At 60.4% G+C, this 57156-nt stretch carries 50 protein-coding genes and 4 pseudogenes (2 of these 54 cut by a window edge); 24 read left to right on the plus strand and 30 right to left on the minus strand.

Annotation, left to right across the window (positions count from 1 at the left end; genetic code table 11):
* Window positions 1-77 carry the 5' end (the start) of a phosphoethanolamine transferase gene (locus ACSAMW_RS08405; protein WP_500593522.1) on the minus strand. Its footprint begins 1534 nt before the window's first position, so the window shows 77 of its 1611 coding nt (coding positions 1-77); the start codon lies at window positions 75-77; the stop codon falls past the left edge of the window.
* A 316-nt stretch (window positions 78-393) separates the two neighbouring features.
* Here ACSAMW_RS08405 and ACSAMW_RS08410 point away from each other — a divergent pair, with 316 nt between their 5' ends.
* The 11 genes from ACSAMW_RS08410 to ACSAMW_RS08460 all read left to right on the plus strand — a co-directional run bounded on the left by ACSAMW_RS08410 (window position 394) and on the right by ACSAMW_RS08460 (window position 11837).
* Window positions 394-651 (plus strand): HP1242/YdcH family protein, encoded by a 258-nt coding sequence (locus ACSAMW_RS08410; RefSeq protein ID WP_500593523.1) that lies wholly within the window; start codon window positions 394-396, stop codon window positions 649-651.
* A 226-nt stretch (window positions 652-877) separates the two neighbouring features.
* Window positions 878-1249: an FxLYD domain-containing protein gene (locus ACSAMW_RS08415; RefSeq protein ID WP_500593524.1), complete on the plus strand. Its 372-nt coding sequence runs from the start codon at window positions 878-880 to the stop codon at window positions 1247-1249.
* Between the two features lie 154 nt (window positions 1250-1403).
* Window positions 1404-3548 (plus strand): ATP-binding protein, encoded by a 2145-nt coding sequence (locus ACSAMW_RS08420; protein WP_500593525.1) that lies wholly within the window; start codon window positions 1404-1406, stop codon window positions 3546-3548.
* A gap of 798 nt (window positions 3549-4346) precedes the next feature.
* Window positions 4347-5009, plus strand: a complete 663-nt coding sequence (locus tag ACSAMW_RS08425) for a methyl-accepting chemotaxis protein (protein ID WP_500594001.1) — start codon at window positions 4347-4349, stop codon at window positions 5007-5009.
* A gap of 50 nt (window positions 5010-5059) precedes the next feature.
* Window positions 5060-5428, plus strand: a complete 369-nt coding sequence (locus tag ACSAMW_RS08430) for a response regulator (RefSeq protein WP_168084830.1) — start codon at window positions 5060-5062, stop codon at window positions 5426-5428.
* Window positions 5425-5721, plus strand: coding sequence for an STAS domain-containing protein (locus tag ACSAMW_RS08435; protein WP_500593526.1), 297 nt, complete (start codon window positions 5425-5427; stop codon window positions 5719-5721). The genes ACSAMW_RS08430 and ACSAMW_RS08435 overlap by 4 nt, the downstream gene beginning before the upstream one ends.
* A 29-nt stretch (window positions 5722-5750) precedes the next feature.
* Complete coding sequence (locus ACSAMW_RS08440; protein ID WP_500593527.1) at window positions 5751-7772, plus strand: chemotaxis protein CheA; 2022 nt, start codon at window positions 5751-5753, stop codon at window positions 7770-7772.
* A 21-nt stretch (window positions 7773-7793) separates the two neighbouring features.
* Complete coding sequence (locus ACSAMW_RS08445; RefSeq protein ID WP_500593528.1) at window positions 7794-9431, plus strand: methyl-accepting chemotaxis protein; 1638 nt, start codon at window positions 7794-7796, stop codon at window positions 9429-9431.
* A gap of 12 nt (window positions 9432-9443) precedes the next feature.
* The gene (locus tag ACSAMW_RS08450) at window positions 9444-9950 is read left to right on the plus strand and encodes a chemotaxis protein CheW (RefSeq protein ID WP_500593529.1); all 507 of its coding nucleotides are present in this window, start codon (window positions 9444-9446) and stop codon (window positions 9948-9950) included.
* The gene (locus ACSAMW_RS08455) at window positions 9947-10753 is read left to right on the plus strand and encodes a CheR family methyltransferase (RefSeq protein WP_500593530.1); all 807 of its coding nucleotides are present in this window, start codon (window positions 9947-9949) and stop codon (window positions 10751-10753) included. The genes ACSAMW_RS08450 and ACSAMW_RS08455 overlap by 4 nt, the downstream gene beginning before the upstream one ends.
* Before the next feature lie 10 nt (window positions 10754-10763).
* A complete protein-coding gene (locus ACSAMW_RS08460; RefSeq protein WP_500593531.1) occupies window positions 10764-11837 on the plus strand; it encodes a protein-glutamate methylesterase/protein-glutamine glutaminase in 1074 nt (357 codons plus the stop codon).
* A 96-nt stretch (window positions 11838-11933) separates the two neighbouring features.
* Here ACSAMW_RS08460 and ACSAMW_RS08465 read toward each other — a convergent pair whose 3' ends face one another.
* The 8 genes and pseudogenes from ACSAMW_RS08465 to ACSAMW_RS08500 all read right to left on the minus strand — a co-directional run bounded on the left by ACSAMW_RS08465 (window position 11934) and on the right by ACSAMW_RS08500 (window position 19097).
* Entirely contained in the window at window positions 11934-13535 is a 1602-nt protein-coding gene (locus ACSAMW_RS08465; RefSeq protein WP_500593532.1) for a putative bifunctional diguanylate cyclase/phosphodiesterase, read from the minus strand.
* 155 nt (window positions 13536-13690) lie between these two features.
* Entirely contained in the window at window positions 13691-13819 is a 129-nt protein-coding gene (locus ACSAMW_RS08470; RefSeq protein WP_500593533.1) for a DUF2256 domain-containing protein, read from the minus strand.
* Between the two features lie 71 nt (window positions 13820-13890).
* Entirely contained in the window at window positions 13891-14736 is an 846-nt protein-coding gene (locus ACSAMW_RS08475) for a methyl-accepting chemotaxis protein (RefSeq protein ID WP_500594002.1), read from the minus strand.
* 15 nt (window positions 14737-14751) lie between these two features.
* Window positions 14752-15873, minus strand: a pseudogene (locus ACSAMW_RS08480) (HAMP domain-containing protein); the annotation flags it as partial.
* A gap of 82 nt (window positions 15874-15955) precedes the next feature.
* Entirely contained in the window at window positions 15956-17308 is a 1353-nt protein-coding gene (locus tag ACSAMW_RS08485) for an ATP-binding protein (RefSeq protein ID WP_500594003.1), read from the minus strand.
* A gap of 44 nt (window positions 17309-17352) precedes the next feature.
* Window positions 17353-18060: a response regulator transcription factor gene (locus ACSAMW_RS08490; RefSeq protein WP_500593534.1), complete on the minus strand. Its 708-nt coding sequence runs from the start codon at window positions 18058-18060 to the stop codon at window positions 17353-17355.
* Between the two features lie 203 nt (window positions 18061-18263).
* A complete protein-coding gene (locus tag ACSAMW_RS08495) occupies window positions 18264-18584 on the minus strand; it encodes a hypothetical protein (RefSeq protein ID WP_500593535.1) in 321 nt (106 codons plus the stop codon).
* An 84-nt stretch (window positions 18585-18668) separates the two neighbouring features.
* Entirely contained in the window at window positions 18669-19097 is a 429-nt protein-coding gene (locus ACSAMW_RS08500; RefSeq protein WP_500593536.1) for a hypothetical protein, read from the minus strand.
* A 184-nt stretch (window positions 19098-19281) separates the two neighbouring features.
* Between ACSAMW_RS08500 and ACSAMW_RS08505 the strand changes: the two genes are divergently transcribed.
* Window positions 19282-21294: a glycosyl hydrolase family 28-related protein gene (locus tag ACSAMW_RS08505; RefSeq protein ID WP_500593537.1), complete on the plus strand. Its 2013-nt coding sequence runs from the start codon at window positions 19282-19284 to the stop codon at window positions 21292-21294.
* Between the two features lie 45 nt (window positions 21295-21339).
* Complete coding sequence (locus tag ACSAMW_RS08510; protein WP_178088994.1) at window positions 21340-21627, plus strand: hypothetical protein; 288 nt, start codon at window positions 21340-21342, stop codon at window positions 21625-21627.
* 67 nt (window positions 21628-21694) lie between these two features.
* Here the strand turns inward: ACSAMW_RS08510 and ACSAMW_RS08515 are convergent, their stop codons facing one another.
* From ACSAMW_RS08515 to ACSAMW_RS08545, 7 genes and pseudogenes are all read right to left on the minus strand, one after another.
* Window positions 21695-22087: a response regulator gene (locus tag ACSAMW_RS08515; RefSeq protein ID WP_500593538.1), complete on the minus strand. Its 393-nt coding sequence runs from the start codon at window positions 22085-22087 to the stop codon at window positions 21695-21697.
* A gap of 235 nt (window positions 22088-22322) precedes the next feature.
* Window positions 22323-23717: a hypothetical protein gene (locus ACSAMW_RS08520; protein WP_500593539.1), complete on the minus strand. Its 1395-nt coding sequence runs from the start codon at window positions 23715-23717 to the stop codon at window positions 22323-22325.
* Between the two features lie 105 nt (window positions 23718-23822).
* Window positions 23823-25277: a hypothetical protein gene (locus ACSAMW_RS08525; protein ID WP_500593540.1), complete on the minus strand. Its 1455-nt coding sequence runs from the start codon at window positions 25275-25277 to the stop codon at window positions 23823-23825.
* Between the two features lie 128 nt (window positions 25278-25405).
* Window positions 25406-26269 (minus strand): methyl-accepting chemotaxis protein, encoded by an 864-nt coding sequence (locus ACSAMW_RS08530; RefSeq protein ID WP_500594004.1) that lies wholly within the window; start codon window positions 26267-26269, stop codon window positions 25406-25408.
* Window positions 26264-27046 (minus strand): annotated as a pseudogene (locus tag ACSAMW_RS08535) (MCP four helix bundle domain-containing protein); the annotation flags it as partial. The gene ACSAMW_RS08530 and the pseudogene ACSAMW_RS08535, both read right to left, overlap by 6 nt.
* Before the next feature lie 194 nt (window positions 27047-27240).
* On the minus strand, window positions 27241-29763 hold the full coding sequence (locus ACSAMW_RS08540; protein ID WP_500593541.1) for a PAS domain S-box protein: 2523 nt from the start codon (window positions 29761-29763) through the stop codon (window positions 27241-27243).
* Between the two features lie 287 nt (window positions 29764-30050).
* The gene (locus ACSAMW_RS08545; protein ID WP_500593542.1) at window positions 30051-30905 is read right to left on the minus strand and encodes a LysR family transcriptional regulator; all 855 of its coding nucleotides are present in this window, start codon (window positions 30903-30905) and stop codon (window positions 30051-30053) included.
* A 74-nt stretch (window positions 30906-30979) separates the two neighbouring features.
* On the opposite strand from ACSAMW_RS08545, the gene ACSAMW_RS08550 reads away from it, so the two are divergent.
* Entirely contained in the window at window positions 30980-31912 is a 933-nt protein-coding gene (locus ACSAMW_RS08550) for a DMT family transporter (RefSeq protein ID WP_500593543.1), read from the plus strand.
* 131 nt (window positions 31913-32043) lie between these two features.
* Here ACSAMW_RS08550 and ACSAMW_RS08555 read toward each other — a convergent pair whose 3' ends face one another.
* Together ACSAMW_RS08555 and ACSAMW_RS08560 are read right to left on the minus strand one after the other, a co-directional pair.
* A complete protein-coding gene (locus tag ACSAMW_RS08555; RefSeq protein WP_500593544.1) occupies window positions 32044-32526 on the minus strand; it encodes a hypothetical protein in 483 nt (160 codons plus the stop codon).
* 347 nt (window positions 32527-32873) lie between these two features.
* Window positions 32874-33500, minus strand: a complete 627-nt coding sequence (locus tag ACSAMW_RS08560) for a TetR/AcrR family transcriptional regulator (RefSeq protein ID WP_500593545.1) — start codon at window positions 33498-33500, stop codon at window positions 32874-32876.
* A gap of 115 nt (window positions 33501-33615) precedes the next feature.
* On the opposite strand from ACSAMW_RS08560, the gene ACSAMW_RS08565 reads away from it, so the two are divergent.
* The 3 genes from ACSAMW_RS08565 to ACSAMW_RS08575 all read left to right on the plus strand — a co-directional run bounded on the left by ACSAMW_RS08565 (window position 33616) and on the right by ACSAMW_RS08575 (window position 37010).
* Window positions 33616-34533, plus strand: a complete 918-nt coding sequence (locus ACSAMW_RS08565; RefSeq protein WP_500593546.1) for an NmrA family NAD(P)-binding protein — start codon at window positions 33616-33618, stop codon at window positions 34531-34533.
* Window positions 34533-35687, plus strand: coding sequence for an epoxide hydrolase family protein (locus ACSAMW_RS08570; RefSeq protein ID WP_500593547.1), 1155 nt, complete (start codon window positions 34533-34535; stop codon window positions 35685-35687). Before ACSAMW_RS08565 ends, ACSAMW_RS08570 begins: the two co-directional genes overlap by 1 nt.
* Window positions 35688-35918: 231 nt before the next feature.
* Window positions 35919-37010, plus strand: a complete 1092-nt coding sequence (locus tag ACSAMW_RS08575; protein WP_500593548.1) for an FUSC family protein — start codon at window positions 35919-35921, stop codon at window positions 37008-37010.
* A 64-nt stretch (window positions 37011-37074) separates the two neighbouring features.
* Here ACSAMW_RS08575 and ACSAMW_RS08580 read toward each other — a convergent pair whose 3' ends face one another.
* Genes ACSAMW_RS08580 through hmpA form a run of 3 tightly spaced genes read right to left on the minus strand, consistent with a single transcriptional unit; the run spans window position 37075 to window position 39991 of the window.
* Window positions 37075-37650, minus strand: a complete 576-nt coding sequence (locus tag ACSAMW_RS08580) for an isochorismatase family protein (protein WP_500593549.1) — start codon at window positions 37648-37650, stop codon at window positions 37075-37077.
* Window positions 37651-37697: 47 nt separating this feature from the next.
* Complete coding sequence (locus ACSAMW_RS08585; RefSeq protein ID WP_500593550.1) at window positions 37698-38765, minus strand: NAD(P)H-dependent flavin oxidoreductase; 1068 nt, start codon at window positions 38763-38765, stop codon at window positions 37698-37700.
* Window positions 38766-38803: 38 nt separating this feature from the next.
* A complete protein-coding gene (gene hmpA, locus ACSAMW_RS08590; protein ID WP_500593551.1) occupies window positions 38804-39991 on the minus strand; it encodes an NO-inducible flavohemoprotein in 1188 nt (395 codons plus the stop codon).
* A gap of 123 nt (window positions 39992-40114) precedes the next feature.
* Between hmpA and norR the strand changes: the two genes are divergently transcribed.
* Complete coding sequence (norR, locus tag ACSAMW_RS08595) at window positions 40115-41695, plus strand: nitric oxide reductase transcriptional regulator NorR (protein ID WP_500593552.1); 1581 nt, start codon at window positions 40115-40117, stop codon at window positions 41693-41695.
* Here norR and ACSAMW_RS08600 read toward each other — a convergent pair.
* From ACSAMW_RS08600 to ACSAMW_RS08615, 4 genes and pseudogenes are all read right to left on the minus strand, one after another.
* Window positions 41692-42165: a hypothetical protein gene (locus ACSAMW_RS08600; RefSeq protein WP_500593553.1), complete on the minus strand. Its 474-nt coding sequence runs from the start codon at window positions 42163-42165 to the stop codon at window positions 41692-41694. The genes norR and ACSAMW_RS08600 overlap by 4 nt on opposite strands.
* Before the next feature lie 159 nt (window positions 42166-42324).
* Entirely contained in the window at window positions 42325-43515 is a 1191-nt protein-coding gene (locus tag ACSAMW_RS08605) for a hypothetical protein (RefSeq protein WP_500593554.1), read from the minus strand.
* Between the two features lie 112 nt (window positions 43516-43627).
* Window positions 43628-44491, minus strand: coding sequence for a methyl-accepting chemotaxis protein (locus ACSAMW_RS08610; protein WP_500594005.1), 864 nt, complete (start codon window positions 44489-44491; stop codon window positions 43628-43630).
* Window positions 44483-45544 (minus strand): annotated as a pseudogene (locus tag ACSAMW_RS08615) (methyl-accepting chemotaxis protein); the annotation flags it as partial. The pseudogene ACSAMW_RS08615 and the gene ACSAMW_RS08610, both read right to left, overlap by 9 nt.
* Window positions 45545-45794: 250 nt before the next feature.
* Between ACSAMW_RS08615 and pnuC the strand changes: the two are divergent.
* The gene (gene pnuC / locus ACSAMW_RS08620; protein ID WP_500593555.1) at window positions 45795-46373 is read left to right on the plus strand and encodes a nicotinamide riboside transporter PnuC; all 579 of its coding nucleotides are present in this window, start codon (window positions 45795-45797) and stop codon (window positions 46371-46373) included.
* A 33-nt stretch (window positions 46374-46406) separates the two neighbouring features.
* On the opposite strand, the gene ACSAMW_RS08625 is transcribed toward pnuC, so the two are convergent.
* The 4 genes and pseudogenes from ACSAMW_RS08625 to ACSAMW_RS08640 all read right to left on the minus strand — a co-directional run bounded on the left by ACSAMW_RS08625 (window position 46407) and on the right by ACSAMW_RS08640 (window position 50011).
* Window positions 46407-46916: a hypothetical protein gene (locus ACSAMW_RS08625; RefSeq protein ID WP_500593556.1), complete on the minus strand. Its 510-nt coding sequence runs from the start codon at window positions 46914-46916 to the stop codon at window positions 46407-46409.
* Between the two features lie 65 nt (window positions 46917-46981).
* Window positions 46982-48040: a methyl-accepting chemotaxis protein gene (locus tag ACSAMW_RS08630; RefSeq protein ID WP_500594006.1), complete on the minus strand. Its 1059-nt coding sequence runs from the start codon at window positions 48038-48040 to the stop codon at window positions 46982-46984.
* Between the two features lie 72 nt (window positions 48041-48112).
* Window positions 48113-48634, minus strand: a pseudogene (locus tag ACSAMW_RS08635) (MCP four helix bundle domain-containing protein); the annotation flags it as partial.
* Window positions 48635-48871: 237 nt separating this feature from the next.
* Window positions 48872-50011 carry a glutathione-independent formaldehyde dehydrogenase gene (locus tag ACSAMW_RS08640; protein WP_500593557.1) on the minus strand — a complete coding sequence of 380 codons (1140 nt, stop codon included), beginning with the start codon at window positions 50009-50011 and terminating at the stop codon, window positions 48872-48874.
* Between the two features lie 165 nt (window positions 50012-50176).
* On the opposite strand from ACSAMW_RS08640, the gene ACSAMW_RS08645 reads away from it, so the two are divergent.
* The gene (locus ACSAMW_RS08645; RefSeq protein ID WP_500593558.1) at window positions 50177-51151 is read left to right on the plus strand and encodes an alpha/beta hydrolase fold domain-containing protein; all 975 of its coding nucleotides are present in this window, start codon (window positions 50177-50179) and stop codon (window positions 51149-51151) included.
* Between the two features lie 20 nt (window positions 51152-51171).
* On the opposite strand, the gene ACSAMW_RS08650 is transcribed toward ACSAMW_RS08645, so the two are convergent.
* The gene (locus ACSAMW_RS08650; RefSeq protein WP_500593559.1) at window positions 51172-51717 is read right to left on the minus strand and encodes an RNA polymerase sigma factor; all 546 of its coding nucleotides are present in this window, start codon (window positions 51715-51717) and stop codon (window positions 51172-51174) included.
* 247 nt (window positions 51718-51964) lie between these two features.
* Here ACSAMW_RS08650 and ACSAMW_RS08655 point away from each other — a divergent pair, with 247 nt between their 5' ends.
* The 4 genes in view from ACSAMW_RS08655 to ACSAMW_RS08670 are tightly spaced (at most 16 nt apart) and all read left to right on the plus strand, a layout consistent with a single transcriptional unit that may run on beyond the window.
* The gene (locus ACSAMW_RS08655) at window positions 51965-53113 is read left to right on the plus strand and encodes a hypothetical protein (protein ID WP_500593560.1); all 1149 of its coding nucleotides are present in this window, start codon (window positions 51965-51967) and stop codon (window positions 53111-53113) included.
* Window positions 53101-55197 carry a type III secretion system export apparatus subunit SctV gene (sctV, locus tag ACSAMW_RS08660; protein ID WP_500593561.1) on the plus strand — a complete coding sequence of 699 codons (2097 nt, stop codon included), beginning with the start codon at window positions 53101-53103 and terminating at the stop codon, window positions 55195-55197. The genes ACSAMW_RS08655 and sctV overlap by 13 nt, the downstream gene beginning before the upstream one ends.
* A gap of 16 nt (window positions 55198-55213) precedes the next feature.
* Window positions 55214-56149, plus strand: a complete 936-nt coding sequence (locus ACSAMW_RS08665; RefSeq protein WP_500593562.1) for an FHA domain-containing protein — start codon at window positions 55214-55216, stop codon at window positions 56147-56149.
* Window positions 56146-57156, plus strand: partial view of a FliI/YscN family ATPase gene (locus tag ACSAMW_RS08670; protein WP_500593563.1) — the 5' portion only. 336 nt of this gene lie beyond the right edge of the window; the window shows 1011 of its 1347 coding nt (coding positions 1-1011); its start codon is at window positions 56146-56148; its stop codon lies beyond the right edge, outside the window. The genes ACSAMW_RS08665 and ACSAMW_RS08670 overlap by 4 nt, the downstream gene beginning before the upstream one ends.

Consider the following 57156-nt stretch of genomic DNA (forward strand, 5'->3'; position numbering starts at 1 on the left):
AGGTTGAATAACGCTAGCAAGCAAACACTGGCCGCGAGGGTCAGAACTTCGGGCCGAAGTGGCTTTATCATCGACATATTTTTCACTTTGATAACAGGCGCTCGCCAGCCGAGCTGGGCGGACTCTAAGTACCGCTCAATCAATATTTCGTGAAAAATATGGTGATACTGGCTAACAATTATTCTTTAACAAAACACTGACAAAACTTACAGGAAACATTCATTTTCATGCGGCATGACGCTGCTATACCTGCGCTTTGCTGTCGCCAGGTACACCTCGAACCTACCAGCGGTCATGGTGTAGCCTGAGCAGGGAACGAATTAATAGCTACGGGGGGTCCAACCCCTGCAACCGCAGCCATGTGCTGTTAACCCACTGACCATGAGGTGAAACATGCCAGTTACGCACAATCTTTACGCCGACCTTGGCCGAACAAAGGAAGAGGTTGCCGCGCTGCAACAGACCAGCACCCTGCTGCAGAGCCTGGTCACCAAATATGAAGACATTGACCGGCAGGTGGTGGATGCGGAGAAGGCGGCTGCGGATGACGAAACCGTCAGTGGCCTGAAAAAGAAGCGCCTGGACATCAAGAACAAGATTATTCAGGAAATCGAGTATCCCGGCACCCAGGGTGCGGCCAAGCATTTCTGATAAGGGCTTCCAGCCTGCTAGCTGTGCGTGCCAAACCGCGCACAGCTTTTCCTCCCCCGCAGTTCTGCCCCACCCGCCATTGCGCCGCCGCGTTTATTTCCTACCGTTTTGACGGGTTTCTGGCGCTTTCAACAAAATTTTCACAAACCGTCAAAAACCGGTTTCCCTGGTGCTCCAGTTAGTTATCATTAGGCCACCATCTCGGTGCCCAAAGGGAGCGTCAGGCGTGAAACGTCAAGTATTAGCTATCGTAATGTCCAGTATCGTCGCCTCATCCGCTTGGGCAACTGACCTTAAGGTACGCAATGTGCAACTGGTAGACGCCGGTCATATCACAAGCATCGTAGGCACTGTCGTAAACACGACCGATCACGCGGTCAGTGGTGGCTACTTGGATATAGAAGTCAGTAAAAAGGACAAGGTGGTTGCACGGGAAACCGTGGAAGTACCCGACCTGGAAGCGGGCCAGGCCTGGCGTATCTGGCAACCTGTGCAATACGGCGACAGCACTGCCAAGCTGGCGGTTCGCGCCCATGACGCCAATGTGCAGATCACCGCTGAGGTGGTCCCTTACCCTGGCACCGTGGTCGCTCAGTAATACCCCTGCCCTTTTCCAGCCCGGCCCGTACCTCACGTACGGGCAATGGCCGGCGTCGATGGCAGCCCCTACTGATGGAAGGTCGCCATCGGGGCACCCTTGCCGTACTTGCTTGTCGTAAGATAACGCCTCTTACCTGCGATACAGGCCCCCCATGCCTCAAGCTTTGCCCGGTCAGATCACATTACAAAACTGTGAAAGCGAGCCTATTCATACTCCCGGGTCCATTCAGCCCCATGGGGCGCTGATTGCGCTTGACCTGGATGGGCGTGTACTGACGCGCAGCCAGAATCTGCTGTTGCACTTGGGCTTCGATGCAGAACCTGGCGCTTTTCTACCTGCACCCTTGCAGGAACCCCTGGGTTTACTGGTGGAGGCAGGCCTGGCGGCGTTCGATGGCTGGACCGACAGCAGCCGCTATGGCGAAGACCAGGTAGGTTTCGATGTGATCGCGCACCGGCACCACGATGTGGTGTACCTGGAATTCGAGCCCCAGCCGCTCCCCCAGAACGCGTTCTATCACTTGGCAGGGGATGCGCAGCGCATCATTACGCAGATCCGCCACGCCAGGGATACCGAGGCCTTGCTGACCCGGCTTACCTCACGCATCCGGGACTTGACCGGTTATGACAGGGTAATGGCCTACCGTTTTCGCCAGGACGATTCAGGGGAAGTGGTGGCTGAGGCTCACCGCCCGGACTTGGTGTCGTACCTGGGCCAGCGTTACCCCGCGTCGGACATTCCTGCCCAAGCCCGGCGTTTATATATCCAGAACCCTACGCGGCTGATTGCCGATGTAGCCTATAGCCCATCGCCACTGGTGCCTGCGTACCACCCCGTCACTGGGCTACCCTTCGACCTTAGCCATTGCGAACTGCGCAGTGTGTCGCCCATTCACTGCGAATACCTGAGCAACATGGGGGTGCATGCCTCCATGAGTGTGTCCATCGTCGTGGGCGGCAAGCTCTGGGGCTTGTTCTCCTGCCACCATGACTCCACGAAGACCCTGGCCTATTCAGTACGGCTATCGTTTCAAATGGTGTCGCAAATCTGCTCGGCCTTGGTGGAGCGTATCGAGCAGATTCAGGAGGGTGAAGCGATCAACCTGGCCCAGGCCCGGGTCCATGCGCTTGAGGAAGGGCTGCATGACGCCGATGACTTGATTGCCGCCCTGTGCCAGGAAGGCACGGGGCTGAACCAGTTGATGACGTGTGTAGACGTTGCGGTGTGCCTCAAGGGCCGGGTGCAGACGTTGAACGGCCTTGCCGACGCAGCAGCCCTTCAGATGTACACCCATTTGGCGATGCTCAGTGATCGCGATCTGTATGCCATGGATCGGTGGCCAGACCCGACGCCTTTGGATGGCTTGTGCGGCGTGCTGGCTGTTCGCTTCGACCACCGCGAAAACGGCTGGATCATGTGGTTCCGTTCCGAACAGGTAGAGAACGTGCGTTGGGGCGGCAAGCCAGAAAAGATCATAGACATCGGTCCTTTAGGAGCCAGGCTTACGCCCCGGGGCTCCTTCGAAGCCTGGGAAGAGGTGGTGCGTGGGCAAAGCACCCCTTGGTCCCGTATTGACCGCACCGTCGCTGAATACCTGCGCCAGGCGTTGGTCAAGCTGGTGCACAACCGGGTCAGCAACACCAATAGCATGCGCCAGATGCTGATCGCGGCGCTGGGTCATGACCTGCGCACACCCTTGCAATCCATCACCATGGCCGCGTCCATGCTGTCTGATAGCGAGCAGCGTACGGCCAAGTTGCGCCAGAGTATCGCTACGTCTTCAGGGCGCATGAGCAGGCTGGTGGGGCATGTGATGGAACTCAGCCGGTTGCAGGCCGGCCTTGGCATGGCGCTGGATCGTGTGCCTACGGATATCTCTACCCTGTTCGAAGCATTGGCCAACGAAGCAGAACTGGCTTACCCCGGCATGCAACTGGAATGGGCCATCGAACCAGGGCTTAGCGCCAATGTCGACCCTGACCGCCTCGCCCAAGTGGTGATCAACCTGATTTCCAATGCCAGCCAGCATGGCATCGGCAACCGTGCGCGTATAAGCCTGAAAGGGTGTGCCGAGGGGTTGGTCATGGATGTGACGAACCCGGCAGCGCCCATGAGCAGCGACCGCTTGAACAACCTGTTCACGCCATTCAAAGGGACGACCAGCCAGCGCAGCAACCGGGATGGGCTGGGCCTGGGCCTGTATATCTCCGATGCCATCGCCCGCGCCCATGGGGGCGCCATTTCTGCCCAGCAGCGTGGCGAAGAGGTGGTATTCGAAGTGAACATTCCGGCGTAATACCTAAGCGCCATCAGGCGCCTCCTGCCGCTGTAAAAAATTGTACAAAGAGATTGAGCCTGTGCCGCTCGGCTTATCAACTCACGGCGCCCGGCAGCAATGGTGCTGACGCCACACTGCACCGGTTCGGTGGGTTTTACGCCTGTAACACTGCTGTAGAGCCTTCGTACACCTGGATCCCGTTATCCGACGAACGGTAGGTTCATTGATTAATGTTATGGAGCTCATAGGGGATAACCCTCATACCTGCCCCAGAGTGGGGCTGTAGCCTAAGGGTTATCCATGACATCCCCCGCCCTCGACAAGCGCCCTACCACCCCCTATGCACCTGTGCTGCTCAGCGCGGCGGGCGCCCTGGTTTCCATCGCTGTGGTCGCTGCCGAACCTGCCATGAGCACGTGGCTGATGGGGCTGAGCATTGCCCTGCCCGCACTCGCCGCGGGTGTGTTCAGTGCCAGGCTTCAAACATCCTCCTCAAAGGCCAGCACCTTGCCGGCTGATCACGAGCCCGTTGCCACGCACGCACAGCCGTCTGACAGCGATCGCCTGTGCCAGGCCGCCTTGCCCGTGTGGATGCGCCAGATCAGCACCTCCCGTGAACAGACCGAAAGCGCCATCGGTGCGTTGACGTCGCGCTTCGTGGATATCGCCAGCCGCCTGGACCACACCGTGGACGCTTCCCGCCAAGCCGCCGGCGACATGGGCCAAGGCGGCGTAGGCGAAGGGTTGGGGCAAAGCCAAGTAGCCTTGAACGAAGTGGTAGACACGCTGCGCACCAGCCAGCAAAGCCGTCACGAAATGCTGCAGGCCGTACGTCACCTGACCGATTACACCGGCGAGCTGCGCCAGATGGCGGCCGAAGTAGCAGCCATCGCCCAGCAAACCAACCTGCTGGCCCTCAATGCTGCAATCGAGGCCGCCCGTGCTGGGGAAGCGGGCCGAGGCTTTGCCGTGGTGGCCGACGCCGTACGCTCACTGTCGAGCCAGTCCAGTGAAACCGGCCAGAAGATGTCTGCCAAGGTGGACGTGATCAATGGCGCCATCGCCCACCTGGTGGATGTGGCCGGCGAAAGCAATGACAAGGGTAACGACAGCGTTGCCCATGCCGAGCACACCATCCAGGGCGTACTGGGTCGTTTTGAAGGCATCACCGGCCAGTTGCAGGAAGCTTCGGCCCTGCTGCAACACGAAAGCGCCGGGATCAGCCAGGAGCTTTCCCAGGTGCTGGTGGACCTTCAGTTCCAAGACCGCGTCAGCCAGATGCTGGCCCAGGTACATGAACGCATGGCTGGGCTGCATCAGCAGTTCGAGCGTTGCAACGCTACCCACACGCCCTTCCAGCTGGATGTGGACGCCTGGTTGGCCGAAACCGAACGCACCTACGCCATGCAGGAACAGCGCGCCAACCACCATGGTCATGAGCGCGCCAAGCCTGCAGACAACTCGGTCACCTTTTTCTAGGGCTATGCCCTGGGCAACCTGTTTTTAATTTAAAGCGTTCAGGAGGTTATATGGCCAAGTCCATTTTGGTAGTGGATGACTCGGCAAGTATTCGTCAAGTGGTGGGTATCACCCTTAAGGGCCAGGGCTATGACGTGCTGGAAGCCTGCGACGGGAAAGATGCGCTGAGCAAGCTCAAAGGCCAGAAGATCCACCTGGTGATCAGTGACGTGAACATGCCCAACATGGACGGCATCACCTTCGTCAAGGAACTGAAGAAGCTGCCCGCCTACAAGTTTACCCCGGTGATAATGCTGACCACTGAATCCCAGGAAAGCCGCAAGCAGGAAGGCCAGGCGGCAGGTGCTCGCGCCTGGGTCGTCAAACCCTTCCAGCCTGCGCAGATGTTGGCAGCTGTCGCCAAGCTGATCGCGCCATGATCCGCGCGCAGCAGGTGGGCGAGGCCCTGAACGTGGCCCTGGAAACTGAGCTGACCATCTATCAGGTTGGCGAACTGCACACCGCTGCCCAAGCCTGGCTGGCCCAGCCCTGCCCTTGGCAACTGGACCTGAGCCAAGTGCCTGAAATGGACGGCGCAGGCTTGCAATGGCTGTTGTTCCTCCAGCGGCACCTGGGCACCACGGGCCACGCGCTGACCCTTGCCGGTGCCAGCGATGCAGTGCTGGACGTGCTCACGTTGTGCCCAGGTACTGACCTGGCCCCTGCTGCCTGACTTTTAAACCCACCGGAGCCTGCCGCCCCATGAACCTCGACGCAGCCTTGCAGACCTTTATCGCCGAAGCCCGCGAGCTGCTCCAGGACATGGAGCAGGCCCTGCTGCGCTTGGAGAGCGAGCCAGGCGACCGGGCGGGCCTGGATGCCGTGTTCCGCGCGGCACACACCATCAAAGGTTCAGCCGGGCTGTTCGGCCTGGACGCGCTGGTCAGCTTTGCCCATGTGGTGGAAGACCTGCTGGACCGCCTGCGGGGCGGTAGCCTCCTCATAGATGGCGACCGTATTGCCCTGTTGCTAGGGTGCAACGATCACCTCAGCGCCCTGCTGCAATGTGTAGCCGTGGAACGCCGGGAACCCGATGCTGCGCTGTTGGCTGTGGAGCAACCGTTGCGGGAGCGTCTGGCAGCCAGCGGTGGCCAGGCGCCCGCTGTGGTAACAGTTGCTACAGCGAACGTAACCCAGGGTACCGCCCGCCATTGGCGCATCGACGTGCGCTTTGGTGAGGACACCTTCCGCCATGGCATGGACCCTCTCTCCTTCCTGCGTTACCTGGATACCCTGGGCCAGCGCGAGTCATTCGTACTGCACACGCAGGCGTTGGCTGAAGCCGAAGCCTTCGACCCGGAAACCTGCTACCTGGGCTTTGAACTCCACCTGATCGCAGACTGCGAAGCGGCCACCCTGGCAGAAGCCTTCGCCTTTGTGGAAGGCGAATGCGAGCTGACCATCGAAGAGGTGCACGCCGAAGTGTTGGCTGAGGTGCCTGCCCAGGCCTCGGTCGAACCTGCCAGCCCGTTAATACCGGCTGCGCCGTCGCCTGCTGAAACCCGCCCTGGCCAGGACAACCGGCAAGCCTGGGTGCGAGTACGTGCCGACAAGCTTGAAGCCCTGATCAACCTCGCGGGCGAACTGATTACGGCCGGTGCTGGTGCCCGGCTGCTGGCCGAGCGGCTGGCAGCTGCACGGGGGGACGAAGCCATCCTTGAAGCCACAGCCTCGGTCAACGCCTTGGTGGAGCAGGTACTCGAAGGTGCCTTGGCCATGCGCATGGTGCCCATCGGTGAAACCTTCAACCGCTTCCACCGCACGGTACGCGATGCCAGCCAGGGCCTGGGCAAAGACATCGAACTGGTGGTCAGCGGCGGCGAAACCGAACTGGACAAAGCGCTGGTGGACCAGCTAGGCGACCCGCTGATGCACTTGCTGCGCAATGCCATGGACCATGGCATCGAAGCGCCCGACGTACGCCTGGCTGCGGGCAAACCTGCACGTGGGCGCTTGCACCTCAAGGCCTTCCATGATGCCGGCAACATCGTGGTAGAGCTGAGCGACGATGGTGCCGGGCTCAACCGCGAACGCATCCTGGCCAAAGCCCGGGAGCGTGGGCTGTTGGGTAACGCTGAGCCCACCGACCGTGAACTGCTGGCCGTCATTTTCGAACCTGGCTTTTCCACAGCAGCGGCGGTGACCAACCTGTCAGGCCGTGGCGTGGGCATGGATGTGGTCAAGCGCAACATCAGTGGGCTACGCGGCAGCATCGAGCTGTTCAGCCCACCGGGCGAAGGCACCACCGTGCGCATTCGCCTGCCCCTCACCCTGGCCATGATCGATGGCTTGCTGGTGGAAGCGGCTCACAGCAGTTACGTGATTCCGCTGGGCATGGTGCGCGAATGCATGGAGCTGGTGCCGGGAGAGCGCGACGCCCTGCGCGCCCGTGGCCATGTGGACCTTCGCGGCGAGGTGCTGCCGCTGGTGTTCCTTCGCGATCACTTTGAACTGCAAGGCGCTGCACCGCGGCGCGAAAACATTGTGGTGATCCATGCCCACGGGCTCAAGGCGGGCCTGGTGGTGGACCACCTCATGGGTGAATACCAAACCGTTATCAAACCCCTCGGCGCGCTATTTGGCGGCGTTCGAGGCATCAGTGGTTCCAGCGTGCTAGGCAGCGGCGTGGTCGCCCTGATCCTCGACGTGCCGGCCCTGCTCAAGCACCTGACCGAGCGCGAAGCCGCCTCGATCGTAATTTCTTCCCCTTCCCAGGCTGTATAAGGTCCGTCCCGAGGTGTAGTCATGAACTGGTTCTATAATCTGAAAATCTCCACCAAACTGCTTATTTCCTTTCTGGTGGTGCTGTCGCTGTCGGTGATACTGGGCGTGTTCGCCATTCTTCAGCTGGCCGCCGTAAACAGCGCCACCGTGAAGATGGGTGAAGACGCTATCCCGTCCATCCGTACGGCCGCCAGCATGCGTTACAACCTGAGCCAGTACCGTACCCGTGAGGCGCGCCACATCCTGGCAGATACCCCTGCAGAAACGGACGAGATGCTGCGCAATGCCCAGCAGTCCCGTGCTGAAGTGGACGCCAACCTGGAAAAGTACAAACCGCTGATCTCCAGCCCTGAAGAACAGATGCTGTACGACGAGTTCGTTCGCGAATACCGCCAGTACCTGGGCATCAGCGAAAAAGTCTTGAACCTGTCTACTCAAGGCGACAAGCAGGCAGCCAAAACCATGCTGGCTGTTGACTCCAAGCCTGTGTTCGAAGCGGCTGCTGCCACACTCAACAAATTGGTAGCCCTCAACGATGCCAATGCCCAGAGCTTCAGCGATGAGGCAGCCACCACCTATGGCCATGCACGCCTGACCATCGCCGGGGTACTGGCGGGCTCGATCCTGATCGGCCTGTTCCTCACCTGGTTCATCTCGCGCATCATTTCTCGCCCATTGCGCCATGCCATGGACGTTGCCACTCGCCTGGCCGAGGGCGACCTGAGCGTGACAGTACAGGCCAAGGGGAACGATGAAACCGGCCGCCTGCTGTTGGCCATGAAAAACATGGCTGGCCAGTTGGGCCGCATCATCAGCGAAGTGCGCCATGCCGCCGACAACCTGGCCAGCGCCTCGGAAGAGGTGAGTGCCACGGCACAGTCCATGAGCCAGGCCACTAGCGAACAGGCCGCCAGCGTGGAGCAGACAAGCGCCTCGGTGGAGGAAATGACCGCCAGCATCAACCAGAACACTGAAAACGCCAAGGTCACCGATGGCATGGCCAGCAAGGCCGCGCGTGAAGCGGTAGAAGGCGGCCAGTCGGTGCAGGCCACTGTGGATGCCATGAAGAAGATCGCCCAGCGCATCGGCATCATCGACGACATCGCCTACCAGACCAACCTGCTGGCGCTCAATGCTGCCATCGAAGCGGCACGCGCTGGGGAGCACGGCAAAGGCTTTGCGGTGGTAGCGGCTGAAGTGCGCAAGCTGGCCGAGCGTAGCCAGGTTGCAGCCCAGGAGATCGGCGAGTTGTCCATCAGCAGCGTCAGCCTGGCCGAACGCGCCGGTTCGCTGTTGACTGAAATCGTGCCGTCCATTGGCAAGACCAGCGACCTGGTACAGGAAATCAGCGCTGCCTCCGAAGAACAGTCGGCCGGTGTATCGCAGATCAACCTGGCCATGGTGCAGTTGAACCAAGTGACTCAGCAGAACGCGTCCAGCAGTGAAGAACTGGCCGCGACGGCCGAGGAAATGAGCAGCCAGGCCGAGCAGCTGCAACAGGCCATGAGCTTCTTCAAGGTTGAAAATGATGGGGCGCGGGGTGTACCTCCGGCGTCCCATCGCAGCCCGGCACGCTCGGCAGCCGCTAGCCCCGCCCGTACTGCCTGGCGCGGTGAGCCGGCTGCGGCGTTCAACGAAGCCGAGTTCACTCGTTTTTGAGAGGGCCATGCCATGCCACATCAACACCTGAACACACTGGTCGACGCGCAGTACCTGACCTTTTCAGTCGCCAACGACACGTACGCGCTGGCCATTGAAGGGATCAAGGAAATCATCGAGCTGAGCCAGATGACCGTTGTGCCGATGATGCCGACCTATGTACGCGGCGTGATCAACCTGCGCGGCGCTGTAGTACCGGTCATCGACCTGGCCGCTCGCTTCGGCCAGCCTCCGGCAGAGCTGGGGCGGCGCAGTTGCGTGGTGATTCTGGAAATCGAAGGGCACGAAGGTGAACGGCAGGTGTTCGGCCTGCTGGTGGACGCTGTATGTGCCGTCCTGGACATCGCCGCTGAACATATGGAGCCTGCGCCGGCCTTCGGTGCACGGATTCGGGCCGACTTCATCGCGGGCATGGCCCGCCTGGATGCCCGGTTCGTGATTGTGCTCAATGCCAACCGGGTGTTGGCCCTTCAGGATCTGGCAGCCCTGTCGCACCTGGCAGGCGAGGCGGCAGCGTGAGCGAGAGCGGGATCAGTGACAGGGACTTCAACCAGTTCCAGCGCTGGCTTTACCAGCGCGCGGGCATCCATATGGCGGCCAGCAAGAAAGCGCTAGTGGCCGGCCGCCTGGCCACGCGCCTTCGGCACCATGGGCTGGACGACTACGCCGGTTACTTTGCGATCATCACCAGCCCGCAAGGCACCACCGAAGCGCAAGTGGCATTGGACCTGCTGACCACCAACGAAACCTACTTTTTCCGCGAGCCCAAGCATTTTGACTGGCTGCGCCAGCAGGTGCCGGTGCTGCACCGCCCTGGGCGTACGTTCCGGGTATGGAGCGCAGCCTGTTCATCGGGCGAGGAGCCCTACAGCCTGGCCATGTTGCTGGCCGACTGCCTGGGCGAAAAGCCTTGGGAGGTGATGGGGTCGGACATCAGCACACGTGTGCTGGAGAAAGCCGCACGGGGGCATTACCCCCTGGAGCGCGCCCGCAACCTGGCACCGGAGCACCTGAGCCGGTACTGCCTCAAAGGCATTGGCCGCCAGGAGGGCACCTTGCTGGTCAACAAGGCACTACGGGACCGGGTGCAGTTCCTGCAGGTCAACCTCAACGACCAGCTGCCACGGCTGGGCGAGTTCGACGTGATTTTCTTACGTAACGTGCTCATCTATTTCGATGCGCCCACCAAGGCGCGTGTGATTGCGCGGCTGGTACCGCTCCTGCGCAGTGGAGGCTATTTCATCGTCAGCCACTCGGAAAGCCTGAACGGCGTAACCGACGCGCTGAACCTGATCTCTCCCTCCCTCTACCAGAAACCATGAGCCGCTTATTATGCCCATCAAGGTAATGATCATTGACGACTCGGCCGTGGTACGCCAGGTACTGCAGGCCATTCTGGAGCAGAGCCCGGACCTCAAGGTGATCGGCGTCGCTGCCGACCCGCTGTTCGCCATGGAGAAAATGGCCAAGCAATGGCCGGATGTGATCGTGCTGGACGTAGAAATGCCCCGTATGGACGGCGTGACGTTTCTGCGCAAGCTCATGGCCGAGCGCCCTACCCCGGTGGTGATCTGTTCCACCCTGGCGGAAAACGGCAGCCAGACGGCCCTTCAGGCGCTGGCAGCGGGGGCGGCCGACATCATCGCCAAGCCCAAGATGGGCTTGAAAGAATTCCTTCACCAGTCGGCCAGCGAGCTCACAGCAGCTGTACGGGGGGCCGCCAAGGCCAACCTGAACGCCCTCCGGGCTCGCCCTGCCCTGCCCACGGTGGCCCAGAAGCACAGTGCCGATGCCATTCTTCCCTTGGTGGGCAGCCAGGCCATGGCACGCACCACGGAACGGGTGATTGCGCTGGGCACGTCCACGGGCGGCACCCAGGCGCTGGAGCGGGTATTGAGTGCCTTGCCTCGCGTGTGCCCGGCCATTCTGGTGGTGCAGCACATGCCGGAAAAATTCACCGCCGCCTTCGCCCAGCGCTTGAACAGCCTTTGCCAAGTGGAAGTGCTGGAAGCTCGGGACAATGACCGCGTGTTGCCAGGCCGTGTACTGATAGCGCCTGGTGGCAAGCACATGCTGCTCAAGCGCAGCGGTGCTCAATACCACGTGCAGGTCACCGACGGGCCCCATGTGAATCGTCACAAGCCCTCGGTGGATGTGCTGTTCCGCTCCGTGGCGCGCTTCGCCGGCGCCAACGCCACAGGCGTCATCATGACCGGCATGGGGGACGACGGCGCCCGGGGCCTGCGGGAAATGCTCGAAGCCGGTGCCGACACCTATGCGCAGGATGAAGCCAGCTGCGTCGTATTTGGTATGCCGAAGGAGGCAATACGCCTGGGCGGCGCCCGTACGGTAATCGGGCTGGATAAAGTCGCTAACGTGATCGTGCAGCCAGGGCGCTCGGCGTAACCACCCCAGGCGACGTGCCCCGGCCTGCACGGCCCGAACCAGGCGTCCCTGACCGGGCGTCCCTGACCGGGCGTCCCTGACCAGGCGTCCCTCCTATCAGGCCGGGTCCATAACCCGGCGGTTGCTGACGCTACCGGTAAACGCAAACGCCGTGGCCGTGGCCAGGCCCGCCTGAGGCCGACCGTAATGGTAGCCTTGGGCGAAGTGGCAGCCATTGCTGGCCAGCCAGGACGGCAGGTGCGGCAAATGCTCGGCTTCGATGCCCTCGGCAGTCACTTTCATTTTCAAGCTGCGTGCCATGCCCAAGATGGCCTCCACCATGGGCAGGTGATCGGTGTGCCCTGTCTCGAAGAAGGACCTGTCGATCTTGATCTTGTCGATGGACAACCGGGTGAGGTGATACAACCCTGAGTACCCGGTGCCGAAATCGTCCAGTGCGACGGTGACGCCGTGGTCATGCAGCCTGCTCAGGTTACGTTGCGCTGCCAACAGGTTGCCTACCAGTGCTTCCTCGGTGATTTCCACTTCGAAACGCTCGAAGGGGAAACCTTCCTGGCGCAGTTGCTCCAGCAGCCTGTCCGGGAACAGCTCGTCGGTAATCATCGCAGCACTCACGTTCAGGGACAGGTGCAAATGGTCGTCCCAGGTGCGAGAGGCTGCGCAGGCCTGCCTCACCAGAGACCGTGTCATGGCCGGAATCAGGCCCATACGCTCCAGGGAGGGGATAAAGTCCATCGGCATCCCGATGCTGCCATCTGGCTTGGCCCAGCGCGCCAGGATCTCAAACCCAACAACTGCCTGGGACGGCAGCGACACGATCGGCTGGAAGAACGGCACGATGGCTTCTTGCTCCACTGCCTTGCGCAGCGCATTGTCGTGTTCGAATTCAGCCTGGCGCTGGCGTTCATAGGCGGTGTCATAGAAATCCCAGGTCGAACGCCCGCTGTTTTTACCCTTGTACATGGCCGTGTCCGCATAATGCAGCAGCGTCGACGCATCGCTGGCATCCGACCATGAGCGCGAGATGCCCACCGTGGCCCCCAAGTAGGCGTTTTCAACGTTGTGCAGGATGGGCGCACTCAACCGGGCAATCACAGCCTGGGCGATGGCACTTAGCTGAACCTTGTCCAGGCGGCCTCGAATCAACAGGCAAAACTCGTCACCGCCCAAGCGCGCCGCAACGCCGTCGTGTTTGGCCACCAGTTGGCCCAGCCTGTTCGCCACCTCAACCAGCACACTGTCACCTGTGGAATGGCCATGGCTGTCATTGATGGCTTTGAAACGGTCAAGGTCGATCAGCATCACGGCAACGGGCTGACCTTGGCCGAGGTAGCTTTGCAACTGGTCCATGAACACACGCCGGTTGATCAGGCCGGTGAGGGAGTCATACCGGGCCAGGGTTTCGGTCTGGTCTTGCACCTGCTGCATGTGCCGGTAACTGAAGCGCATGTTGCTGATCAGCCGTTTGAGTACAACGGTAGGCACTATCAGCGACAGCAGGGAAAACCCGGTGGAGGTCAGTACGAAGCGCCAGCGTTCGGTGCTTTCGAAATCATTGTCATAGGGAAGCCCCAGGTATTCCATGACCCAGTTTTCAAGCTTGAATTCCCAGAGGATGGCCAGGCTGCACATGGTGAACAAGGTCAAAAGTACCAGCCGGGCGAGGCGGTAGGGTTGGGGGCGATGGAAGTCGATCATAGGGGCCTCGTGGGGCCAGAGTCAAAGAGCGTGATGTCAGACCGCCATTATCCACCAAACGTTCAGGTACTGAACCTGAAAGCGAAAACCGCCGGTCGTTTTTTAATCAGCGATCGGTGATGGCACGGACTGCGATCCAATGCGTGAGGAGCGCGTTACCGGTGGCGCCTGCAACGCTCCGAGCAATAACGCACCTCATCCCAGCACCGTGCCCATTTCTTGCGCCACGTGAAGGGCAGCCCGCACACGGCGCACACCTTCACCGGTAGCTGATCTTTTTTCATAGGGGGTTTCCAGTGGCCCGAGGTGCAACGCCCGGGCGCGAGGGCCGATGGCCCTGCGCGCCGGGTACAGGTCACTTGAGTTTGAAGCGGCTTACCACGGCAATCAACTTATCGTTGGAAGCTGCCAGGGCAGCCGTGCTGCGTTCGCTCTGCGCACCCTCGGCCACCAGCTCTTCCACGATGTGCTTTACCGCCACAATGTTGCGGTTGATTTCCTCGCTCACGGCGCTCTGCTGTTCGGCAGCGGTGGCGATCTGTGTGCTGAGGTCGTTGATGCTGACCACCGAGTCGGCCATGCCATCCAGGCCTTCGTTCACCCGCGCTGTCTTGTCTACCGTGGCCTGGCAGCTCTGTTTGGTATTTTCCATGGCCACCACCGCCGCGCTCACCCCTTGCTGAAGCCGGGTCAGCATGTCGTTGATTTCCGACGTGCTCGCCTGGGTACGGCCTGCCAGGGCGCGAACTTCGTCGGCCACCACCGCAAACCCGCGGCCTTGCTCACCAGCCCGGGCCGCTTCGATGGCGGCGTTGAGGGCCAAGAGGTTGGTTTGTCCGGCGATCTCGCCAATCACACCCAGCACCGCGTTGATCCGCTGAGCGTCCTGCTCCATGGCGCGCACCTTGTCGGTGGCCGCATCCACTTCACCGATCAGTGCCTGCACACTTGAAGACGCATCATCGACCACTACCTTGGACTGGCGCGCGTTGTCATTGGCCGTACGGGTCATGCTGGCGGTTTGCGCTGCATTGCGGGCCACGTCATCTGCAGTGGAGCTCATCTCGGTAATCGCGGTGACGGCCTGGTCGGTCTCATTGGCATGGCGCAACAGAATCTGGTTGGTGCCTTTGGCCTGTTGTTTCAGTTGCTCTACGCCTTGGGCAATCACTTGGGAAACGTCAGACACTTCCGCAACCATGGATTGCAGGTAGGTGATAAAGCGGTTGACCGACTTGCCCACCGCGCCGACTTCATCGTCGGCCCGGATCACGATGCGGCGAGTCAGGTCGGCATCACCAGCCGACAGGGTATCGATGTTGGCCCGCAGTACAGACAGCCGCTTCATTACTTGGCGCAGCCCCAGGTACATCAGCAGCAACAGCAGGGCAACCATAGGCAACTGAATGGCTGCCAGCGTATTCAGTACTTTGCTGCTTTGGGCTGTCAGCATCTGAGTTTGTTGAGCAACCGCCATCAACCAGGGCGTACCCTCAATGGGCTGTACGAACAAGGTGTAATCCTGGCCGTCGCTGCCGGTGTAGTGCGCGCTGCCGGCGTTGGTTTTGAGCAGGCCTTGAAGGGCAGCAGTAAACGGGTACTGGCCTGCCAGGTCCGACAGGTTCTTGAGCACGTTGTTGCCCGGAATTTCCGGCTGGTTGCTCAGCACCGTCCCGCTTTTCTCTACGATCATCAGCAGGGCATGGGTCTCTGCCTCTTTGCTGGCAACCAGGTCATTGAAAAAGTCCAGTGTGACGTCGACGGTGGCCACGCCATAAGCAGCGCCATTCTTGCTGATGGCCATGGCGCAGTTGGTGCGCGGCTCCGGGCTGGCATCATCGCGGTAGGCCGTGGCCCAGTTGCACTGGCCAGCCGGTGCCTTGAGCCCGCCCAAGTACCAGGACTGCTCGAAGTAATTCTGGGATTCGGGCGAGTTCCAATGGGTGTTTACGATCAACTTGCCGCTGGCATCGCGGTGGTAGAAGGTGCTGTGCTTGGCGCGCCCAGGGGTGCGCTGGTTGGGCAAGGGCCACACCCCGCCGCCGAATACTTTCAGCTCGCCGTACTGGTTTACCATCAAGGGCAGCAGGCGGTCGATGTCGTCGCTTTCAAGCTGCGGCACGGTTTCAGTGATTACCCGCTGCTGGGCTTGCACGCGCCCCAATTCGGCTTTGATCACGCCGCCAATCTGCGCAGCCGCGTTGGTCAGGTGTCGCTCGTCGTTAGCGGTCAGGCTGGGGGTCACGAACAGGTTGATGCCAATGGCCGTAAGCGCAGCGATCAGTGTGATGGAGCCAATGAACGTAGCGGTATAGCGCGCCTGAATTGTTTTTAGCATGGCGGGGGTCCGAAGGAGACGACAAAGGGTCGTTTCCTGCTATCGGCCGCGCTTGGCCGGTCTTGAGCGCTGGTTCAGCCCATCAGGTACCCAGCGCTACGGGTACTTCCAATACGGCCTCCAGCCCGCCACCTTCGCGATTGCGCAGGGTCAAGCGCCCGCCGTGCACCTTGGCCACAGCCTCGGCAATGGACAGGCCCAACCCGAACCCTTCGCTGTGGCGGGCAGGGTCTAGCCGTAGAAAGGGCTCGGTCACCCGCGGCAGTTCCGACTCCGCAATGCCGGGGCCCCGGTCCGCCACGGTCACGCGCCATAAGCGGGGCTGGTGCTCTACGGCCACCTCAGCGCTACCTCCGTAGCGCACCGCATTGTCGATCAGGTTCTCCAGGCAGCGATGCAGAGGGCGTGCATAGCCTGACACCGGCGTAGCCGCCTTGCCTGTCACACTCACCTGGGCGCCCATGTCGGTGAAGTCTGCCTGCAGGCTTATCAGCAAGGCATCCAGGTCGATGCGCTGGCGCGGCTCCCGGGTGTGGCCGCTGGAGATAAAGTCCAAGGTGGTGTCTACCAGTTGCCGCATATGCTCAAGATCCTGCTGCAACTGGGTACGCAACGCCTCGTCGGCCACCTGCTCGGTACGCAGGCGCAAGCGCGTGAGCGGTGAGCGCAGGTCGTGTGACACCGCCGCAATGAACCGCGTGCGTTCACTCAGGTTTTCGGCCAACTGGCGTTGCATGGCATTGAACGCCGCACTGGCCTCACGGACTTCGCTAGGCCCGCGGTCGGGTAACGGCGGTTGCAAGATGTCGGCGCCCAGGGCCCGCGCGGCATCCGCCAGGCGCTTGAGCGGGGCAATGGCCAGCCGTACGGCGACCAGCGTCACGGCCAGCACCAACAGGATACGCAGCAGATAGATGCGCAGTACGTAGTCTGCAACCAGGTACCAGGGCGCATGGGAACTCCAGCCTTGGCTTTCCTTGGCATCGACCAGCAGCCAGCGGCCATCGGGCAAACGCAGGTCGATTAGGAACCGGCCCGTGGTGGGCCGGGCCGATAACAGGGCAGTCAGCCCTGCTTTGCGGTTATGCCGGTCAAGCAGCTCCAGCCTTAGCAATTGGAAGGTTTGGGCCTTGCCGGTTTTCTCATGCAATACGCTGCGCAACAGGTCTTCGGCCGCTTGCGAGTCTACGTCCAGTGGTACATCAGGGTGGGTAGGCGAGGCGTTGACACTGACTTCGAAACCCGGTGAGCGCAGAAGCGCCGACAGGTAATCAACGTCGGCCGGCGATTGTTCAGCCACCCGTACGATGTCGGCCAAGTGGGTGGCTACCAGGCGTGTAGGAATTTCCAGGGACTGGATATGCCGCACATCGAACCACACGGAGCTGGTGGCGGCCTGGGCCAGTAGCGTACCGCCCACCAGAATAGCGACCATGCGCCCGTACAGTGACCGGGATAACAGTTTGAGGAGCCAGCGTTTCAACGGCTTTCGACGTCTGTGGCCGTGAGCATGTAGCCTTCATTGCGCACGGTTTTGATAAGGGCATTGCCCAGGTGCTGGCGCAACCGGCTCACACAAACGTCTACCGCCCGATCAAACGGCCGGCTGTCCTTGTCGAACGCGTGGTTGCGCAGGAACTCGCGGCTAAGGGGGCGATTGGGATGCTGCAGGAGCAACCGCAACACGCGAAAGTCCGAATTGCCTAGGTACACCACAACCCCTTGAGGTGACAGCAGTTGGCGGGTGCGTGTGTCCAGTGTCCAACCTGCGAAACTCAAGGTGGCTACTTCATCGATCCGGGCACGATCAGGAAAGCTGAGCGCCCGGCGCAATACGGTCTGAACGCGCAACAACAGTTCGCGAGGGTCGAAGGGCTTGACCAAGTAGTCATCAGCGCCTTGCTCCAGCCCGGCGATACGATCATCCAGGGTGCCGCGGGCCGTCAGCATGATGACAGGTACATTGGACACCTCGCGCAAGCGCCTGCACAAGGCCAAACCATCGACACCGGGTAGCATCACATCCAGTACCACCAGGTCCACGACATTGGTGTCCAGTTTGAGCTGCATTTCTCGCCCATCTCTGGCACTGCTTACACGGTAGCCCGCATGGCTGAGGCATTCGCCCAACAGCTGGCGAATGTCCGGGTCGTCATCCACGATCAGCAGATGTCGGTCCGTGCTCATCGAACAATTCCTCTGTGTGCAGGTAATAAGCGGTGCGGTGGTATCGGAGGCCAACCATGGTTTGGGCCACCCTCCTGGCTATTGGTTCGCCACACCCCTTCAAAGCCCCCACATTAAGGCAAATTGCCATTAACTTGGCGGCTTGTGCATTACCATTACAAAAAATTGTTCAAGCGGGATTGCCCACGCCTGGCACGTGATGCTCAACGCAAGTGCGCGAGCGAGAAAACGGTTGCGCCCCGCCCTGCCACTTCGTTGCTTGCAGCCAGGGAGTGCTTGTCCTGGTAGCGCTTGAGCTGGGCTTCCAGTTCCAGGATTCTGCCCTGCTGCTGACCCAGGCGGGCCTTGTCGTCTGCATGGCTGGCCATCAGGCGGGCTATTTGCTCATGGCATTCGATCAACTGCCGGTTGACGTCGTCCAGTTCATGGTTGAGCAACACCCAATGGTGTTTCCAGGACTGAAGCGGCGACAACGCACCTCCCGCCAAGGGGTCAACGTGGGAAGCAACGAGTTGATGGTCCATGGTGATTAGCCTTTTGCTGGATGGATATCCAGTATCGCTCAGGCTGTAGGCACAGGCAAGGTAAAAACACAGGCCCGAGTGTTGTCAGCGAGAATGAACCATCACAACCCCCGGCAAATACCCAAGTGCCGGTTCAGGATCAGCCGATGTGGGCCCACGAGGAGCGAACACCCCCTGCTTCTGCTCATAATAAGCCGTGCAACGGCTGGAGTAGTCACGCTCAGGGTGGGCAGGCCCTGTACCAACCCGTCTGCCGTACACCCAGTCAGTAATGGCGTAGGCCATTCTGGATTTCCACGCAGCGGCATATCCCATGCCGTCTACCTGCGTGACAGCTTGCCGATAGGAAACCCCCTCTGCTTGCCGGGTCTCTACCTGGCTTGCGTACCGCTGGCCCCATTCGCAGCGCTTCTCGTGCTGCTGGCTCAAGGTCGTCTCTGCCAGGCTGCCTGCCGCCCAAAGGGCTGTTAGAAAGCCGAGCATCACGCCTGGGATTTTTGTTGCGCGCTTCATAGTGCATTCACAGTCTGCCATCGAAGCCCCTAACTTAAGGCAAAGAGCCATCAACCAGGGTGCACTGTGCAAAACCATTACAAATTAGCGTAATCACCCCGGCAACGCGGGGTTATACCCTCGGTCACATCCCCCGCATTGGCATAAGGCCACTGCCCTTTACAACAGTGGTTGAGGACTGACGATGATTTTTGACGTGACAAACTACGGCGCCGTAGGCGATGGCATAACCGATGACACCGCCGCCATTCAGGCCGCCATTGATGCAGCGTTTGCCGCAGGTGGTGGCGAGGTGGTGATACCGGCAGGTACTTTCATCATCAGCGGTACGGGCGACCCTACCGACGGGTGCCTGGAGATCAAAAGCAATGTGACCATCAGTGGCCAGGGCATGAGGGTGACCACCCTCAAGCTTGCCGACGGCTACGACGGCAAGGTCACCGGCATGGTGCGGTCAGCCTACGGCGAAGAAACCCATGACTTCGGCATGAACAACCTCACCCTGGACGGCAACCGGGACAACACCACAGGCAAGGTGGACGGCTGGTTCAATGGTTTCGCCCCTGACCAGGAAGGCCATGACAGCAACGTGTTGCTCGACAGTGTGGAAATCAAGGACTGCTCGGGCTACGGGTTCGACCCCCATGAACAAACCATAAACCTCACCATCAGCAACAGTGTGTCCCATGGCAATGGCCTGGACGGCTTTGTCGCGGACTACCAGAGCCAAGGCGCCTTTATCAACAACGTGGCCTACGACAACGACCGCCACGGTTTCAACATTGTCACCAGCACCCACGACTTCGCCCTCACGGGCAATGTGGCCTATGACAATGGCGGCGCGGGTATCGTGGTGCAGCGTGGCAGCGAAGACCGTGACCTGGTGACCAACGTGGTCATCACCGGGGGCCAGGTCTATGGCAACGCGGCTGAAGGCGTACTGGTTAAGATGAGCACCGACATTACGGTCCAAGGCCTGGACATCCACGACAACGGCAGCGCTGGTGTTCGGCTGTACGGCAGCACTGGCGTAAAACTGCTGGATAACAGCATCCACGACAATGCCCAGGCCGGCGGCGTACCGGAAGTGATTATCCAATCCTATGACGACACCACGGGCGTCAGTGGCCGCTACTACACAGGCGATTACAACCTGGTTCAGGGTAATACCATCGTGGGCAGTGACCTCTCCACCTACGGGATCGCCGAACGACGCGAACCCGGCACGGCCCATAACAGCTTGTACGGCAACACCGTCGAGCACACCACCCGTGGCGACACCCTGGTGTACGGGGAAGGTAGCGTGGTGCTGGCAGGCATTCCGGTAAACCGCATTGAAGGCACTGACGGCAAGGATGTGCTGGTGGGGACCGACGGGTATGACCTGATCATCGGCGGGGGTGGCGCCGACAAGCTGACCGGCGGCGACGGCGCGGACACCTTCCGCTACACCGCCATCAGTGACAGCTACCGTACCGCCAACGCCAGCCATGCTGACCTGATCACGGATTTCGACGCCCACGAGGACGTCATAGACGTAGCGGGCCTGGGCTTCACAGGGTTGGGAGATGGGCATAACGGCACCCTCGCCGTGCAGTACAACGCCGCTACAGACCGCACCTACCTCAAAAGCCTGGACCCGGATGCCGACGGTAACCGCTTCGAGGTCGGCCTGAGCGCTAACCTAGCCAGCAGCCTGAACAGCGAGAACGTGGTATTTCAGCACCTGGTACTGGGCACCGCAGGTAATGACCGGCTCACAGGCACCGATGCCAGCGAGATCATTGATGGCGGTGCGGGTGCAGACATCCTTACTGGCGGTGGCGGCCACGATGTATTCCGCTTCTCCAACCTGCTGGACAGCTACCGCAACTACAACCTGAGCAAGGCCGAAGGTAACCAGGGCGACCTCATCACCGATTTCGATGCCAGCACCGACCGTATCGACGTGTCAGCGCTGGGTTTCACTGGGCTGGGCGATGGCCACGACGGCACGCTGGTCATGGTGCTGAACGACGCTGGCGACAAGACCTACTTCAAATCCCGAGACCCGGACGCCGATGGCAACCAGTTCGAGTTCGCCATGACCGGCAACCAGACCGCGCATGTACAAGGGGCGAACTTCATTTTTGCCGCACCTGTGCCTGAGGTGGAGCTGGTGGGTGTTCAGCACGATCCGGCACTGGGCGCTGCATAACCCCAAGGGACAGCAACTGAACTGTTCGGCATGCCATGGGGCCTGATGCTTACCCTTAACCGTAACGAGGCAACGCCCATGAGCAGTGACCACGGCAATCAGCACACCACCGAGTACCTCCACACTGAAGTTGCCAAGTCCCTGGGCATCAGCGTTGACGAATTGACCACCTGGATGATCAATGACATTGAGCGGGTGACCGAGGGCGGCAAGGACGTGGGGCACATGGTAGTGTTTCGCGAATCCACGCCTGATGAGGTGCTGGACAAGGTGCAGCACAAGCAGAGCCGGTTCACGGCAATGACCGGTGTCATCAAGGCCGAGCAGGCTTAAGGATGAGAACAACCAGGCGCAGGGCGAATGGCCTTACGCCTGGGTGCTCCCTACCGGCAACGCGTGGCTAACGGCGCTTTAGGCAACTGTTGACCAACGTGCAAATCTCGCTCAACGACCAAGGCTTGGCCAGGAAGGTAGCGTTGGGTGGCAGGTCTGCGGCGTGCTTGGCGCTGAACCCGCTGGTTACAATCACCGGAAGGTCAGGCTTTTGTTCGTGAACACGGGCTGCCAAGTCCCAGCCTATGGCCGTTCCTGGCGTCACTACGTCTGTGATCAGCAGGTTGAGTTCAGGGTGCTCCATCACGGCATCCCAACCCTCATCGGCCGTAGGCGCGGTATGCACCTTAGCGCCCATTTCCATCATTACTTCGGCCAGCAGGTCGCGCAGGATCAAGTCATCCTCTACGATCAATATGACGATTGACCTGTCAGCCAGGGGGGCATCGCGGTAAGGCATATCCAAGCGTCCACGTCATGACTATTCACCACTCACAGAACGTTTTCAGCCTACTTTGCTCTCGCAAGTCGACGAAACGCCTGTTTTGTATAAATATCATGCGGTTTACTTGTTTCAAGAAGCTGCTAGTACAAGCCATGTGAAACAAGGTGCTTGCTTCTTACACTTCCACGGCCTTCAAGTTGCCGTGAAATACGGCACAGGCGAAGGCGATCAACTGCGCGAATAAGTGCAGCTAGCGGTTGCTTAGGCATCTGCTTGGATCCATCGCTGCCGTATTTAGTTCTGAAGACAGGCCGTCAGAAGGGCTGACCTCTGCCCTTTCATCGTCTGTATCGCTGTCAAGGGCATCTATGGCATTTCGGAGATTACGCGGCATGGACGCAATGTGTTGGCTATATGTGGGGCCAACATCGAGTTTTGATGTACGTGAGCGTGGCTTCGCTAGCAGCTCGTTGAGTTTCTCGATGTCCTGCTGATCCATTATTCTGCACTCAGGCCGTTTTTTTTCAGCGGCGTCTATGGCAGCGCGAAGGCTGGCCGGCATGGACCCAATGAACTGGCTGTATGTAGGGTCAGCATCGCGTTCTGATGTACGTGACGGGTGCGCAGCTAGGCGATTGGTGAATTTCTTGGCTGTCTGCCGATTCACGATGCCACCCTTAGGCGGTACTTTTGGCAAGCTCGGCGCCTTGATATCGCTTTCCTGCAAGAGAAAATCCTCATGAAACACTGCGAAGGTTTCTTTGGGAAATTGATAAGGCAGAAGGTTTGGTATCTCACGTTTTTGAACAGGCGGTGGCGGCGTGTATGGAACAGTTTCCGGAGCTGAAGATTTTCCGGGTTTCTTGACCTTGGCCTTCAAAATATCCAAATGTGCAGCAGGGAGCGCTGCCCATGAGTTCATATGCCTTCCTTCTTCCTCCGCCTGTTTCACACGACTAGCGGCCAAAACAGACGCCATCTGAAAATGCATCGGGGTAAGCTGGTTTTTGAGGGCCATCCATTTCAAATCACGGCGCGCCCTTTTGATGTCCTTCTCGGACGTCTTTGCCGGTTCAGATTGTGTAGAGATATCACTTAATCCAGTCGCTTTCTTCTTGGCCAGTAAAGGTGTCGAAGCAGACTTTCGCAGCTTCGTTTCCGGGGCAGTGACAGGATCTTCCAAAAATGGCGTGGCACCTGCTGGCACTAACGGCTTCGATTCCGGCAGGACTTTGGCGTGGTCCAGCGCCACGACTTTCACAGGGCCAGCCTCCCCGCCGAAGTAACGTCTTTCTCTGAAGCCCAAGGCCGCTAGTTCAAGCTGTTCGCCATGGGCGATGAAATTCGCTAGCAGCACACCTTTTCGATCCTCAACCTCTGAGGCGATACCATACTGGTGGACCGGTTCGCTTACAGCGGGGTTATGAATGAACGTGCCATGTTCCAATGCCATACGTGCACTGCTAGCCATTTGTTTTTCGTGCAAGTTGCCATGGTTTGTCAGGCGTAGCAGATAGTCATGAGAGCGGTCGGTCGTTCTACTCTTAAGGCTTGATTCGCGTGAGGGCGTAGTATCGGCGCTGATGCGATGTGGCTCGTTTAACGCCTGTACAGAGGTAGGGCTTGGCGGGGGAGAAATCTTCATGGATCACCTATGGTCTGTTCAATGGGGGACGTAGTCATGCGCACCATGAAGAGCTGGCCTAAACCTTGTTCAAGGCACGGCCCGCGCTTGTGGTGGTCAACCTGCTCAGGCAATCGCCCTCACATCCTCTTTCACCTCACCCGCTGCGCCCTTTACCGTTTCACTAGGCTTTTCACCGGTGATGTTTTCGTACACCTGGGAGCCAGCCGCCTGGGCTTCGGACTTCCCGGCAGCCTGCGCGGTACCTTTGGCCAGCTCCTTGCCGCCTTCTTTGAGCGCCATTTCCGTGAACTCTTTGGTGCCCACTTTCAGGCCTGCCTTGAGGGCCATTTCAGCGCCGAACTTGGCGGCCATCACGGCCACGGACAATTCAGTGCCCACCCCCGGAATCGCATTGAGCAATAGCGGCCCTAACTCTTCGGCAATGGTGCCCAGCTGCTGGAAGCCGTCTTTGATGTCCTCGCCCAACTTCGTGCCGTTGTCCCGCGCTTCGGCCCATTCCTTTTCCTTGATGGCTTCGTCACCGCGGATGGCCGCGCCAATACCATCAAAGCCATGTTTGACCATTTGGCCGAAATGGTTGAAGCCGTTGGCAATGTCATGGCCCAGGTTGACGAACGCGTTGCCAATTTTCTTGGCGGTATCAACGATCATGTTGCCGAAGTCTTCGAAGCCGTATTTTACTTTATTGGCGAAGGTTTGCAGGCCATTAGTGCCGCCCCCGTTTTCGCCGCAATGGGGGTCGCGCTGGTCTTCTCGCCTACTAGGTATACGGCCTTTCACCAAATAGTCTTGCAGGGTGCCGGCTTCCGAGCCGCCGGCGGCATCCCCCCAACTGGCTGCGGTAAACCCGCCGATACTGCCGTTATGGCGAAAGTCCGCAGGCTTGTCCGAGCCGTCTGGGTTCTTTTCGTTCTTGACTGCGGTCAGCACTTTGTAGGCACGCCAGGCGGCGTCCGGGTCGTTATCGATATCGCCATTGACCTTCGGGTCCTTGGCCAGCACATCGCGCAAGTGCCCCACGCTCTTGCCGTCTTTTTTCACATCCTGGTTATTGCCTAGCTTGCCAAGAATGCCCCCGTTCAGTTCGTTGATCTTTTTAACATCAAAGCCGGGCGGCGCTTTTTCATCGGCCGCAGGAATATCGGTGGAGCCACCCTTGATGGCGATTTCCTGCTCCGCCGTCGGCCCTTTTGGCGCTACGGGTGCTTGCACAGGGGCGGGGGTGCTGGCTTCAGGCTTGAGCTCAGCAGCAGCAGGTTTATCTGTGGAGGTTGGAAGAGGCTTCTGGCCCGTGCCGTCCGCATTGCCGAGTTTGTTTCTCAAGGCAGTGATCAGGCTGCTCAACAGGCTTGTCAGTGAACCGGAGGAGGGCGTTGGGCGAGCGGCGGGCGAGTCTGGCGTTACCGCACTTTTGGTATCGCTGCCAAAATGAATCAGGCCATTGCCCGTGCCGTTTGTGCCTGGGCCCTGGCTGGGGGTTTGAGTACGCGCCAGCGATAATCCCTCTGGCAGGCTGTTGGGTTGCGGTGCTACGCCGTCGCAAGGGATACGCATCATGGTCATCTCTGGATGAGAAGGGTGAGGCTCCATGGTGTGTGGCGGCTGTGGGAATAGGGTTCCACGTGGCGGGTAGATACCGGGGCCACGCTAAAGGCCCCGGCAGGTGTAGCCGATGTGCTGGGCAGTTACAGCTTGAACGTCGCGACCGTTCGGGTGAAGGAGACGGCCAGGCGTGACAGTTCCTGGCTAGAGGCATTGGTCTGGTTGGCGCCAGCAGCCGTTTGGGTAGAGAGGTCCTGGATATTGACCAGGTTGCGGTCCACTTCGCGGGCTACCTGCGCCTGCTCTTCGGCGGCACTGGCGATCACCAGGTTGCGCTCGTTGATCTGGCTGACCCCTTCGCTGATACGTTCCAGGGCAAAGCCTGCTTCGGTGGCCAGCGCCTGGGTGCTGTGGGCCATGGCCTGGCTCTTGGCCATGGATTGCACTGCTTCGTCCGCGCCGGAGCGAACTTGCGTAATCATGGTTTCGATTTCGCTGGTGGACGCTTGGGTACGGTGGGCCAGGGCGCGCACTTCATCGGCTACTACCGCAAAGCCTCGGCCCTGCTCGCCGGCCCGTGCCGCCTCGATAGCCGCGTTCAGGGCTAGCAGGTTGGTCTGCTCGGCGATACCGCGGATGACGTCCAGCACCTTAGTGATGTCGTGGATCTGGCCTGCCAGGGTCTCGACCCGCTGGGTGGAATGGGTAATGTCCGAGGTCATGGTGGTCATGGCACTAACCGCCTGCTGAACCTGCTGCTGGCCTTTGCTGGCCTCTGCAGCCGTCTCGCTGGAGACCTGTGACGTGCTCACGGCGTTGCGTGCTACTTCTTCTACTGCAGCGGTCATCTGATTGACCGCCGTGGCCGCCTGTTGAATCTCGTCATTCTGGCGGACCAGCCCACGCGTGCTGTCCTCTGTCACGGCGGTCAGTTCTTCAGCCGCGGAGGCCAGTTGATCGGAGGCGTCAGCGATCTGCTGTACGGTGGCCTTGAGGTTGCCTTGCATGTCCGAGAGTGCCGATAGCAACTGCCCGGTTTCGTCCTGGTTGCCTGAGGCGACGGCATGGGTAAGATCGCCTTGGGCGATGCGGCTGGCGCTTTCTACAGACTGGTACAACGGCCGGGTGATCATGCGGGTGACCAGCAAGCCCAAGCCCAATGCACACGCGGCTGCGATAATAGCGCCGATAATCAGCGCCAAGGTGACCTCATGGTTGGTGCTTGCACCGTTGCGTGCCACGTCACCGGCTTGCCGGGCATTGGAGTCGATCATGATTTTCAGTTCGCCGATAGCCTTGCGGTATAGCGGGTAGGCTGAGGTGTCTGCCAGCACGGCAGCTTGCTCGGCATTTCCGGCTTTGAGCAGAGCAAACACCTGCTCGGCCGCAGACACGTAGGCTGGCCAATCGTGCTCAAAGTCATTGCCCGCCGCACGTTCGTCATCTTCCAGCGGTGTAGCACGGTAGATTTTGAAGTCTTTCTCGGCGTCGGCCTGGTTGCCCCGGAAGGATGTGACAGCCGCCTCCAGTTCTTCGGCGGGTGCCTTTCTCAGCACCAGCGCCATGGCCTTGTACAGGTCCCGGTTGGTCGCAATGGCGTTGGCCTTGACGGAATCCGTCTTCTGGATCGACACCAGGTTATTGCTCACCGTGCCGTCCAGTAGTGCATAGATCCGTGCACTGCCCAATTGGCCCAATACGGCAACCCCAACGGTGATAACCGCGCACAACCCAAAGGAAAACAGCAGTTTAGGCTTTAGCTTCATGTTCTGAAAAAGGGACATTGGGGGGCCTCATGGCAAGGGATCGGGCTGCAGGCAGTGTGCCTGTGCATTGGCTCATCCCTTGCGTATCGGCTGGGCGACAGGAAGCTTGATGCTTATGCCCTGCAAAAGGCGCGTTTACCAGGCGGGTTTGAGGGGAGGGCGGTGGGGCTGCGCTGGCCCAGCCCCTCGCATCCATTTCCGTTATCGAGCTATCAATGGGAAAGCAGCTGCTGCAGCCGTGAAGCCAGCGCCTCTACCGCAAACGGCTTGGTTAGCACAGACATGCCAGGCTCCAGCTGGCCCTGGCTGAGCAAGGCATTTTCGGCATAGCCGGTGATAAACAGTACCTTCAGCCCAGCCCGGCGCACGCGGGCGGCATCTGCCAGTTGGCGACCGTTCAAGCCGCCGGGCAGGCCTACATCTGTGATCAACAGGTCGATACGTGTATTGGATTGCAGCACACGCAACCCGCCTACACTTTCCGTAGCTTCAATCACGGTATAGCCCAGGTCTTCCAATACATCGGTCACCAACAGGCGCACCGTGGGCTCATCCTCCACCACTAGCACGGTTTCACCTGCCTTGGCCTGGCCTAGCAAGTACGGATCGCTACCGCTATCTTCGGGCTCCAGCGCGCCCTTGTGCCGGGGCAGGTAGATGGTCACGGTAGTGCCCTGGCCTAGGGTTGAATGAATCCTGACCTGACCGTTGGACTGGTTGGCAAACCCGTAGATCATGGAGAGGCCCAGGCCGGTCCCCTGGCCGATAGGTTTGGTGGTGAAAAACGGATCGAAGGCCTTGGCGATAACCTCCGCAGACATACCCGTGCCGGTATCGGACACGCTTAATGCCAAGTACTGCCCCCGGCGCATCCCCTGCCGTGCAGCACCTTGTTCGTCAATGGTACGGTTTGCCGTCTCGATGGTGATTGAGCCGCCTTCCGGCATGGCATCCCGGGCATTGATACACAGGTTGAGCAGGGCATTCTCCAGTTGGGAGGGGTCCACCTGTACCAGCCACAGGTCAGCGGCGCCGACGACATGCAGCGGCACGCTGGGGCCTACCGTGCGCTGGATGAGGTCGCACATGCCATCGACCAATGCATTCACGTCGGTGGTTTTCGGGTCTAGCGTCTGCCGGCGCGAGAAGGCCAGCAACCGGTGCGTCAGCGCGGCTGCGCGTTTGGCCGCGCCTTGGGCGGCAGCCATGTACTTGTCGATGTCTTTGAGGCGCCCTTGGGCAAAGCGGGTGTTCATCAGCTCTAGGCTACCCATGATGCCCGCCAGCAGGTTGTTGAAGTCATGGGCGATACCGCCGGTAAGCTGGCCTACCGCTTCCATCTTCTGTGCCTGGCGCAGCTGCTCTTCGGAAAGCTGTAACCGTCGTGTACGTTCTTCTACCCGCTGCTCAAGCGTCTCGGCAAGGGCACGTAAGGCTTCGTTGGCCCGGTCTCGCTCTGCTTCCACGGCACGACGGTCTTCGATATCGACCAGCACACCTGGAAAGGTCTGAGGGCTGCCGTCCGGTGCCTGCGTGACGTAACCATTGCCCTCGATCCAGTAATAGCACCCATCGGTACGCCGCGTGCGGTACTGGTGGGCATAATTGCCGCCGCGTGCCAACGCTTCCTTTACTGCTTCGGAGAGGCCCTCCCGGTCATCGGGGTGCACCGTTTCCAAGATGCTGTCAGGTGAAATATGCTCATGGCCCAGATTGGGGTCCAGCCCGAAGGTGTGGATAAACGCTTCATCTACTGTGAAACGGTCGGCCTGGATATCCCAGAACCATGTTCCTACAACAGCACCTGCGGCTAAGGCCAGTTGCAAGCGGCGTGTATTTTCGCGAATAAGCGCTTCGGTTTTCTTGCGCTGGCTAATGTCCCTGAACAGAATGGATACCTGGCGTTTGCCAATCGGTTCCAGGCGGGTCGCTAATACTTCGATATCACGGCTGGCGGCTTCGAAATAGCGTTCCATGCGAAGGGGCTGGCCGGTTTCCCACACTTGCTTGTACAGATCGACCCAGCCTTGGGCCTCGGCCGGGGCGAACCCGCGGATGGTCTGCCCGATAATGCCGGTAATGCCCGTCTGGCGTTCGTAACCCAGGTTGGCGTCCACGTGCACGTAATCGCTTAATGGCCCTTCAGGGCCATCGATGAATTCAATGATGCAAAAGCCGTCGTCAATGGCATTGAACAGCGTTCTGTAGTGAGCATTGCTTGCGGTCTGGGTTTCCTGGGACTGGCGCAATAGACGTTCCGTGTCCTTCAGTGCCTTGCCAGCCAGGTGTTCAGCGGTGCGGTCACGGAAGATCTTCAAAAAGCCGATGTGCACCTTATGCTCATCCCGCAAAGGCATCATCTGGCCGGACGCCCAGAAGCGTTCGCCGGATTGGGTCAGGTGCCAACGCTCATCCGTGGCACGGCCATCACGCAGTGCCGTTTGCATCTCATAGGCTACCCGCCCAGCCGTGCGGTCCTCAGGTGTGAAAAAGCACGAGGCGTCCCGCCCGAGCATCTGCGTCGATGACCACCCCATGACCTGCTCGGCACCGGCATTCCAGGCAGTGATAGTGCCGTCCGTGTCTGTGACAACGATTGCAAACTCCACGGCGCTGTCGAAGGCAGCCAGTTTCCAGGCTTTGTCCTGAACCGACTGGTGGAGCGAACTTCGTAACTGAACCACTTCGGCTTCTAGGGCCTCGCGGGACAACAGGCTCAGATCACATTCAGTCAAATCGTTTACCTCTGCGTGGCACCATCGTCGCTGTACCGGGGGGCTACGTGCCAAAAACCGCCAGTGGGGCACTCAATTACTCAGACCGCTCGGCATGCGCAAGCAGTGCCGAGCCGTGGCAAGCATGAAACGCTTGAACAGTAAGATCGCAGATTGCCGTGAGAAGTCCATCAGTCGCAGGCCAGGCTGCAGAATGGGTGAAGTCCATCTGAATCTAGCGCTTCTGAAGCCAGTGGAGCTGCAAGGTGACTGCCAAAAGCGTATGACTTCCCAGGCGCTGGCCTTACCTACAACCTAAACCCCTGCTGAATCGCCTGCGCCAGCCGGTCTACCGCCTCCTCTTCCTGGGAGGCTGCACTGCGCATTAGCACAATGTCGTAGTCTGCAATAACGGGCAGCCCTTCCAGGATCTGCATGCGTTCGGTGACCCTGCCGCGGTCGATCACGCTAATGGCCAAGCCTGCCTCCACGCACGCCTTGACCGCTTGATTGGAAGTGCTTTCCAACACGATCCGGGAACGGCGCCCTGCCACTTTCAGCGCACCGATCATCGCCTGGCGGTAAGGGCACTGTACGGCATGCACAGCCAGCGGCAAGGGATCGCTACAGGCCAAAGCACTGTGGGCAGGGCCTACCCAGACTGGGGTGGTTGAGGTAAGTATCTGGGTAACAGGGCCTAGCTCCCCTTTGGGCTGGGCAATGACAGCAACCTGCAACGTCCCCCGCCCTACCCAGGCTTTCAGCGTGTCGCTTGGCGCAGTCTTGAGCTCTAGCACCACATTGGGCCAGGCAGCGGTAAAGGTGGGAAGAATATCCTGGATGACATGGGTGGCGTACTCATCAGGCACCCCTAAGGTAATACGCCCGACCAAGTGCGTGCCGTGAAGGTCGGCCAAGGCTTGGTCGTGCACCCGCAACAGGCTTGAGGTGGAGTTCAGCAGGCGCTTGCCCAGGGCAGTTAGTGAAATGGCTTGGTTATCACGATCAAGAAGCCGCCCGCCTGCTATCGCTTCAAGGCGTTGAATATGGACGCTGACGGCCGCCGGGCTTTTATGCAGCTGTTCAGCCGCTGCGCTGAATTTGCCAAGGCGTACTACCGCCTGAAAGGTGCGTAACAAGTCAATGTCGAGAATGGCGGCCATGCTTCAACCTTCGTGAACAACTCATACAGGATATTTTGATTTATTAGATTACGCGCATTCCTTAGCCTTGGGGAATGAGCCAGCCTATTTCCAGCCGCACCCAACCCTCGACCCGCCGCCCTTGGGGCCACAAGCTGCCGCTGCCCTTGTTGGAGGCCGCACTGCTGCTGGCCTGGAGTTCAGGGTTTATCGGTGCACGCTTTTCCATCGACTATGCTCCCGCGCTGCTGGTGGTGTTCTGGCGCTGTGTGGTGGTATGCCTACTGCTGCTTCCCTTTGTTTACAAGGCGCTGCGAACCACGCCGTTTGGGGTGCTGCTGCGAAACTCCGGGATCGGCCTGCTGGCCATGGCCGGTTACATGATAGGCGTAACACAGGGTATCCAGCAGGGCGTACCGGCTGGGCTGACCGCTTTATGCGCCGACCTGCTCCCCTTGGGCATGGCACTGCTGGGCGCGGTGTTTTTCGGCATGCGGTTGGCGCGGCAGGTGTGGCTGGGGTTGGTGGTGGGGCTGATAGGCGTGCTATGGGTGACCCATGGCGCATTGGGCCTAGGCAATGCTCCGCTGTGGGCCTATGGGTTACCCATTGCCGGCATGCTGTCGCTGGCGGTCGCAACGCTGTGGCAGAAACGGGCCGGCACCTCCTCTTCCATGGGCGTGCTACCCAACCTATGGCTGCAGTGTTTCGTCTCAAGCTTCGTGTTCGCCGCCATTGAGCTTACCCAAGGCAGCCTGGCGCCGGTGCCCACCACAGGCTTTGCCCTAAGCGTGCTATGGACCGCCGGTTTCTCCACGTTCGGCGGCTATGGGCTGTATTGGGTGTGCCTGCGCCGAAGCAGCGCTACCCGTGTTTCCAGCGTGCTTTACCTTAGCCCACCGATCACCCTGGCCTGGGCCTGGGCCATGTTTGGCGAGCCTTTGTCCTGGCAGATGGTGGCGGGAATGGCGGTATCCATACTCGGTATCGGGTGGGTAGTGCGGGCAGAGGCCAACGGTCGTACGTGAGATAGAACAATGGCCTAGCACGACCTCCTTGGCAGTCTTCGCCAAGATGCCCAAAATCACAGGGTGGCAGCGCAGTCATATGCAGCGGGCACGGCTGTCTGGCCCTGACCACTGCATAGGTATCACGAAGGTTAGCCGAGTTTTTCAGCACCCTTTTTTGCCCACTCCGGTGCTCTATCGGAGTTTTCAACGTTCTTCGTATACGCCCCCAGCAAGGCTTGATTAGGTGAGGTGGGCAAGCCCTTAAGGCTCTCCACATTGTTTTTCATAACATCGCCCACACCCCCTGCGGCGCCTTTCAACGCCCCACCCACCCCAGGCTCGCCGTCTGCAATGCCGCCTGTTACCGCCGAAAAGCCAGGGATCGCCCAGGTTTTGTCGGCTACTTTATCCATCGCGCCCCTGAACCCGCCTTTGTCGGCGTGTTCATTCTGAGCGGGTTCCTCAACTTCGTTTTTATTCAGCGACAATGGAGGGATCTTGCCGAAATCGATAACGCCGCTGCCGCTCTTTTGCGGGGTTTGGGGTGGGGTAGGCAAGCCGGAGGTAAGCGGTTGACCCGTAAGTGGTTGAATAGAGGGTGAGCCAGGCGGGGTAATGGGAGGAAGGGCCATGCAAAATGCTCCTATGGAATCAGATAGCACATGCTTGCCTAGCCAAATGCGTGGGCAAGCACGTGCGGGTAAGAACCCCAGGCAAGGGATTCGCAACTCGGGCGTCTCGGGCTTTAGGTGGCACCAAGGGCCAAGTCGGTTCCAAAGGGCGTTGCAACGGCACCCGTCAAACCTGCCGTTATTTAGGCAGCATGCTGGCGATCAGCTTATCCGTTGTGCCTTCCTGCTCGGCAAAACGGAAAGGCTTGACGCTTTCAACCAGGATTTCACCCGATGATGGCTGCTCGGCGAGCAACGGCTGCGCTCACTGGCCTGCGTTGCCCTGCCGACTCTAGGCAAGGCGACAATCAGTGCAGCAAACCTGCGGCCTTGACCAGCTTCAGGCCCCACTCCACGCGCTCTGGAATGGTGTGAACCAGTTGAGCGCGGTCTTCGCCGAGTACAGCTCGAAGCTGGTGAGGCGCAAATACCAGGTCAACGAACTGACGGGCGAGCGCGTCAGCCTCTGCAGGCTGGTCCGGCCCGGCCTCAATGGCAGCGAGCACGCGTGAAAACCCGCCTTCCCAGCCCATGCGATTCACTTCAGCGGCCAATGCAGGCGCGCGGTTCGCGGTCGCGATCACCAGGCGCATCATCGCCAAGGTGCCCGGCTGCAGCGCGTGTTCAAGCATACCCTGCCCCACATGCCGCAGCCGCCCTTCCAAGGCCAGTGCGGGGATGGCTTCGGCGGGCACCAGCAAGGTCACCACATGGCGCTGAACCACGGCTTCAAACAGCGCTTCCTTGTTGGCGTACCGGGCATAGAGGGTGGCTTTGCTCGCGCCTGCAGCACGAGCGATGTCCTCGCACGAGGCGCCTTCGAAACCGGATGAAAGAAAGCACTGAAGCGCGGCATCCAGCAACCGGCGCTCTACCTCGCCCGCCTGGCTTTGCCGGGGCCTGCCGCCTTTGGATTTGGGCTTGGTCAACGTCATGGTCGGCAACTTACAACCGGCTTGCGCAATCGTCAACTAAACGCTACCGTTCAGTTATTCACTTTTGACGACAGGCGGTCTCTACGCCTGTTCACCCTGAGCAAGAGGGCGCTTCTTGGACCACGTTAACGCTTCACCTGTTGTGGTGGCTGGTGCCACAGGCGATTTGGGCCGCCGCCTGGTGCGGGCGCTTATGGAACACGGCGCTCGGGTGACCGCCCTGGTTCGGCCAGGCACCACCCCAGCACGGCTGGCCGGCCTTGAAGCCCCTGGTTGCACCATCGCTACGGTGTCGCTGGATGACACCCGCAGGCTAGAAACTGTTCTCGCTGGCGCGGGCTGCGTGGTGTCCGCCTTGAACGGGCTGGAACCCGTCATCATCGAGCAGCAGGGGCGGCTACTGGAGGCCGCCCTAGCAGCGGGCGTGCCCAGGTTCATTCCCTCCGATTACTGCCTCGACTACACCCGCACCCGGCCTGGCGATAACCGCAACATGGACCTGCGCCGACAGTTCGCCAGCCGGCTCGATGCCACCACCCTAAAGGCCACTTCCATCCTCAACGGCGGGTTCCTGGAGCTGCTGGAAGGGGATGCGCCCCTCGTGCTGCCAGGGCGCCGTGTGCTGTGTTTCGGCGACCCGTACCAGCCGCTGAACTTCACCGCCAAGAACGATGTGGCGGCGTTTACCGCGGCAGCCGCACTGGACCCCCAAGCCCCGCGCACCCTGCGCATTGCCGGCAACAGCCTGTCCCCTGTGCAGATTGCAGACACCCTGACCGAGCTGACAGGCAAGCCCTACCGCACCTTGCGCCCTGGATCTATAGGCGTGCTGTCGACCCTTATCGGTGTGACGCGCGCGTTGACGCCAGCCACCGACAACCCCTTCCCTGCCTGGCAGGGCATGCAGTACCTGCGAGACATGATGAGTGGCCGCGGCACGCTGCTCACAGTGGATAATGACCGCTATGGCCACCGTGAATGGGCCTCTGCCCGTGACACATTGGCCCGTACCTATGCGCCAGGAGCACAGTGATGGCCCACCTTATCGAACCCTTCCCCCTGCATATCCCTCAAGCACACCTGGATGACCTGGCCCAGCGCCTGGCCCAAGTGCGTTGGCCGGCACCGGAGACCGTGTCCGACAATAGCCAGGGGCCACGCCTCCACCGTATCCAGGCGTTGGTCGAGCGCTGGCGCAGCGGCTATGACTGGCGAACAACCGAGGCCCAGCTCAACCACTGGAACAGCAGCCGTACCGAAATCGATGGCCTGGGCATTCACTTTCTGCACATACGCTCGCCCCATGCTGACGCCCTGCCACTGCTGCTGACCCATGGGTGGCCAGGCTCCATTCTTGAGTTCAGGGCCATGGTCGGGCCGCTCACGGACCCAACGGCCCATGGTGGCCAAGCCAGCGATGCGTTTCACTTGGTAATTCCGGCGTTGCCGGGGTTTGGTTTCAGTGACAAGCCACGTACACCGGGTTGGGGTGTCGGTAGAACGGCTGCCGCCTGGGTACAGTTAATGGACCGCCTGGGGTATGGCGAGCGCTGGGCGGCCCAAGGTGGGGACTGGGGCGCCGCCGTCACCACGGCCATTGGGCACCTGAGCCCGCCGGGCCTGGTTGGCATTCACTTGAACATGGTGATGTACCGCCCCACTGCAGAAGAAATGGCACAGGCCACACCAGAAGAGGCGCGTATGCTCGCCGATGCCCAGCGCTACGAGCGTGAGCTCAGCGGCTATATGAAAGTGCAAAGCACCCGGCCGCAGTCTATCGGCTTTGCCCTGGCAGACTCCCCCGTTGGCCTGGCTGCCTGGGTGTACGCGTTATTCCAGGATGCCTCCGACAGCCAAGGCGAGCCTGAACGTGTCATTGACCTTGATGCCTTGATCGACGACATCATGCTGTACTGGCTGCCCAATGCGGGCCCTAGCTCGGTTCGCTTCTATTGGGAGGCCATGGGCGAAATGCAACAGCAGGGCCCCGGCCCGGCGCTGGCCTTACCTGTGGGTATCAGCATGTTCCCCGGTGAGCTGCTTCGCCTGTCACGGCGCTGGGCGCAGGCGCGTTTCTACAACCTTCAATTCTTTGCCGAAGCCGAACACGGCGGGCATTTTGCCGCCATGGAAAACCCCCTGGTGTTGACCGAGCACGTACGTGAAACCTTCCGCAACGTGCGTTGATAGTGCTCTGTTAGGGGACACGCTGGGGCCTGTTGTGATTGATTGGTGTGGCCATTCCGGGCCGCACCCTCACGGCAGGGCCCAATCCCTTATGCAAACGCCCATTTTTCTTGCCTGTAACCCACCCAACTACTACCCTTTCAAGCTTCACCCGGCCAGCCGCTCGCCTTGTCCGCCCTCCACGAGCGCCTCATGCCCGCCGCTGTTCAACCCGTGACCTGAAGCCCCTCAATGACCGCCTCGTTGCCCTTGCTGTTGCGCCGTTTGCTACGCCCCTTGCTTGACCCCTATCGCCGCTTCCGCCACGCCCGCTTGATCCATGCACTGCGCGTGTCCGTAGGGCTGATAGCGACCATTCTGCTGACCACCGGCATCCACTTGCCACATGGGGAGTGGGCGTCGGTGACCATGCTGATCGTGATCGGGGGGCTGCAGCACCATGGCAACATTCGCCGCAAGGCCACCGAACGCGCTTATGGCACGCTGATTGGCGCGGTCATCGGGCTGGCGATCGTCGCCCAGCAAAGCTACCTGGGCTGGTCGCTGCTGACCTACGTGCTGATGTCCACGGCCTGTGGCTTTTTCGCGTACCACGCCATCGGCAAAGGGGGCTATACCGCGTTGCTGTCGGCCATCACCGTGTTCATCGTGGCCGGCCACGGTGACAACCCCATGTCTGATGGCCTGTGGCGCACGGTAGATATCCTGATCGGCAACGTGCTGGCCTTGGCGTTCTCTTTCGCCTTGCCGCTGTATGCGGTGTATTCCTGGCGTTACAACCTGGCCAGCACGCTGCGCGAGTGTGCCGCGGTGCACGGCCGGATCGTTGCCGGCGATGCAGTGACCAGCGATGCGCACCTCAAACGCATGCGTACGCTCAGCGCGTCCCTGGTGCAACTACGCGGCCTGATGGCATCGGTGTCCAAGGAAGTGCATATTTCCCAGACCGAACTGGACGCCCTGCAACGCAACCTGCGCCTGTGCATTTCCTTCCTTGAGATTCTGGCTGACACCCGCCCCCCTGCCGATGATAAAGCCGCCATGGCCGCGCTGCGCAGTTCCCTGGCCGCCGAACACCGCTTTATCCGGCGGCAGTTGGTGGGCATGGCCCGTGCCCTGCGAGACGGCAACAGCGGGCGGCTGCTGCGTGGCACGGACCGCCTCGCTGGCCAGCCGACCGAGGCGTTGCCCTACCCTGCGCTGGATGGCTACCGTGCGATGACACAGCAGTTGGCCGCAAACGTAGATGACATGCGCCAACGCCTGGCCAAGACGGCACCCCGCTGGAATTTTTCACATTCGGTTCAAGTTGCGCCTGATTGAAAACGCAGTACAGATGCACCCGAATACGTCGCCTGCGGTGTGCAATTCGCTGGCCTGAGCGTAACTAAGCGTTTGGTAAACCAAGCTGTTCCACGATCTCACTGGCCGCTAGCACGGTGGCGTATTCACCGTTCAGTATGGCCAGCGTCAGGTCATACACGGTTTCAGCGCTCCAGGCCTTTCCCTGGGCGCCCGTGACGGGCACTGCGGTGGTGGCATCGGCAGGCAGAAGAATGTCGTACCCGAGTGCCTTCCCAGCCCGAACGGTGGCGTCCATGCTGTTGTGAATCACCACCCCGGTGAGCACGAAACGCCTGGCGCCCAGTGTTTTTAACGCCGCGTCCAGCTCCGTGCCGATAAACGCGCAATTTTGCTGTTTGACGATGACCACCTCGCCCTCAACAGGTGCTACCTGCGCCTTGATACCGTTCCAGGGGCCGTGCACGTAGTAGCTTGATGTCACCGTCGGCTCGTCATGCTTCACATGCAGCACTGGCCAGCCACTGGCTCGCCAGAGGCCCAGCAGCCGCTGGATGACAGCCAGGTACCCAGGGTTGTTCTTGCCGTCCCAGTTGGGGCGGTCAATGGCTTCCTGAACATCAAGGACAATCAGCGGAACGGGGGCGCAGTGGGGTGTCATAGGGGTTATCCTGGTTTCCAGTACCGCGAACGTACTACACGCAGCACCTATTTCGCAGCCGCCATCTCCTGAACCAACATCTGCACCAACGCTGCCGCCGGCAGCGCCCTGGCCAACGGCGCGCCCTGCCCGGCCCACTGCGCTGCAAAGCTCTGGTTACCCTTGGCACTGGCCGCGGCGTGCAACGCCTTGGCGGCGTCGTAGGCCAAGGGGTACTCGGCAGGTTCGGGTATGCCCGGTGCGTGGCCTTCCAGGTACAGGCGGTTGACGATACCCCGCGCCGCCCGCCCGGACAGGTAGCGGGTGACCCGTGTGGCGTAAGCCTGGTCGCTGCAGAGCGCCGCCCGGTGTGCCGGGGTGGCGCAGGACTCCGGGCATAGAATGAACGCTGTGCCCAACTGGGCGCCGGCGGCACCGAGTGCCATGGCTGCACGAATACCGGCACCGTCCATGATGCCGCCCGCTGCGATCACTGGGAGGTCGACCTGCGAGACCACTGTGCGCAGCAGTGCAAACAGCCCCAGTTGGTGGTCCTGCCCTGGCCTGTCGTCGAACACACCGCGGTGGCCACCGGCCTCGTACCCTTGGGCCACAATGGCCTGAACACCGGCCTGCTCCAGTTGACGGGCTTCCTGCAGGGTGGTGGCGCACCCTAAGGTATAGATACCTGCAGCCTTCAGCTCTTCAACCCACGCGTCAACCGGTACGCCAAAGTGAAAACTGACCACGCTAGGGCGCTCCTCCAGCAGCATGTCCAGCATGGCCCGGTCGGCGAGGAAGCTGGTATAGATTTCCTGCAGGGCACATGGCGGTGTAGCGCCCAGCTCAGCGAACAGGCCTCCGAGGTACTTCAACCAGGCTTCATTCCTGGCCCCATTAAGCACAGCGGGCCGATGACAGAACACATTGGCATTGAAAGGCCGATTGGTGAGCGCGCGTGTCTGCCGAATGAGGTCACGCCCCTGCGCAGGGGTGCTGGCACCCAGGCCAATGGCGCCCAGGGCGCCGGCATTGGAGACTTCAGCCGCCAGCCTGGGTGTGGACACGCCTACCATGGGCGCCTGGAGGATGGGGCGTTGAATACCCAGCCGGGCAAAGGGTTCGTGAACGTCCATCAATTGGCCTCCCTTACAGTGCTATCAAACAATGTCAGTCACGCCAGCGCTTCGGCCGGGCCGAAAAATTCGTAGTGGGTTTGCGCCGCTGGCACCCCAAGCCCTTGAAGGGTTCGCTTCATGAACGCCATGAAGGGCGTAGGCCCCAGGAAGTAGGCGTCCAGGTCCCGGTTGCAGGGCAGCCAGGCCTGAAGGTGCTCGGCGCTAGGGTAACCCACCGCATCAGGTGCCTGTTCGGGCGCATGGCAGGCCTGGGCATGGACCACGTGACTGCGGAACTGTGGGTAGGCCTCACCCCAGGCTTGTAGCATGCCCTGGAACCCTTGTACCTGTGCATTGCGGGCGTAGTGAATGAACACCACCGGGCGGCCGCCGTGATCAAGGGCCGCCTGGGCCATGGCCAGCGTGGGGGTAATGCCAACCCCGCCACTGATGAGCACCAAAGGTTTAGGGCTGTGAGTGAGGGTGAAGTGGCCCGAGGGCGGAAACAGGTCTACCTGGGTGCCCTCCACCACACAGTCGTGCAGGTAGTTGGACGCTACACCGCCAGGTTCGCGCTTTACGCTGATGCGGTAGGTGGTGCCGTCGGCAGCAGCGCTCAATGAATAATTACGCCGTATGTCCTGGCCGTTAACCATCAGCCGAAGCCCGATATATTGCCCTGGCAGGTGGCGGATCACAGGCTTCCCGTCGGTCGGCGCCAGGTAGAACGAGGTGATCTCGCGGCTTTCCACGACCCGGCGCAGCACGGTGAACACCCTGGCCCCTCGCCATCCCCCTGGGGCCATGGCGATTGCCTCATAACGGCTGGCCTCAGCAGCCATCAGCAGGTCTGCCAATTGCTGATACGCCGCTGCCCAGGCGTCGATTACCGCTTGAGTGGCCACCTCAGGCCCCAGCACCTCACCCATGGCTTGAAGCAGGCAGCGCCCAACGATCGGGTAATGCTCCGGCAGAATCTGCAGGGCCACATGCTTGTTGACGATTTGCCCCGCCAGCGGCCCGAGGTTTTCCAGGTGATCGATATGGCGGGCATACCTTAATACAGCATTGGCCAGCGCCCGTGGCTGGGCGCCATTGGCCTGGTGCGCCTGGTTGAACAAGGGCCTGACTTCAGGGTGGCCGTCCAGCATCAGCCGGTAGAAATGCGTGGTCAGCGCCTCGCCTCCTGCTTCTAATAGCGGAACGGTGGCTTTGACAATGTGGCGCTGGGCGTCGGTCAACATGGGGTAGCTCCGATAAATGACTACAGGGGCATGAGCAAGGGGTATGCCAGCGCGAGAGCCCTTGAAACACGGCCTCCAACCCCGTAAAAAGTCTTTTTAACCCAGGTCAAAAAGACTTCATCTATGCCACATCAGGTCCTATCGACTCAGCAGGTCAACGCTTTTCATGCCTTGTTGCCTTTGCTAAGTGACCTCAGTGCAGACGTAGCGCCAAGCACCCGTTACCGTCGCGTGCTAGACGCTTTGGGCGAGCTGGTGCCTTCAGATGCCGTGGCGCTGCTGCGGCTCGACGGCGACGTACTGGTGCCAGTGGCAGCGTATGGGTTGGCTGAAGATGCCCTGGCCCGGCGCTACCCCGTGCGCAACCATCCCCGATTGCAGGCGATCGTGGACAGCCCAAGTGCGGTGCTGTTCGAGGCGGGTTGCGAACTGCCCGACCCTTACGACGGGCTGATCGGCTCAAGCCCGCTGCCCGTTCACGACTGCATGGGGTGCGCGCTCAGGATCAACGACCAGGTGTGGGGTGCCCTGACTCTGGATGCATTGAACGTGGGGCAGTTTTCCGATATCGATTTGCAGGTGGTAGACACCTTCGCCACCTTTGCCGCCGCTACCGTGGTGGCGGCCTCCCAGTTCGAAGCCCTTGCGCAAAAGGTAGAAGGTGAGCGCCAGCGCGCAGAGGCCTACCGCCTGGCCGCCCACCGCCCTGCCCCGGCGATGATTGGCAACAGCCCCAGTTTCACGCAATTGCTGGCCGAAATCGACCTGGTGGCGCCCAGCGACCTGACTGTGTTGATTACCGGCGAAACCGGTGTGGGAAAAGAGCTCGTGGCGCGGCGGTTGCATGAGCAATCCACGCGCGCCGACCGGCCTATGGTGAGCGTCAACTGTGCGGCCCTGCCCGAGCACTTGGTGGAAAGCGAACTGTTCGGGCACGTGAAGGGCGCGTTCTCGGGCGCCATCGAACACCGCCTGGGCAAGTTCGAAATGGCCAACGGTGGCACCCTGTTCCTGGACGAAGTGGGTGAGTTACCCCTAGCGGTGCAGGCCAAGTTGTTGAGGGTGTTGCAGGATGGGCAACTGCAACGAGTAGGCTCGGACAAGCCCCACCGGGTGGATATTCGCCTGATCGCCGCCACCAACAGGTTACTGGCCGATGAAGTCCGTGAAGGGCGTTTCCGCGCAGATGTGTACCACCGGCTAAGCGCTTATCCGCTTCGGGTGCCTTCGTTGCGAGAGCGCCAGGGCGATATTCTGTTGCTGGCCGGGGCGTTTGCCGAAGAAAACCGTTGGCGCATGGGGCTGCCTGCCCTGCGCCTGGCCCCTGAAGTTCACAGTGCCCTGCTTCACTACGCCTGGCCGGGTAATGTTCGAGAGTTGGAATACCTGATTGCCCGAGCGGTATTGAAAGCTAAAAGGCGCGCTACTCAGGCAGGCCGCAAGGGCGTGCTATCCCTGCTGCTGGAGGACATAGACCTGCCTGCCCCACCGCCTCCTATGCAAGCACCGTCCGCGGGGGATAGCGGGGAGGAGGCACCTGCCTACCTGGATTTCAGCGCAGCCGTGGAGGCCTACAAGCGGCAATTGCTGGAGCAGGCCTTGGCGCAGCACGGGGGCAATGTGTCTGCGGCTGCACGAAGCCTGGGGCTTGACCGTGCCAACCTGGCGCGGCTGGCCGCCCGCCTGGGCATTGGGAAGGGTTAATCGCGGTAAGCGCGGGTGGCGAAATACACAATGGCCGCGCCCGCTGTTACCACCAGAGCGTCTTCAACCAGGCCGCTGCGGGTCTGGCCCACTTGTGTGATGGCCTTCTTGCGGGCAGCCAAGGAAAGGTAAGCCAAGGGAACCGCCGTGGCCACTGCAGCCACTGCACCTGCGTTTTCCTTGCCCTGCGGAGCTAGGGCAGCACCCGCAATCCCGGCACTGGCCACCCGTGCTGACAGCCCCAGGAACACGGTCCGGTCCGGGGCGGACTTCATCTTGTCGCCCAATAGCTCGCCGATGCCCATGGCCAGCGCCCCGTACTTGAACAAGGGGCGGTCCAGCAGCAGCAGGCGGCCTGGGGTAACGTGCCCCGCCAGCCGTGTGGCGGCGATGGCTGCCATGGGCGTCATGGACCGGCAACTGGCCACGGCGCCAATCAATAGTGAGGAGAGCAGGCTACTGAGGGGCATTGGTTTCAGTCCTTGTGCGCGGTGTGGGTACTGATAAGAGTGGCTTTAAAACAGAAGGGTTCAGTGGACCACGCCGGGCATGTGCTGATCCTCCAACCTAAGTCTCCTCCTCGTACCCGCACTTTGCTGCACCTACTATGACAACACCCCTGCGCTGCGCTATGCCATGGTGTGCTGTGCCTTTAGCTTATCCAATTGTTTAATCAACGCAGCCGCTTGTGTTTGATTCTGTTGAGGCTGTAGAGAACTCTTGATTTGAGAAATAAACTGAGCAGCATCATCGAGTTCCAGTTTATCGAATTGGCCTACCAGTTCATTGGCAAGTGTCAGTTTCAATGCGGCCTCTTCGTCCGTCATCTCGTTCATAAGCCTCAATACGGAATTCCCATGCGCGCTGGGTAGCTTCATGTCAGGTATCTGACGAATCAAAGAAAAGCCGTGCATTTTCTCGGCAGCGGTGATCGATCTCGCCATTTTGGCAAATTGGTTCCCTGCTTCATTTTCTATAGGCTCCGCCTGTCTTACAGCCGAGAACTTATCATGCACCTCAGTCATGACGTCATTCATTTCGGCCAACTGGGCAGCCAGCTGCTTTAGTTGATCTGTATCTTTTCCTTTTGCGGAGGCTCCCAGAGTATCAGCGTGTACCTTGACCGCCTGGCTGACATGGCCAAGCCCAGCGCCACGCGTACCTGCAGGCAAGTAGCCTACGCCATAATCGAACAAGCCTTTAATCAGCGCCTTTCCGGTCTCGGGGTGATTGGCAATAATGTTGCTCGACGCTTGGTACAAGTGTTCGAGGTGCGGGAGGTGTTCCGGATCTTCCTCACGCTTGAGGCCATGCTTCAAAAACTCAGTAGCAACAGCCATCTTGTCGTGATTGTTGGCACTTGGCAGGTGTTTTATGACACTGTCTAAGGCAGTAAGGCTTTTCCCCCGCCGCAAAGCGGACCAGGCCTTTATCGCCTCGTCTGGTACTTCAGACCTCAACCCAGGGTTTGAGCGCAAGGCAGCACTAGTTTGTCTGAGCGGGATGCGGTCAGGCGTTGTAGGAAGGTGCTCAACAATGGCGTCAAATATTTCTTGGGGGACATTTTCAAGATTTCTCCCAGCCGTGTGCGCTGTTGTACTCTTACTCGCCGGAATGGCGCCGGCCTCAGGGAACCGAGACGCTATGAGCGGGTTGACCCTGGGTTTCGGAGCTTGAGCATTAGGTCTGGGAAGCAGTGAAGGGTTATGTTGCACCGGAGCCGGTGAGCTAGGGCGAGCAGGGATCGCCTCATGGCCATCACTAATAGGCGTGTTTATCACACTAGCAGGCGACGATGCGCCTGATCGAATAACGGTCATGGTAACGGGCCTGTGATACGAATAAATAACGTATCCCTGAGTGGCCCCCAAGCGCGCTCGGTTCCACCTGGCGCGCGGGGCCCGTTGCGCAGGCCCCGCCCTTACCGCACGGTTACACCTTGAAATGCCCGACCAACGCTTGCAGGTTGCCGCCCAGGCGCGCCAGTTCAGCACTGGACAAGGCCGTCTGCTGGCTGGCAGTCGCGGTCTGCTCCGACACATCACGCACGTTCACGATGCTACGGCTGATCTCTTCAGCAACAGCGCTTTGCTGTTCAGCCGCCGTGGCGATTTGCTGGTTCATGGCCTGAATGTTGGACACCGTACGGGTGATGTTCTCCAGTGAGCCACCAGCACGCCGGGTCAGCTCCACGCTGCTGTCGGTCAAGGCCTGGCTGCTCAGCATCACGTCCACCACTCGCTTGGTGCCGTTCTGCAAGCCCGCCACCAGGCCTTCGATTTCTTCGGTGGATTTCTGCGTACGCTGGGCCAAGCCGCGTACCTCATCAGCCACCACAGCGAAACCGCGCCCAGCTTCACCGGCGCGCGCCGCTTCGATGGCAGCGTTAAGCGCCAACAGGTTGGTCTGCTCGGCCACCGCCTTGATCACGTCCATCACGCTGCCGATCTTGTTACTTTCGGCCTGCAGGTTGGTCATGGCGTCCATGGAACCGCGCACCTCCTCGGCCAGGCGCTCAATGCGTGCAATGGCTTCACCCACCACCTTGTCGCCCGCTTGGGCTTCGTGGTCAGCCACCACGGCTGCCTCGGAGGCTTGCTCGGCACTGCGTGCCACTTCCTGCACCGTGGCGGTCATTTCGTGCATGGCCGTGGCTACCTGGTCGGTTTCGGCCCGCTGGGTATTGGCGCCTGCACTGGTCTGCTCGGTCACGGCGGACAGTTCCTCGGCCGCGCTGGCGATCTGGGTAACCCCGTCGCGAATGCCGGTGATCAACTGGCGCAGTGTAGCGCCCATGCGCTGGATGCCCTGCTGCAATACGCCCAGTTCGTCCCGGCGTGTCACCGTCATGGTGCTGCCAAGGTCACCCGCGGCGATGCGTTCCACCGCAGCAAGGGTCTGCTGCAGCGGTTTGGTGATCTGGCGCGTGATCAGCCAGGCGGCCAAAGCGCCCAGTATCAGCGCCAGCAACGCGGCGCTTACCTGAACCACGCGTGCGTGCTGGCTCTCCTGGTCGCGGCGGTCGATCTGCAACTGGTACAGCTCATCGCTGAGGCGTTGAATGCCGTTGCCTTGGTCAGTCATTTCAGCGCGGGCGCTGTTGATATTAACGGTATCGGCCTTGAAGTCGGCCAGCGCGCGACGGTAAGCCGCCAGGCTGGTGCTCAATTCATCGAAACGGGCCGGGTCACCCGACAGCGCGCCCTGCAAGGCAGGTACGGCGGCAATGGTAGCGTCGATCTGTGAGAAGGCTGTGGCTTCGTTCTCAGCGTTAATGGTGTGCACGTACCCCCGGATGTCGTAACGGGTCGCCTGGAACTGCTCGCGCACCTGGGTGATGGCCTGGAACCGTGCCATTGCCGCCGCATCGTCGCTCGACTGCGCGGCTGTCTTGCCCAGGCTGGCGATTTGGGCCGTAACCGTGTCTTCCCAGGTATGCAGGGCTTTTCGGTGCGCAATGCTGGACGTGTACGCATCACGCATGTGCGCCAAGGACACCTGGTAGCCCTTGAGGTATTGGTTCTGCTCTTCCAGGCGCTTCACGTTCTCTGGGCTTTTGAACGAGACCAGCAGCTTCTGCTGCTGCACCATAGCTGCGTCCAGCTTTACCTTAACGACCTGCGCAGCGGCGTCATCGCCGTCGGCGACCATGTATTGCAGGCGTGAAATACGCAGGTTGGTGAGGGCGCTATTCAATTGCGAAATGTCACTCATCCAGTTACTGCGCTGGATCAGGCCTTCCAGGCTATTCCAGCCCGTGAGCGCCAGCAGGGCTGTTAACACCAGCACCACGGCAAAACCCAAGCATAGCTTGGCGGTCACACTGATGTTTTCAAACCAGGTTTTCATGCATTCCTCCAAAATTTGACTCGCCCTGCCATGCAAGCCGGGTGTACCGGAGGGCTTCAGGGTGCTGGGCGTGCGTATTCAACCTTTGGCTATCGACCGCTGTGCGCATTTCTTGACTACGCGCGTACATTTGGTAGGTCGTTCGCAACGGGAGTGGGCATAAAGGCGGTTCAAGGGTATGTTCGCCCTCATACTAGGCAGTGCCCTGCTTTCTAGCGCCAGGCACTGTAAACGTCTTAAGGAAACCGTCATGTCCAACCTGGAAATACTTGCCGTGCTGGTCAACGTGCTCGGCGTATGGCTGACCGCCCGGCGCACCCCATGGTGCTGGCCGGTCAATGTGATTGCCGTGCTGCTGTATGTGTGGATTTTCTACGACGTAAAGCTTTACTCGGACATGCTGCTGCAGGTCGTGTTCGTGTTCATGCAGGGCTATGGCTGGTGGCAATGGCGAGCGGGCCGAATGGACGAAGGCCGTGTACACGTGGATCGGCTACCACTACAGGTCGCCGTGGTCAGCCTGGTGGTGGGCGGGCTGCTGGCGCTGTTGCTGGGCGCTGGCATGGCCCATTTCACGGATGCCGAGGTGCCTTGGCTAGATGCCACATTGACCGCCTACAGCCTGGTTGCCAGTTACTGGGCGGCTCGAAGGTACATTGCCAGCTGGTGGCTATGGATCGCCTTGGATCTGGTGTATACCGGGCTGTACTACTATAAGGCGCTGCCGCTGACAGCGGCCTTGTACGCCGGTTTTATCATATTGGCCGTGTATGGGCTGAGGGCATGGCAACACAGCGTGGCAGCCCGCTCCACGCCAGCGCTGCCATGACGCACGTTGCCAACACACAGTTGGCGCTCACGGCTACAACACGTTCAGCTCAAAGGGCTGCATCTGTGCCCTGAACTGATGGGAAGCAAACGGCACCTGTACCTTCTGTTGCTGCGCCTTCTGCCATACGTCCAAGGCCGTGGTGCGAGCGCTATCCAGTGCCTGCCCCTTAGGCTGCAAAGTGCGCATCACCGCATAGGTGGCACACAGCATCACCGTCAAATGGGCGGGGTCCTTGGTGGGTGCAGCAAAGCGGGCATTGGACACATTACCGGCCTTGGACACATCCAGGGTCATGTCCACCTGTGCCCCGTCACGCTCAAGCCGCTGCCGTACCCTGGTGCCCTTTTTCAACGTCTTGGTCTCGCCAAAGCTGACCGAGCGGCAGTCCGCTTCCTCCTGAATGTATTTCTTGACGCCCGCCTGTAGCGCCGCTGGCGTGATACCCAGGCTGGCTTGTGGTTTGGGGTCGGGCTTTTTGGCCGCTTCAGCAGGCAACAGGGGCAAGGCAAGCAGGCACATCAGGATCAAGCGGCGGCTCATGGTAAGGCTCCTTGGAAAGCAACGGAGCATGCTACCTCAACCATGAGCCAAACCGTGACCAAGCCTTAGGCGATCTTGAAGAACGCGACTTTGTCGGTGAGCTGGTCTGCCAATTTAGCCAGCGCCTGGCTGGAGGCCGCGACTTCCTTGGAGCCCGACGCCGATTGCAGGGTGGAGCCGTGGATACGGGTGATGTTCTGGGCCACTTCCTCCGCCACGGCGGTCTGTTGCGAGGAGGCACTGGCGATCTGGGCGTTCATGTCATTAATGGCCCCAACTTCCACACTGATCTTGTCCAGTGCCTGTTGGGACTGACGGGTTTGCTCGACCGACCGCTCGGCCAGCTCACAGCTGTGGCGCATGGCCTTGGCTGCGCTCTGCGTGCCTTCCTGCAGCACACTGATCATGTCACGAATTTCCTGAGTAGACAGTTGCGTGCGGTTGGCCAGGGACCGCACTTCGTCAGCCACCACTGCAAAGCCTCGGCCATGCTCACCAGCACGGGCCGCTTCAATGGCCGCGTTAAGCGCCAGCAGGTTGGTTTGTGCCGCAATGGAGTTGATCACCTCGATCACGGTCTCGATGCGCGCGCTGTCAGTGGTTACCCGCTCCATGGTGGAGGTGGTCTGCTCCAGAATCTGCGCCAGTTCACCGATGGCCACTGCGCTGGCGGCTACCATCTGGTTGCCCCCTTCTACCTGAGTGTCGGCCTGGCGCGTGGCGCTGGCCGCCTGTACGGCATACCCCGAGACCTCATGGGTAGTGGTCGCCATCTGTGTGATGGCGGCCGCAATCTGCTGGGCTTCGGAGGTTTGCAGGCTGATCTGCTCGTTGTTGCTCGACGACGCCGTTTGAAGCTGTGCGGACGACTGGCTGAGCTGCGAGGCCGCGAGGCGTACCTGGCCAATGGTACCGCGCAGGTTGGCCAAGGCCTTGCCTAGCACGTCCATCACGCTATCAGGGTAACGAGTGGTAATGGTCTGGTTAAGGTCGCCGTCAGCCAACCGGCGAATGGCGTGTGCCACGTCCGCAGGCTCTGCACCCAGGGTCCGTTTCACGTAGCGAATGATCAACGTGGACAGCACAATGCTCAATAAGAGGGCTACGCCTGTGACCACCAGCATCAGCCAGCTGAACTGCCCTGCTGTCTGCTGCACATCACTCAGGTGGCCATGAATGGAAGCTTCTTCGAAATCGATCAGGGCGTTAATACGCTTGAGCCATTCACTGTAGTCAGCCGAGGCCTTGTTCAGCAGCAGGGCTTGGGCACCGGCGATATCACCGGAACGACGCAAGGCCTCCACTTCGCCAGAAGAGGCCAGGGTTTTGCGTTCGATGTCCTTGATAGCCGTGAGCAGGCTCTGCTCTTGGGCGGTCACAGGGCGGTCTGCGAACAACTGGTCCATGGGCTTGGCCGATTCCACATACACCGCTTCCAGCTGCCGTACTTCATTCAAGTGCGTGGCCAAGTCTTGGTCATTGTTGACCAGCACCGCATCACGAATAGCAATAGCGCGGTTGTGAACGCTGCCACGGAAGTTGATTGCATAGCGCTGCACCAGCGCTGCGTTCTGGCTGACATTGGACAAGGTGTGGTCGATCACGCTCACGCGCTGGATGCCGACCGCTGTAATAACAACGATCAGGGACACCACCGCTGCGAACGCTAAGCCGATACGTGTGGCCAAAGAAAGGGAGTTGTTCATAGGAATGCTCATGGGGAACCGAAGCCTGGGAAGGATGGCTCCAGGCCATCAACTATTTGGCGTCAATTTAATGAAGAAATTCCTTGGCGCACCAATTATTTTTTAAATAAAACTTCATAGTCTGGCTCTATCCGCAAAAAACGCAGACACGAGCGTGGCTGCCTATGTGTGTGTGCGGTACTGCATAGCAGCTGATAAGAATAAGCACTGCTACCCCGGCTGCGCTCGGTAGCCGGGGCAGCGACGTGGTCAGGCGGCGGGCTTGAGCACTACCTTGGTCCAGCCTTGATCCCGGGCGTCGAAGTGCTTATACGCCTCCGGGCCTTCGGCCAGGCTCAAACGGTGGGAAATGATCTGCGCAGGGTTGGCACGGCCATGATGGATCAGTTCGGCCAGGCGACGGTTGTATTGCTTCACGTTGGCTTGGCCGGTGCGAATGTACTGGCCTTTGAACCAGAACGAACCGAAGTCGAAGGCCATCTTGCCTTCTTTGGCCAAGTCACTCTTAGCACCAGGGTCCTGGGGAACGAACACGCCCACCACGCCGATACCACCCGTAGGTTTGGTTGAGGCCACCAGGTTGTTCATGGTCAAGTGGTTGGCTTCATGGCCGTGCTTGTCACAGCATTGGTAGCCCACGCATTCGCAGCCGCGGTCTGTGCCTTGGCCGTTGGTATGGTTCAGGATCTGCTCAACGGCCTCGCTCTCAAGGGAATTGATGGCGATGGCGCCCATCTTCTCCGCCAATTTCAGGCGGTCGGGGTGATTGTCCACTACAAACACCTGGGACGCGCCTTTGATCATGGCCGAATGGGCAGCCATCAGGCCCACCGGGCCCGCGCCATAGATAGCAATGCTCTCGCCCGGCATCAGGCCAGACAGCTCAGTGGCATGCCAGCCAGTGGGAAAAATATCCGACAACATCACATAGTCGTCTTCCTTTTCCTGGGCATCTTCAGGCAGTACTAGGCAATTGAAGTCGGCATAGGGCACGCGCAGCAGCTCAGCCTGCCCGCCCTGGTAGGGGCCCATTTCTGCAAAACCATAGGCCGCCCCTGCACTGCCGGGGTTGGCCGTCAGGCAGAACCCGGTCAGGCCCTTCTCGCAGTTGGCGCAAAAACCACAGCCGATATTGAACGGCAGGCAGACACGATCACCCACCTTTACGCGATCTACGCCTTGGCCTACGGCGACCACCTCTCCCAGGTTTTCGTGGCCGAACACGCGGCCCGTCTCGAAACTGGTACGGCCTTCATACATGTGCAGGTCTGAGCCGCAGATATTGGTAGTAGTGATGCGGACCAAAGCGTCCGTGGGTTTCTCAATCCGGGCATCGGGCACGTTCTGAACACTGACGTCGCGTGGGCCGTTGTAGACGATTGCTTTCATGATGTCCTCCACAGTTAACAAACAGGCAAGCAAGGGATGTGGCCTTCCTTTCACTGGCACCGTTCCTACGCAATGCATGAACCCGGACGAACGGCGGATGAGACAGTGCGCTCTATACCGAAACAGCCGCTGGCGCTCTGGGCCAGCCAAACGAGAGGGACACCCGTGGAAAACGAAACACCGTGGCACTGGAGTGAGCAGGCCCTGGCGCAAGCGCGCCGCTTCAACAAAACCCTGGCTTGGCTGCCCAGGTTTCGTATTCGCAACCGTTTTACACCCCTGGCCATTCAGGCATTGCTACGCATAGGGCAACTGCGCAGCCCTGCCAAGCTCGCTCGGCACGGCCTGCAGGCCCAGGAACAGGTGCTGAGCTGTAACGGCCACCAAGTACCCGTACGCATTCTTCGGCCCAATGGCCCAGCGCGTGCTCTGGTGATCGATATTCATGGCGGAGGTTGGGTGATCGGCAATGCGCAGATGAACGACGACCTCAACGTGGCCATGGTCAACGCCTGCCAGGTGACGGTGGTGTCCGTGGATTATCGGCTGGCGACCTCAACCCCCATTGAAGGTCTGATGCTGGACTGCCTCACGGCGGCCCGGTCGCTGCTGAGCCAGGATCATCCGGAATTCGCGAGCCTGCCTGTGATCGTGGTAGGTGAGTCGGCGGGTGGGCAGCTGGCGGCGGCCACGTTATTGGCGCTGAAGCAATGGCCAGCACTTTTGCAGCGCATCACCGGTGCCGTGCTGTATTACGGGGTGTACGACTTCACGGGTACGCCTAGCGTGCGAACTGCCAAGGCAGACACGCTGGTGCTGGACGGGCCAGGGATGGTGGCTGCGTTTCGCAGGCTTACGCCAGGCCTGACCGATGCCCAGCGCGCGCAAGCCCCGTTGTCACCCCTGTATGGGGACTTCAATGGCCTGCCGCCTGCACTCTTGCTCGCAGGTGAACTTGACCCCCTGCGCGATGACACCTTGATGCTTGCCGAACAGTGGGGGGCGTCGGCACCCGTAGAATCCCACCTCGTGCCTTGCGCGCCCCATGGCTTTATTCACTTCCCCACAGCCATGGCTGATGAAGTAGTGGCCCGTACGCATGCCTGGATCAACCAGCGCATTGCAGCGTCGCTACCTTGAGTGCTCCGTATGCCGGCCATTCAGATCGAAGCGCCAATCTGCCGCTTGAGTTGCTCACGTGCGCGGGAAAGGCGCGACCGTACCGTGCCGATCGGTACACCCAGGGACGAGGCGGTGTCTTGGTAATTGCCATCCATCTCCAGGCTCACTTCAATCACCTGCTGCATGTGGGTCGAAAGCTGGCCAATGGCGACCACCACACGCGCCAACTGGCGATGACCATCTACCTGATGGCCGATGTCACGGCCAGGGTGCCCGTCTGAATGCACCTGCTCTTCCCAGCTTTCCTGGTAAGGCTGGTTATACATTTTGCGGAAGTGGTTACGGATCAGGTTCAGGGCAATCCCACACAGCCAGGTTTGAGGCTTGCTAGAGCCTTGGAACTTGTGCTCGTTACGGATGGCCTCAAGGAAGGTGCCTTGCAAAAGGTCGTCCACATCGTCTGGGTTCATCACGCGCTTGTGAATGAAGGCACGCAGCATCTGTACCTGGTCAGAGGTCAGGTGACGGATAGCGCTGGCCGGTTGGGTATGAGCACCGTTGCCGAGTACGCAATTCGTTTGCATGGGAACTTACCTTTTATGGATGAAGTGGCCCTAGCTGTATTGCGATAGTTGTGCCATATGAAGAATGTTTCATAAACAATTGATTTAAAAGATATTCACCTTTCGAAACAGTGTTATCTAGGGCAAGTTTTTGCAAAATGTTGCATGGCCAGGTGCGAGGTTTTGCACAAAAGCTCTGCGCGTAGCGCGCATGGAACCGGCCTAGCGCTTCGACCACTCAGGCGTATCACCTGAGCAGAAGCGCGCTATGAAAATCGCACCTCCCGTCATACCGCAGACCAGCCACCTGTCACCGGTGCCGCCTCCTTCTACACCTGCCAACTTGCGGCCAGGGACAGGAGATGCGGCCGCCAAGACGTTTGCCGATCAGAAGCTGGGTGACCTGAAAGATGATGCGTCGCTTGTACAACAGGCCGATACCCATGACCGGCGGGATCAGGCAAGAACCCTCAATGGCCTGAGGTCGCAGGCGGCGCAATCCGGCCAGATCAGCCGCGAGCTCAATGCAGCTTATAAAAAATCCGTAGACACGAAGGTGCGCGACTTGCGTCGCGACCTTCGCAACCTTCCTGGGCTCGCAGCCCCGACCTACCAAAACATCGCCGCTCGTGTACTGCAGGAGTCTGAGGGGGATGTAGGCGTAGCCTGGTCATGGTTGCAAGAGGCCGCTCGACAAGCGCATCAGGAGGGACAACCCAAAGAGGGCAACGAGCTGCGCGAGATGGCGCAGAAGATGCGCAAGGATGTGTCTCGTGCGCTTAGATATAACCGCAAGGCCACCCTTCGTGGAGGGCGCGCGCGCGCCACAGGCCCCAGAGGCGCCACCCAGGAGGCGATGTACAACGCTGCGGTCGACGGCCCGCATAACGTGATCGGGCTATTGGAAGCTTTGCTGGAAGACATGCGCGAGCACGGTAAGTCCGACATCTCGCTTAGAGAAGTGCAGTCGAAGATGGCCAAGGACATCGCCTCTGCAGCAGCGGCCAATGCAAAGGCGCAAACCCGACCATTGATGAACGGGATGACCACAGCCACCCATGTGGCGACACTCAAGCGCGCCTGTGAAGATCTTTTGACCCATATGCGCAGCAAGAACCCTGAGCTACGAGTGGAAGGCGTTGCCTTGCTGCACCAACTGTTCGCTTTGGCGGGGCACAAGATGCCAATTGAAAATACTCGCACGCTGCTGGAGCTGATTGGCGGCAAGCGCCTGCGCGATCAGCTGGCGTGCCTGAACGGGATCAGGAACATTCTGCTTTACAAGGTACACAGGCCGCTGTGGGGCCCTGTCAAGAACTACCACGCCGCCCAGGACAACCTCCTCGAACTCGGCACCCTCATGACGGCTGAGGAACAAAAGCTTATCCAGGAGAACAGCGATTTATGGAACGCGTAATCAACTTACTCAATGGCGTGGCCCTGGCGGCTATGCGCCGCTCAGAGATCGTTGGCGCCTTCGTAGTCATTGCGATCGTGTTCATGATGATCACCCCCATGCCCACTGCGCTGGTGGACGTGCTGATCGCCATTAACATCTGTATCTCCTGCCTGCTGATCATGCTGGCCATGCACCTGCCCCGGCCCCTGGCGTTCTCTACATTCCCGGCCGTGCTGCTGCTCACCACTATGTTCCGCCTGGCGCTGTCGATTTCCACCACCCGCCTGATTCTGCTGAACCAGGATGCGGGCCACATCGTGGAAGCCTTCGGCCAGTTCGTGGTGGGGGGCAACCTGGCCGTGGGCATGGTGATCTTCATGATCCTCACGGTAGTGAACTTCCTGGTGATCACCAAGGGTTCGGAGCGTGTGGCCGAAGTGGGCGCACGCTTCACTCTTGATGCCATGCCTGGCAAGCAGATGTCCATCGACAGCGACCTGCGTGCCAACCTGATCACTGTTCAGGAAGCCCGCACGCGGCGTTCGGAACTTGGGAAAGAAAGCCAACTGTTCGGTGCCATGGACGGGGCCATGAAGTTCGTGAACGGCGACGCCATCGCCAGCCTGATCATCGTGGCCATCAACATGATCGGCGGCATCGCCATCGGTGTGGTGCAGCACGGCATGTCAGCCGGTGATGCCTTGCAGCTGTACACAGTACTGACCATTGGTGACGGCCTGATCGCACAGATCCCGGCACTGCTGATTTCGGTTACCTGCGGTATCGTCATCACCCGCGTACCCAACAATGACGGGGGCGTGCCTACCAATATCGGCCGGGAAATCGCTGAGCAGATCACCAGCCAGCCCAAGGCCTGGATCATCGCGGCCGTGGCCATGCTGGGTTTCGCTGCCCTGCCCGGCATGCCTACCGCCGTGTTTATCGTCATTTCCATCATCTGTGGCGTGGGCGGTGCGTTGCAGCTGTACCGTGCACGCCCTTCGGCAGCCATCGGCGACGCTGAAGCGGTAGCACCTGAATTCAACGGCCACGAAGACCTGCGTACCTTCTCGCCCAGCCGGCAGTTCGTGTTGCAATTCCACCCCTCCCAGAGCCAGGGGCACGTGGAGGCGCTGGTGACCGAAATCCGTCAGCGGCGCAACCGCCTAGTGGTCCAGTATGGCCTTACCCTGCCCTCCTTCGTCATCGAGCATTCTAACGATCTGGCGCCGGATGAGTTTCGCTTCAACGTGTACGAGGTACCGCTGGTACGAGCCACCTTCACTCATAGCCACACGGCGGTGCCCGCTGATGTATTTGCTCAGCAGGCCGATGAGGCCGTTGCAGGGCTGGCTGAGCGTCAGGAGGCCGATTGGCTCTGGCTGCCCAGCGAGACGGTTGCCGACATGGAGGCGCACCCAGACATTGTCAGTGCCCATACCCTGATCATCGAACGTATGGAGCGAGCCCTGCATGCCTGCGGGCCTAAGTTCATCGGCTTGCAGGAAGCCAGGGCCATTCTGAGCTGGCTTGAATCGGAGCAACCCGAAGTTGCCCAGGAAATGCAACGGGCCGTACCCCTGGCACGCTTTGCTGCAGTACTGCAACGGCTGGCCTCCGAATGCGTTCCCCTACGCTCGGTACGGGTGATCGCTGAAACCCTGATCGAACATGGCCAGTACGAGCGGGAAGTGACTGCGCTGACGGACTACGTGCGTATCGCCTTGAAATCCCAGCTGTACCACCAGTATGCCGGTGACGACGGTTTGCAAGTCTGGCTCATGACGCCGGAAAGCGAAGGCATCCTGCGCGATGGCCTGCGCCAGACCCAGACCGAAACCTTCTTCGCGCTGGGTAACGAAACCAGCCAGTTGCTGGTGCAGCAGTTGCACTTGGCATTTCCGGTACGGGCCAGGGAAAAAGCCGTGCTACTGGTGGCCCAGGACCTGCGCAGCCCGCTGCGCACGCTCTTGCAGGAAGAGTTCCACCATGTACCGGTGATGTCGTATGCCGAAATCGGCGCCACCTCCCAGGTGAAAGTGATGGGCCGCTTCGAGCTGGAAGAAGAAATGGACGCGCTGGAAAACCCCTATGCCGCCTGACGTGAGGTCACACGAAATGTTTGAATTGCGCGTATTGACCGGCCTGCATCAAGGCGCCGCGCTGCCCCTGATAGGCGACCAATGGCTGATCGGTTCGGACGCAGCGCTGGACCTGGCACTGCACGACCCCGGCGTTGCCCAGCGCCATTGCCGCCTGGAACGCAGCGGCGAACACTGGAGCCTGAACGCCGAAGACGGTGCGGTGATGGATGAAGAAGGCCACGCCCACCCCGTGACTTCCCTGGCACCCGGCAGCCCGTTCGTGCTGGGGTCGGTATGGCTGGCGGTCACACACGCCGAGGCCGCCTGGCCCAATGTGCCGGTGCCGCTGGCGCAGAACCAGGGTGGCGCCGAGCCCGTAGAGCCCACACCAGTACCCAAGGCACGCCGTAAGGTGTTCAACCGCCCTACGCTGCTGATTACCGGCGTATTGATCGGTGTGGTCGGCAGCGCCTGGAGCCTGTCCCGTAGCGCAGCGCCTCTGGAGCCGTCTATGGCCGGTGCGCACCCGGCCAGCCATGTCGCTGCCAAAACGATGCCCACTGTGGCTGCGTCCTCACGCACCCGGCTGAGCGCCGAACAAGCCCGGCTCAAGCTCAAGACCATGCTCAGCGACCGGCTGCTCAACGACATCAATGTGGAAGCGACGCCCAAAGGGTTGGTGCTGACCGGCAGCCTGCAGGAAGACTCGCGTGACGTGTACCAGCGCATGTTGCAGCGGTTCGAGGGTAGCTTTGAAAGCGCAGTGCCCTTGATCGATGAAGTGGGCGCTACAGGTTCAGCACTGCCCTTCGTGATTGTGCAGATCCTGTCGGGCCCACAGGCGCACTTGGTCACCGCTGACGGCAAGCGCCTATACATCGGCGATGATCTTGAGGGTCTACGTTTGACGCGCATTGATGACGGAAAGGTGGAGTTCGAGGGTGATCGCCACTATGAGGTGCGCTGGTGAATGCCGCTCTGCAGCAATGGGCCGCCGGGCATGCCCAGCGTCTGGAACGGTTCTCGGCGGTGCGTGCCAGCGGGCGGGTGAGTGCGGTCAATGGGATTCTGCTGCAATGCCAGGTGCCAGCTGCTGAAATCGGTGAGCTGTGCGAGGTAAGCAAGGCCGATGGCAGTACCATCCTGGCAGAGATTGTGGGCTTCACAGCTGAGTACACGCTGCTCAGTGCCTTGGGTACGCCAGAAGGCATTCAGGTCAACGCGTGCATACGCCCGTTGGGCATGGCGCATCGCATCGGCGTCGACGAGCGCCTGTTGGGTAATGTCTTGGATGGCTTCGGCCGCCCTTTGGTGGGCACCGAAGGCGCCTTTGCCGGCCCCAACGACCCCCGCGACACGGTGCCGGTCATTTCCGAGGCCCTGCCTCCCACCCAGCGCCCGCGTATCACCCGCGCCCTGCCCACCGGTGTGCGCGCAATCGACAGTGCCATCCTGCTGGGAGAAGGCCAGCGTGTGGGCCTATTCGCGGGTGCCGGTTGCGGCAAGACTACGCTGATGGCGGAACTGGCCCGCAACATGGACTGCGATGTGATCGTGTTCGGGCTGATCGGTGAACGTGGGAGGGAACTGCGCGAGTTTCTCGACCACGAACTGGACGAGACCCTGCGGCAGCGCTCGGTACTGGTGTGTGCCACGTCGGACCGCTCCAGTATGGAGCGCGCCCGCGCCGCATTCACTGCCACGGCCATTGCCGAGGCTTACCGTGCCAAAGGCCTGAAGGTGCTGCTGTTGCTCGATTCCCTTACCCGCTTCGCCCGTGCCCAACGCGAGATCGGCATTGCAGCCGGCGAGCCGTTGGGCCGTGGCGGCCTGCCACCTTCCGTGTACACGTTGCTGCCACGGCTGGTAGAGCGTGCAGGCATGAGCGAAGTGGGCTCTATCACGGCCTTGTACACCGTGTTGATCGAGCAGGACTCCATGAACGACCCGGTGGCCGACGAAGTACGGTCATTGCTG

It is taken from the genome of Pseudomonas sp. AB39(2026) (genome assembly GCF_059831485.1).

Coding starts and splice junctions, on each gene's coding strand:
- ACSAMW_RS08410 (WP_500593523.1), top strand. CDS start 394: ATGCCAGTTACGCACAATCTTTACGCCGACCTTGGCCGAACAAAGGAA.
- ACSAMW_RS08420 (WP_500593525.1), top strand. CDS start 1,404: ATGCCTCAAGCTTTGCCCGGTCAGATCACATTACAAAACTGTGAAAGC.
- ACSAMW_RS08425 (WP_500594001.1), top strand. CDS start 4,347: ATGCTGCAGGCCGTACGTCACCTGACCGATTACACCGGCGAGCTGCGC.
- ACSAMW_RS08430 (WP_168084830.1), top strand. CDS start 5,060: ATGGCCAAGTCCATTTTGGTAGTGGATGACTCGGCAAGTATTCGTCAA.
- ACSAMW_RS08435 (WP_500593526.1), top strand. CDS start 5,425: ATGATCCGCGCGCAGCAGGTGGGCGAGGCCCTGAACGTGGCCCTGGAA.
- ACSAMW_RS08440 (WP_500593527.1), top strand. CDS start 5,751: ATGAACCTCGACGCAGCCTTGCAGACCTTTATCGCCGAAGCCCGCGAG.
- ACSAMW_RS08445 (WP_500593528.1), top strand. CDS start 7,794: ATGAACTGGTTCTATAATCTGAAAATCTCCACCAAACTGCTTATTTCC.
- ACSAMW_RS08450 (WP_500593529.1), top strand. CDS start 9,444: ATGCCACATCAACACCTGAACACACTGGTCGACGCGCAGTACCTGACC.
- ACSAMW_RS08460 (WP_500593531.1), top strand. CDS start 10,764: ATGCCCATCAAGGTAATGATCATTGACGACTCGGCCGTGGTACGCCAG.
- ACSAMW_RS08465 (WP_500593532.1), bottom strand. CDS start 13,535: ATGATCGACTTCCATCGCCCCCAACCCTACCGCCTCGCCCGGCTGGTA.
- ACSAMW_RS08470 (WP_500593533.1), bottom strand. CDS start 13,819: ATGAAAAAAGATCAGCTACCGGTGAAGGTGTGCGCCGTGTGCGGGCTG.
- ACSAMW_RS08475 (WP_500594002.1), bottom strand. CDS start 14,736: ATGGTTGCGGAAGTGTCTGACGTTTCCCAAGTGATTGCCCAAGGCGTA.
- ACSAMW_RS08485 (WP_500594003.1), bottom strand. CDS start 17,308: ATGGTCGCTATTCTGGTGGGCGGTACGCTACTGGCCCAGGCCGCCACC.
- ACSAMW_RS08490 (WP_500593534.1), bottom strand. CDS start 18,060: ATGAGCACGGACCGACATCTGCTGATCGTGGATGACGACCCGGACATT.
- ACSAMW_RS08495 (WP_500593535.1), bottom strand. CDS start 18,584: ATGGACCATCAACTCGTTGCTTCCCACGTTGACCCCTTGGCGGGAGGT.
- ACSAMW_RS08500 (WP_500593536.1), bottom strand. CDS start 19,097: ATGAAGCGCGCAACAAAAATCCCAGGCGTGATGCTCGGCTTTCTAACA.
- ACSAMW_RS08505 (WP_500593537.1), top strand. CDS start 19,282: ATGATTTTTGACGTGACAAACTACGGCGCCGTAGGCGATGGCATAACC.
- ACSAMW_RS08510 (WP_178088994.1), top strand. CDS start 21,340: ATGCTTACCCTTAACCGTAACGAGGCAACGCCCATGAGCAGTGACCAC.
- ACSAMW_RS08515 (WP_500593538.1), bottom strand. CDS start 22,087: ATGCCTTACCGCGATGCCCCCCTGGCTGACAGGTCAATCGTCATATTG.
- ACSAMW_RS08520 (WP_500593539.1), bottom strand. CDS start 23,717: ATGAAGATTTCTCCCCCGCCAAGCCCTACCTCTGTACAGGCGTTAAAC.
- ACSAMW_RS08525 (WP_500593540.1), bottom strand. CDS start 25,277: ATGATGCGTATCCCTTGCGACGGCGTAGCACCGCAACCCAACAGCCTG.
- ACSAMW_RS08530 (WP_500594004.1), bottom strand. CDS start 26,269: ATGCAAGGCAACCTCAAGGCCACCGTACAGCAGATCGCTGACGCCTCC.
- ACSAMW_RS08545 (WP_500593542.1), bottom strand. CDS start 30,905: ATGGCCGCCATTCTCGACATTGACTTGTTACGCACCTTTCAGGCGGTA.
- ACSAMW_RS08550 (WP_500593543.1), top strand. CDS start 30,980: ATGAGCCAGCCTATTTCCAGCCGCACCCAACCCTCGACCCGCCGCCCT.
- ACSAMW_RS08555 (WP_500593544.1), bottom strand. CDS start 32,526: ATGGCCCTTCCTCCCATTACCCCGCCTGGCTCACCCTCTATTCAACCA.
- ACSAMW_RS08560 (WP_500593545.1), bottom strand. CDS start 33,500: ATGACGTTGACCAAGCCCAAATCCAAAGGCGGCAGGCCCCGGCAAAGC.
- ACSAMW_RS08570 (WP_500593547.1), top strand. CDS start 34,533: ATGGCCCACCTTATCGAACCCTTCCCCCTGCATATCCCTCAAGCACAC.
- ACSAMW_RS08575 (WP_500593548.1), top strand. CDS start 35,919: ATGACCGCCTCGTTGCCCTTGCTGTTGCGCCGTTTGCTACGCCCCTTG.
- ACSAMW_RS08580 (WP_500593549.1), bottom strand. CDS start 37,650: ATGACACCCCACTGCGCCCCCGTTCCGCTGATTGTCCTTGATGTTCAG.
- ACSAMW_RS08585 (WP_500593550.1), bottom strand. CDS start 38,765: ATGGACGTTCACGAACCCTTTGCCCGGCTGGGTATTCAACGCCCCATC.
- hmpA (WP_500593551.1), bottom strand. CDS start 39,991: ATGTTGACCGACGCCCAGCGCCACATTGTCAAAGCCACCGTTCCGCTA.
- norR (WP_500593552.1), top strand. CDS start 40,115: ATGCCACATCAGGTCCTATCGACTCAGCAGGTCAACGCTTTTCATGCC.
- ACSAMW_RS08600 (WP_500593553.1), bottom strand. CDS start 42,165: ATGCCCCTCAGTAGCCTGCTCTCCTCACTATTGATTGGCGCCGTGGCC.
- ACSAMW_RS08605 (WP_500593554.1), bottom strand. CDS start 43,515: ATGACCGTTATTCGATCAGGCGCATCGTCGCCTGCTAGTGTGATAAAC.
- ACSAMW_RS08610 (WP_500594005.1), bottom strand. CDS start 44,491: ATGGGCGCTACACTGCGCCAGTTGATCACCGGCATTCGCGACGGGGTT.
- pnuC (WP_500593555.1), top strand. CDS start 45,795: ATGTCCAACCTGGAAATACTTGCCGTGCTGGTCAACGTGCTCGGCGTA.
- ACSAMW_RS08625 (WP_500593556.1), bottom strand. CDS start 46,916: ATGAGCCGCCGCTTGATCCTGATGTGCCTGCTTGCCTTGCCCCTGTTG.
- ACSAMW_RS08630 (WP_500594006.1), bottom strand. CDS start 48,040: ATGCTGGTGGTCACAGGCGTAGCCCTCTTATTGAGCATTGTGCTGTCC.
- ACSAMW_RS08640 (WP_500593557.1), bottom strand. CDS start 50,011: ATGAAAGCAATCGTCTACAACGGCCCACGCGACGTCAGTGTTCAGAAC.
- ACSAMW_RS08650 (WP_500593559.1), bottom strand. CDS start 51,717: ATGCAAACGAATTGCGTACTCGGCAACGGTGCTCATACCCAACCGGCC.
- ACSAMW_RS08655 (WP_500593560.1), top strand. CDS start 51,965: ATGAAAATCGCACCTCCCGTCATACCGCAGACCAGCCACCTGTCACCG.
- sctV (WP_500593561.1), top strand. CDS start 53,101: ATGGAACGCGTAATCAACTTACTCAATGGCGTGGCCCTGGCGGCTATG.
- ACSAMW_RS08665 (WP_500593562.1), top strand. CDS start 55,214: ATGTTTGAATTGCGCGTATTGACCGGCCTGCATCAAGGCGCCGCGCTG.